General features: G+C 71.6%; 53 protein-coding genes (2 of these 53 cut by a window edge). 20 read left to right on the top strand and 33 right to left on the bottom strand.

What is annotated here, in order from left to right; all coding sequences use genetic code 11:
* The 11 genes from ACIA8R_RS08290 to ACIA8R_RS08240 all read left to right on the top strand — a co-directional run.
* Positions 1-422, top strand: partial view of an ABC transporter permease gene (locus ACIA8R_RS08290; RefSeq protein ID WP_364097336.1) — the end only. 547 nt of this gene lie to the left of the window's left edge; the window shows 422 of its 969 coding nt (coding positions 548-969); its start codon lies beyond the left edge, outside the window; it ends in the stop codon at positions 420-422.
* The gene (locus ACIA8R_RS08285; RefSeq protein ID WP_357703364.1) at positions 419-1,246 is read left to right on the top strand and encodes an ABC transporter permease; all 828 of its coding nucleotides are present in this window, start codon (positions 419-421) and stop codon (positions 1,244-1,246) included. The genes ACIA8R_RS08290 and ACIA8R_RS08285 overlap by 4 nt, the downstream gene beginning before the upstream one ends.
* Positions 1,243-2,142 (top strand): N-acetylmuramic acid 6-phosphate etherase, encoded by a 900-nt coding sequence (murQ, locus tag ACIA8R_RS08280; RefSeq protein ID WP_397037286.1) that lies wholly within the window; start codon positions 1,243-1,245, stop codon positions 2,140-2,142. Before ACIA8R_RS08285 ends, murQ begins: the two co-directional genes overlap by 4 nt.
* Positions 2,139-3,317 (top strand): anhydro-N-acetylmuramic acid kinase, encoded by a 1,179-nt coding sequence (locus tag ACIA8R_RS08275; protein WP_397037284.1) that lies wholly within the window; start codon positions 2,139-2,141, stop codon positions 3,315-3,317. Before murQ ends, ACIA8R_RS08275 begins: the two co-directional genes overlap by 4 nt.
* On the top strand, positions 3,314-4,396 hold the full coding sequence (locus ACIA8R_RS08270; RefSeq protein WP_397037282.1) for a serine hydrolase domain-containing protein: 1,083 nt from the start codon (positions 3,314-3,316) through the stop codon (positions 4,394-4,396). The genes ACIA8R_RS08275 and ACIA8R_RS08270 overlap by 4 nt, the downstream gene beginning before the upstream one ends.
* Complete coding sequence (locus tag ACIA8R_RS08265) at positions 4,393-5,991, top strand: ABC transporter ATP-binding protein (RefSeq protein WP_397037280.1); 1,599 nt, start codon at positions 4,393-4,395, stop codon at positions 5,989-5,991. The genes ACIA8R_RS08270 and ACIA8R_RS08265 overlap by 4 nt, the downstream gene beginning before the upstream one ends.
* A gap of 40 nt (positions 5,992-6,031) precedes the next feature.
* The gene (locus ACIA8R_RS08260; protein WP_364097351.1) at positions 6,032-6,466 is read left to right on the top strand and encodes a helix-turn-helix domain-containing protein; all 435 of its coding nucleotides are present in this window, start codon (positions 6,032-6,034) and stop codon (positions 6,464-6,466) included.
* Between the two features lie 92 nt (positions 6,467-6,558).
* Positions 6,559-7,233, top strand: a complete 675-nt coding sequence (locus ACIA8R_RS08255) for a sensor domain-containing protein (RefSeq protein ID WP_397037278.1) — start codon at positions 6,559-6,561, stop codon at positions 7,231-7,233.
* Between the two features lie 55 nt (positions 7,234-7,288).
* Positions 7,289-8,305 carry an endonuclease domain-containing protein gene (locus ACIA8R_RS08250; protein ID WP_397037276.1) on the top strand — a complete coding sequence of 339 codons (1,017 nt, stop codon included), beginning with the start codon at positions 7,289-7,291 and terminating at the stop codon, positions 8,303-8,305.
* Positions 8,306-8,308: 3 nt separating this feature from the next.
* Positions 8,309-8,944, top strand: coding sequence for a hypothetical protein (locus ACIA8R_RS08245; RefSeq protein ID WP_397037274.1), 636 nt, complete (start codon positions 8,309-8,311; stop codon positions 8,942-8,944).
* Entirely contained in the window at positions 8,941-12,039 is a 3,099-nt protein-coding gene (locus ACIA8R_RS08240; RefSeq protein WP_397037272.1) for a helicase HerA domain-containing protein, read from the top strand. The genes ACIA8R_RS08245 and ACIA8R_RS08240 overlap by 4 nt, the downstream gene beginning before the upstream one ends.
* A 54-nt stretch (positions 12,040-12,093) precedes the next feature.
* Here ACIA8R_RS08240 and ACIA8R_RS08235 read toward each other — a convergent pair whose 3' ends face one another.
* The 4 genes from ACIA8R_RS08235 to ACIA8R_RS08220 all read right to left on the bottom strand — a co-directional run bounded on the left by ACIA8R_RS08235 (position 12,094) and on the right by ACIA8R_RS08220 (position 16,933).
* Positions 12,094-13,173, bottom strand: coding sequence for a hypothetical protein (locus ACIA8R_RS08235; RefSeq protein ID WP_397037270.1), 1,080 nt, complete (start codon positions 13,171-13,173; stop codon positions 12,094-12,096).
* Positions 13,170-14,219, bottom strand: a complete 1,050-nt coding sequence (locus ACIA8R_RS08230) for a TOMM precursor leader peptide-binding protein (protein ID WP_364097366.1) — start codon at positions 14,217-14,219, stop codon at positions 13,170-13,172. Before ACIA8R_RS08230 ends, ACIA8R_RS08235 begins: the two co-directional genes overlap by 4 nt.
* A gap of 228 nt (positions 14,220-14,447) precedes the next feature.
* Positions 14,448-15,017 (bottom strand): dienelactone hydrolase family protein, encoded by a 570-nt coding sequence (locus ACIA8R_RS08225; protein ID WP_357703341.1) that lies wholly within the window; start codon positions 15,015-15,017, stop codon positions 14,448-14,450.
* Between the two features lie 254 nt (positions 15,018-15,271).
* Positions 15,272-16,933, bottom strand: a complete 1,662-nt coding sequence (locus tag ACIA8R_RS08220) for an endo-1,4-beta-xylanase (RefSeq protein ID WP_397037267.1) — start codon at positions 16,931-16,933, stop codon at positions 15,272-15,274.
* A 275-nt stretch (positions 16,934-17,208) separates the two neighbouring features.
* Here ACIA8R_RS08220 and ACIA8R_RS08215 point away from each other — a divergent pair, with 275 nt between their 5' ends.
* From ACIA8R_RS08215 to ACIA8R_RS08200, 4 genes are all read left to right on the top strand, one after another.
* A complete protein-coding gene (locus ACIA8R_RS08215) occupies positions 17,209-18,870 on the top strand; it encodes a class I adenylate-forming enzyme family protein (protein WP_397037265.1) in 1,662 nt (553 codons plus the stop codon).
* 177 nt (positions 18,871-19,047) lie between these two features.
* Complete coding sequence (locus tag ACIA8R_RS08210; protein WP_357703335.1) at positions 19,048-19,452, top strand: hypothetical protein; 405 nt, start codon at positions 19,048-19,050, stop codon at positions 19,450-19,452.
* 50 nt (positions 19,453-19,502) lie between these two features.
* Entirely contained in the window at positions 19,503-19,862 is a 360-nt protein-coding gene (locus ACIA8R_RS08205; RefSeq protein WP_357703333.1) for a nuclear transport factor 2 family protein, read from the top strand.
* 98 nt (positions 19,863-19,960) lie between these two features.
* Positions 19,961-21,265: an MFS transporter gene (locus ACIA8R_RS08200; RefSeq protein WP_397037263.1), complete on the top strand. Its 1,305-nt coding sequence runs from the start codon at positions 19,961-19,963 to the stop codon at positions 21,263-21,265.
* A 117-nt stretch (positions 21,266-21,382) separates the two neighbouring features.
* On the opposite strand, the gene ACIA8R_RS08195 is transcribed toward ACIA8R_RS08200, so the two are convergent.
* Positions 21,383-21,616, bottom strand: a complete 234-nt coding sequence (locus tag ACIA8R_RS08195) for a hypothetical protein (RefSeq protein WP_364097379.1) — start codon at positions 21,614-21,616, stop codon at positions 21,383-21,385.
* A gap of 80 nt (positions 21,617-21,696) precedes the next feature.
* Between ACIA8R_RS08195 and ACIA8R_RS08190 the strand changes: the two genes are divergently transcribed.
* Positions 21,697-22,305 (top strand): Uma2 family endonuclease, encoded by a 609-nt coding sequence (locus ACIA8R_RS08190; RefSeq protein ID WP_397037262.1) that lies wholly within the window; start codon positions 21,697-21,699, stop codon positions 22,303-22,305.
* 47 nt (positions 22,306-22,352) lie between these two features.
* Here the strand turns inward: ACIA8R_RS08190 and ACIA8R_RS08185 are convergent, their stop codons facing one another.
* The 17 genes from ACIA8R_RS08185 to ACIA8R_RS08105 form a co-directional block, all read right to left on the bottom strand.
* On the bottom strand, positions 22,353-24,908 hold the full coding sequence (locus ACIA8R_RS08185) for a phenylalanine--tRNA ligase subunit beta (RefSeq protein ID WP_364097384.1): 2,556 nt from the start codon (positions 24,906-24,908) through the stop codon (positions 22,353-22,355).
* Positions 24,908-25,948 carry a phenylalanine--tRNA ligase subunit alpha gene (pheS, locus tag ACIA8R_RS08180; protein ID WP_357703426.1) on the bottom strand — a complete coding sequence of 347 codons (1,041 nt, stop codon included), beginning with the start codon at positions 25,946-25,948 and terminating at the stop codon, positions 24,908-24,910. The genes ACIA8R_RS08185 and pheS overlap by 1 nt, the downstream gene beginning before the upstream one ends.
* A 156-nt stretch (positions 25,949-26,104) precedes the next feature.
* Positions 26,105-27,196 (bottom strand): ATP-binding protein, encoded by a 1,092-nt coding sequence (locus ACIA8R_RS08175; protein WP_364097387.1) that lies wholly within the window; start codon positions 27,194-27,196, stop codon positions 26,105-26,107.
* Between the two features lie 50 nt (positions 27,197-27,246).
* Positions 27,247-28,050 carry an RNA methyltransferase gene (locus tag ACIA8R_RS08170; protein WP_357703323.1) on the bottom strand — a complete coding sequence of 268 codons (804 nt, stop codon included), beginning with the start codon at positions 28,048-28,050 and terminating at the stop codon, positions 27,247-27,249.
* Between the two features lie 77 nt (positions 28,051-28,127).
* On the bottom strand, positions 28,128-28,514 hold the full coding sequence (gene rplT / locus ACIA8R_RS08165) for a 50S ribosomal protein L20 (protein ID WP_357703321.1): 387 nt from the start codon (positions 28,512-28,514) through the stop codon (positions 28,128-28,130).
* A gap of 23 nt (positions 28,515-28,537) precedes the next feature.
* On the bottom strand, positions 28,538-28,732 hold the full coding sequence (gene rpmI, locus ACIA8R_RS08160) for a 50S ribosomal protein L35 (RefSeq protein ID WP_125635662.1): 195 nt from the start codon (positions 28,730-28,732) through the stop codon (positions 28,538-28,540).
* Positions 28,733-28,859: 127 nt separating this feature from the next.
* Positions 28,860-29,486 carry a translation initiation factor IF-3 gene (gene infC / locus ACIA8R_RS08155; protein WP_357703424.1) on the bottom strand — a complete coding sequence of 209 codons (627 nt, stop codon included), beginning with the start codon at positions 29,484-29,486 and terminating at the stop codon, positions 28,860-28,862.
* 300 nt (positions 29,487-29,786) lie between these two features.
* On the bottom strand, positions 29,787-30,641 hold the full coding sequence (locus ACIA8R_RS08150) for a shikimate dehydrogenase (RefSeq protein WP_364097394.1): 855 nt from the start codon (positions 30,639-30,641) through the stop codon (positions 29,787-29,789).
* Positions 30,642-30,726: 85 nt separating this feature from the next.
* Positions 30,727-31,884, bottom strand: coding sequence for an endolytic transglycosylase MltG (gene mltG / locus ACIA8R_RS08145; RefSeq protein ID WP_364097397.1), 1,158 nt, complete (start codon positions 31,882-31,884; stop codon positions 30,727-30,729).
* A 211-nt stretch (positions 31,885-32,095) separates the two neighbouring features.
* Positions 32,096-33,259 (bottom strand): endolytic transglycosylase MltG, encoded by a 1,164-nt coding sequence (gene mltG / locus ACIA8R_RS08140; protein WP_397037259.1) that lies wholly within the window; start codon positions 33,257-33,259, stop codon positions 32,096-32,098.
* A gap of 91 nt (positions 33,260-33,350) precedes the next feature.
* Positions 33,351-33,833 (bottom strand): Holliday junction resolvase RuvX, encoded by a 483-nt coding sequence (gene ruvX / locus ACIA8R_RS08135; protein WP_357703313.1) that lies wholly within the window; start codon positions 33,831-33,833, stop codon positions 33,351-33,353.
* 1 nt (position 33,834) lies between these two features.
* The gene (gene alaS, locus ACIA8R_RS08130; RefSeq protein ID WP_357703311.1) at positions 33,835-36,507 is read right to left on the bottom strand and encodes an alanine--tRNA ligase; all 2,673 of its coding nucleotides are present in this window, start codon (positions 36,505-36,507) and stop codon (positions 33,835-33,837) included.
* 22 nt (positions 36,508-36,529) lie between these two features.
* Complete coding sequence (locus ACIA8R_RS08125; RefSeq protein ID WP_357703309.1) at positions 36,530-36,760, bottom strand: hypothetical protein; 231 nt, start codon at positions 36,758-36,760, stop codon at positions 36,530-36,532.
* On the bottom strand, positions 36,757-37,125 hold the full coding sequence (locus ACIA8R_RS08120; RefSeq protein ID WP_357703307.1) for a DUF948 domain-containing protein: 369 nt from the start codon (positions 37,123-37,125) through the stop codon (positions 36,757-36,759). Before ACIA8R_RS08120 ends, ACIA8R_RS08125 begins: the two co-directional genes overlap by 4 nt.
* Before the next feature lie 183 nt (positions 37,126-37,308).
* Positions 37,309-38,085 carry a hypothetical protein gene (locus tag ACIA8R_RS08115; RefSeq protein ID WP_397037256.1) on the bottom strand — a complete coding sequence of 259 codons (777 nt, stop codon included), beginning with the start codon at positions 38,083-38,085 and terminating at the stop codon, positions 37,309-37,311.
* 33 nt (positions 38,086-38,118) lie between these two features.
* A complete protein-coding gene (locus ACIA8R_RS08110) occupies positions 38,119-39,420 on the bottom strand; it encodes a replication-associated recombination protein A (RefSeq protein ID WP_357703303.1) in 1,302 nt (433 codons plus the stop codon).
* A 9-nt stretch (positions 39,421-39,429) separates the two neighbouring features.
* On the bottom strand, positions 39,430-39,930 hold the full coding sequence (locus ACIA8R_RS08105) for a hypothetical protein (RefSeq protein WP_364097409.1): 501 nt from the start codon (positions 39,928-39,930) through the stop codon (positions 39,430-39,432).
* A gap of 174 nt (positions 39,931-40,104) precedes the next feature.
* On the opposite strand from ACIA8R_RS08105, the gene ACIA8R_RS08100 reads away from it, so the two are divergent.
* A complete protein-coding gene (locus ACIA8R_RS08100; RefSeq protein ID WP_397037253.1) occupies positions 40,105-40,995 on the top strand; it encodes a peptidylprolyl isomerase in 891 nt (296 codons plus the stop codon).
* Positions 40,996-41,055: 60 nt separating this feature from the next.
* Here the strand turns inward: ACIA8R_RS08100 and aspS are convergent, their stop codons facing one another.
* From aspS to ACIA8R_RS08085, 3 genes are read right to left on the bottom strand one after another with little or no spacing between them, the layout of a single operon-like run.
* Positions 41,056-42,792: an aspartate--tRNA ligase gene (aspS, locus tag ACIA8R_RS08095; RefSeq protein ID WP_397037251.1), complete on the bottom strand. Its 1,737-nt coding sequence runs from the start codon at positions 42,790-42,792 to the stop codon at positions 41,056-41,058.
* Positions 42,789-44,048, bottom strand: coding sequence for a histidine--tRNA ligase (gene hisS, locus ACIA8R_RS08090; protein ID WP_357703295.1), 1,260 nt, complete (start codon positions 44,046-44,048; stop codon positions 42,789-42,791). Before hisS ends, aspS begins: the two co-directional genes overlap by 4 nt.
* Entirely contained in the window at positions 44,048-44,725 is a 678-nt protein-coding gene (locus tag ACIA8R_RS08085; protein ID WP_357703293.1) for an MBL fold metallo-hydrolase, read from the bottom strand. Before ACIA8R_RS08085 ends, hisS begins: the two co-directional genes overlap by 1 nt.
* A 123-nt stretch (positions 44,726-44,848) precedes the next feature.
* Here ACIA8R_RS08085 and ACIA8R_RS08080 point away from each other — a divergent pair, with 123 nt between their 5' ends.
* The 3 genes from ACIA8R_RS08080 to ACIA8R_RS08070 all read left to right on the top strand — a co-directional run bounded on the left by ACIA8R_RS08080 (position 44,849) and on the right by ACIA8R_RS08070 (position 48,157).
* Entirely contained in the window at positions 44,849-45,736 is an 888-nt protein-coding gene (locus ACIA8R_RS08080) for a peptidylprolyl isomerase (RefSeq protein ID WP_397037249.1), read from the top strand.
* Positions 45,737-45,798: 62 nt separating this feature from the next.
* Positions 45,799-47,028, top strand: coding sequence for a DUF349 domain-containing protein (locus ACIA8R_RS08075; RefSeq protein ID WP_364097415.1), 1,230 nt, complete (start codon positions 45,799-45,801; stop codon positions 47,026-47,028).
* Between the two features lie 40 nt (positions 47,029-47,068).
* Positions 47,069-48,157 (top strand): cupin domain-containing protein, encoded by a 1,089-nt coding sequence (locus ACIA8R_RS08070; RefSeq protein ID WP_397037246.1) that lies wholly within the window; start codon positions 47,069-47,071, stop codon positions 48,155-48,157.
* A gap of 15 nt (positions 48,158-48,172) precedes the next feature.
* Here ACIA8R_RS08070 and ACIA8R_RS08065 read toward each other — a convergent pair whose 3' ends face one another.
* The 8 genes from ACIA8R_RS08065 to ruvC all read right to left on the bottom strand — a co-directional run.
* Positions 48,173-50,362 carry a bifunctional (p)ppGpp synthetase/guanosine-3',5'-bis(diphosphate) 3'-pyrophosphohydrolase gene (locus tag ACIA8R_RS08065; RefSeq protein ID WP_357703285.1) on the bottom strand — a complete coding sequence of 730 codons (2,190 nt, stop codon included), beginning with the start codon at positions 50,360-50,362 and terminating at the stop codon, positions 48,173-48,175.
* 172 nt (positions 50,363-50,534) lie between these two features.
* Positions 50,535-51,053, bottom strand: a complete 519-nt coding sequence (locus ACIA8R_RS08060; RefSeq protein WP_357703283.1) for an adenine phosphoribosyltransferase — start codon at positions 51,051-51,053, stop codon at positions 50,535-50,537.
* A gap of 233 nt (positions 51,054-51,286) precedes the next feature.
* Positions 51,287-52,276 (bottom strand): protein translocase subunit SecF, encoded by a 990-nt coding sequence (gene secF / locus ACIA8R_RS08055; protein WP_357703281.1) that lies wholly within the window; start codon positions 52,274-52,276, stop codon positions 51,287-51,289.
* A 1-nt stretch (position 52,277) separates the two neighbouring features.
* Complete coding sequence (secD, locus tag ACIA8R_RS08050; RefSeq protein ID WP_397037348.1) at positions 52,278-54,002, bottom strand: protein translocase subunit SecD; 1,725 nt, start codon at positions 54,000-54,002, stop codon at positions 52,278-52,280.
* 127 nt (positions 54,003-54,129) lie between these two features.
* On the bottom strand, positions 54,130-54,519 hold the full coding sequence (gene yajC / locus ACIA8R_RS08045; RefSeq protein ID WP_397037243.1) for a preprotein translocase subunit YajC: 390 nt from the start codon (positions 54,517-54,519) through the stop codon (positions 54,130-54,132).
* 212 nt (positions 54,520-54,731) lie between these two features.
* Complete coding sequence (gene ruvB / locus ACIA8R_RS08040) at positions 54,732-55,763, bottom strand: Holliday junction branch migration DNA helicase RuvB (RefSeq protein WP_357703277.1); 1,032 nt, start codon at positions 55,761-55,763, stop codon at positions 54,732-54,734.
* Between the two features lie 48 nt (positions 55,764-55,811).
* Positions 55,812-56,432: a Holliday junction branch migration protein RuvA gene (gene ruvA, locus ACIA8R_RS08035; RefSeq protein ID WP_357703275.1), complete on the bottom strand. Its 621-nt coding sequence runs from the start codon at positions 56,430-56,432 to the stop codon at positions 55,812-55,814.
* A 41-nt stretch (positions 56,433-56,473) separates the two neighbouring features.
* Positions 56,474-56,506: the 3' end of a crossover junction endodeoxyribonuclease RuvC gene (gene ruvC, locus ACIA8R_RS08030; RefSeq protein ID WP_357703420.1), read on the bottom strand. Its footprint extends 489 nt past the window's final position; the window shows 33 of its 522 coding nt (coding positions 490-522); its start codon lies beyond the right edge, outside the window; it ends in the stop codon at positions 56,474-56,476.

Below are 56,506 nucleotides of genomic sequence, written 5' to 3'. Positions count from 1 at the left end.
TGCTCAACCTCCAGCAGATGTTCCTGCCCGCGCTCGTTCTCGGCTTCGGCATCGCCGCGCCGATCCTGCGCACCACCCGTACCGCGGTGCTGGAGGTGCGCTCGGAGGACTTCGTGCGCACCGCCCGCGCCAAGGGCGTGCCGCCGCGCCGGCTCCAGGTCAGGCACGTGCTCGGCAACGCGCTGGTGCCGATCGTGACGATGACCGGGCTGCAGTTCGGCTACCTGCTCGGCGGCGCGGTCGTGGTCGAGCAGATCTTCTCCGTGCCCGGTGTGGGCCGGCAGGTGCTGCTCGGCATCCAGCAGAAGGAGTACGCGGTCGTGCAGAGCACGGTCCTGGTCATCGCGCTGGCGTTCGTGCTGGTCAACCTGCTGACCGACATGCTGTACCGGATCATCGACCCGCGGGTGAGGGCGTCGTGACCGCGCTGCGCAGGAGCCCCGCCATGCTGGCGGGCACGATCGTGCTGCTGGTGCTGGCCGTGGTGGCGGCGCTGTCGTTCGCCGGGCTGCTCCCCTACGACCCGATCGCCCAGAATCCGCCCGACCGGTTCCTGGCGCCGTCCGGGGCGCACCTGTTCGGCACCGACCAGTTCGGCCGGGACGTCTTCTCCCGGGTGGCGTCCGGCGTCGGCAACTCGGCGCTCATCGCGGTGGTCGCGGTGGCCTTCGCCACCGTGGTCGGCACGCTGGGCGGGCTGGTGTCCGGCTTCTACCGCGGCTTCGCCGACGGCGCCATCGGCGGCGTGACGAACGTGCTGTTCGCGTTCCCGCCGCTGCTGCTCGCGCTCTCGCTGGCCTCGGTGCTGGACCGCAACTGGTTCACGGTCGCCGTCGCCATCGCGATCGTGTACGTCCCCATCTTCATCCGTGTCACGCGCGGCCCCGTGCTCTCCCTCAGGGAGATCGAGTACGTCAAGGCCGCGGTCTCCACCGGCCAGAGCCGCTGGCAGATCATGCTCAGGCACGTGCTGCCCAACATCACCTCGATCATCGTCATCCAGGTGGCGCTGTCGCTGTCGTGGGCGGTGCTGACCGAGGCGTCGCTGAGCTTCCTCGGCCTGGGCACGCCGCCGCCCGCCCCCTCGCTGGGCTCGATGATCTTCGAGGCGCGCAGCCTGGTGTTCATCGCCCCCTGGACGCTGATCGCGCCGGGCGCGGTCGTCGTCCTGCTGGTGGTGGGCCTGAACCTGCTCGGCGACGGCCTGCGTGACACTCTCGACCCCAGAACCCGAGGCAAGCGGTGAACCTCTCAGAACTGACCACGGAATCGGCAGACCCGCGTTTCGCGGGCATCGACACCATGAGCGTGGCCGAGCTCGCGGAGACCATGAACGCGGCCGACGCCACCGTCCCCGGCGCGGTCGCCGCGGCGCTGCCGCAGATCACCGGGGCCATCGAGGCCGCCGCCGAGCTGGTACGCGCGGGCGGCCGGCTGGTCTACGTGGGCGCGGGCACGCCGGGCAGGCTCGGCGTGCTGGACGCCTCCGAGTGCCCGCCCACCTTCAGCACCCCGCCCGAGCAGGTGTTCGCCGTCATCGCCGGCGGCGAGCGGGCGATCGTGCACCCGTGCGAGGGCGCCGAGGACGACGCGCAGGCAGGCGCGGCGGCGATCGACGCGGCCGGCATCGGGCCGCTGGACACGGTGGTCGGCATCGCCTCCAGCGGGCGCACGCCGTACGTGCTGGGCGCGGTGCGGCGGGCCCGCGAGCGCGGCGCGCTGACCGTGGGCCTGTCCTGCAACCCCGGCACCCCGCTCAGCGCGGCCGCCGAGCACGCGATCGAGGTGCTGGTCGGCCCCGAGGTGGTCAGCGGCTCGACCCGGCTCAAGGCGGGCACGGCGCAGAAGCTCGTGCTCAACATGTTCTCGACCATCGTCATGGTCCGGCTCGGCAAGACGTACGGGAACCTGATGGTCGACGTCAAGGCCAGCAACGGCAAGCTCAGGGAACGGGCGATCAGGATCGTGCGGACGATCGCCGGTGTGGACCGCGAGGAGGCGGAACGAGTGCTCGACCAGCACGGTTTCAACGTCAAGCAGGCGGTGCTCGGAGCCCGGCTCGGGCTCGGCCCGCAGGAGGCCGCGGCGCTGCTGGCACGCAGCGAAGGGCAGCTGCGGGTGGCGCTGGGGGAGCCGGCATGAAGATCCTTGGCATGATCTCCGGCACCTCGCACGACGGCATCGACGTGGCCCTGGTCGACTTCGCCCTGGACGGCGACGTGCTGACCGGCCGCGTGCTGCACACCGCGAGCACCCCGTACCCCGCCGAGCTGCGCGCCCGGCTGGTGGCCGCGCTGCCGCCCGCCCCGGTCACGCTGGCCGAGGTGTGCGTGCTCGACACGCTCATCGGCCAGTGCTTCGCCGAGGCCGCCGAGGCCGCGGCCGAGCAGGCCGGTCCGGCCGACCTGATCGTCTCCCACGGCCAGACGGTCTTCCACTGGGTGGAGGGCGCGCACGCGCGCGGCACCCTGCAGATCGGCCAGCCCGCGTGGATCGCCGAGCGCACCGGCTCACCCGTGCTCTCGGACGTCCGCATCCGCGACATCACCGCGGGCGGGCACGGCGCCCCCCTGGTCTCCGTGCTCGACGACCTGCTGCTGGGCGGCCTGCTGCGGGACGGCCACGAGCGCGGCGCGGCGGCGCTCAACCTGGGCGGCATCTCCAACATGACCGTCGTGCGCGACGGCGGCCTGAGCGCCTACGACATCGGCCCGGCCAACGCCCTCATCGACGCCGTCGTCGCCGGCCGGGGCCTGAACCCGCGCGGCTTCGACGAGGACGGCCGGATCGCGGCCTCGGGGCAGGTGGACGAGCACCTGCTCGCCGTGCTGCTCGACGAGCCGTACTACCGGCTGGCCGCGCCGAAGAGCACCGGCAAGGAGCTGTTCCACCTCGCTTACGTCGAGGCGGCGACGGCGAAGGCGGGCCGCGAGCCGTCCGGACCCGACCTGGTGGCGACGCTGACCGAGCTGACGGTCCGCACGGTGGCCGCCGACGTCGCCGCGGCGGGCGTGGACGTGCTCGTCGTCTCCGGCGGCGGCTGCCGCAACCCGGTCATCATGGACGGCCTGCGTGCCGCGCTGCCCGGCGTGCGGGTGTCCCTGTCGGACGAGCTCGGCGCCCCGGCCGACGACAAGGAGGCCATCGCCTTCGCGCTCATCGGCTGGCTGACCGCCCACGGCCTGCCGGGCACGGTCCCCGGCGGCACGGGCGCGAAGGCCGCCCGCGTGCTGGGCACGCTGACGCCGGGCGCGGACCCGCTCGTCCTGCCCGCCCCGCTGCCCACGCCCCCGCGCTCCCTGGTGCTGCGCCGATGAGCCCCGCCCCAGCCCCTGCCCCCGCCCCTGCCGCGCCCGCGGGCGTGGTGCGGGCGGCGCGCACGCCGTGGTTCGACCTGACCGAGTGCGCCGGCCACCGCACCGTGCGCCGCACGGACGACGGCACGGACGGCGGCACGCTCGCCGGCGACGCGCCCATGACCCTCGGCACGTACCACGACCTGGCCTCGGTCACGAAGGTCGTCGCCACCACGACGGCCCTCATCCGCCTGGTCTCCGACCGGCTGGTGGACCTGGACGAGCGGGCGGGGGCGTACCTGCCGGCGGGCTGCCCGGAACAGGTCAGCGTGCGGGACCTGCTGCTGCACCGGGCGGGACTGTGGGAGTGGTGGCCGATGTACCTCGACCCGCGGGTGCCCGCCCCGCGCTACCCGCCCGGCCGCGAACGGCACTACTCCGACCTGGGCTTCATCCTGCTCGGCCGGGTGGTCGAGACCGTCACCGGCACGTCCCTGGACCGGGCGGTGGCCGAGCTGGTCACCGGCCCGCTCGGGCTGGACGACACCACGTACGCGCGGCCGGCGGGCCCCGAGGTGGCCATGAGCGCCCTGGACGACCGGGTCGAGATGCGCATGCTCGACACCTCCGAGCCGTACCCGGTGCCCTTCCGCGCCGCGGACTTCGCCGGCTGGCGGCGCGGGCCCGTGCTCGGCCAGGTCGCCGACGGCAACGCCTACCACGCCTTCGGCGGGGTGTCGGGCCACGCCGGGCTGTTCTCCACCGTCCCCGACCTGCTGCGCTACGCCACCGCGCTGTCCCGCTACGAGGAGCACGACCGGTTGTGGCGGCCCGAGGTGGCCCGCGAGTTCTTCCGCCCCGGCCCCGACCCCGGCCAGGCGCTCGGCTTCCGCACCTACGAGCTCGTCCTGCGCGACGAGACCGTCACCGTGCTCGGCCACCCCGGCTACGTCGGCTGCGTCGTCGGGTTCGTCCCCGGCCGGGACGTCGCGATCGCGCTGGCGAGCAACCGCCTGCTGACGCCCGGCGTGCCGACGCCCACCGACGCCCTCTGGACCGGCCTGCTGCAGGCCATCACCCACCGATCGAGGACCGCATGACCCCGCTCCTGGAGATCCGCGACCTCTCCGTCGCCTTCCGCACCCGCAAGCAGGACGTCACCGTCGTCAGGAACGTCTCGATGGAGATCCTGCCGGGGCAGACCGTGGCCGTGGTCGGCGAGTCGGGCTCGGGCAAGTCCACCACGGCCGCCGCGGTCAACCGGCTGCTGCCCGCGGGCGGGCGCATCACGACCGGCCAGGTGCTGTTCGACGGCCGTGACCTGGCCGGGGTGAGCGAGCGCGAGATGACCGCGGTCCGGGGCGCGGGCATCGGCCTGGTGCCCCAGGACCCGATGTCCAACCTCAACCCGCTCATGCGCATCGGCGACCAGATCGGCGAGGCGCTGGAGGTGCACGGCCTGGCCGCGGGCAGGGCCGCGCGCGCCCGCGTGACCGAGCTGCTGGACATGGTCGGCATCCCCGATCCGGAGCGGCGGGCCGGGCAGTACCCGCACGAGTTCTCCGGCGGCATGCGGCAGCGGGCGCTCATCGCCATGGGCCTGGCCTGCCGGCCGAAGCTGCTCATCGCCGACGAGCCGACCTCCGCCCTGGACGTGACCGTCCAGCGCCGCATCCTCGACCAGCTCGGGCAGCTCACCGCCGAGATGGGCACGGCCGTCTTCCTCATCACGCACGACCTGGCGCTGGCCGCCGAGCGGGCCGACGTGGTGGCCGTCATGTACAAGGGCGAGATCGTGGAGACCGGCCCGGCGGCCGAGCTGCTGGCCGACCCGCGGCACGAGTACACCCGGCGGCTGCTGAAGGCCGTGCCGAGCCTGTCGTCGGTGCGGGTGGCCGAGCCCGGCCCGCAGGAGGCGGCCGGGGACCTGGTCGTGGTGGAGGACCTGCGCAAGGTGTTCCCGCTCAGAGGCGGTTCCGGCGAGTTCACGGCGGTGGACGGGGTCTCCTTCACGATCCCGCGCGGCCGTACCGTCTCGGTGGTGGGCGAGTCGGGCTCGGGCAAGTCGACCACCGCGAACCTGCTGCTCGGCCTGGACGGCATCACCTCCGGCCGGATCCTGTTCGACGGCACCGACCTGACCTCGCTCGGCCGCCGGGAGCTGTTCGCCTTCCGCCGCCGGGTGCAGCCGGTCTTCCAGAACCCGTACGCCTCGCTCGACCCCCGCTACACCGTGGAGAAGTCGATCGCCGAGCCGCTGCGCGTGCACCGCGTGGGCACCCCGGCCGAGCGCGCGAAGACCGTCGCCGAGCTGCTGGAGAAGGTGTCGCTGCCGGCGTCGGTGGCCGAGCGGCTGCCGCACGAGCTGTCCGGCGGCCAGCGGCAGCGGGTGGCCATCGCGCGGGCGCTGGCGCTCTCCCCCGAGCTGGTCGTGCTCGACGAGGCCGTCTCCGCGCTGGACGTGCTGGTCCAGGCCCAGACCCTGGAGCTGCTCGCCGACCTCCAGCGCGACCTCGGGCTCAGCTACCTGTTCATCAGCCACGACCTGGCCGTCGTACGGATGATCTCGCACCGGGTGCACGTGATGCAGGCGGGCCGGATCGTGGAGAGCGGCACGGCGGCCGAGATCTTCGACTCGCCGCGGGCCGACTACACCCGCGAGCTGCTCGCCGCCATCCCGGGTCAGGCCGCCTGATGGTAAGTTGGAAATCCGGACCTAGCTGAGCGGAGGGGCCTTGTCCCGCCCGAGACAGTGCTCGATCGCCAACGCGCTGGCCGTCGTGGGCGAGCGGTGGAGCCTGCTGGCGATGCGCGAGATCATGCTCGGGGTGCGCCGCTTCGACCAGATCGCCCGCAACACCGGCGCCAGCCGCGACATCCTCACCGCCCGGCTGCGCAAACTGGTCGAAGTGGGCCTGCTGGAGCGGGTGCCGTACGAGCGGCACCCCCCGCGCCACGAGTACGTCCTCACCGATGCGGGCCAGGCCCTGCACACGGTCCTGCTCGCCCTGATGGACTGGGGCGACCGGTACGTCACCGAGGGCGAGCCGCCCACCGTGTGGCGGCACTCGTGCGGCGAGCCCCTGGAGCCGCTCACGGTGTGCGCGAGCTGCCGGGAGCCGGTGCGCCCGCAGGAGCTGACCGTGATCCGGGTGGACCAGCCGCGGTAGCCGTTGTCCGGCGCGTGGTAGGGCTGACCCTACCGCGTACCGGCCCGCAGCCAGGATCGATCGGCGGGCGCCGGATCCGTAGCGTCATGGCCATGACATCCCTCCGGCACCGCGTCGCCGCCGACACCCGCTACGTCCTGCTCGGCCTGCCCATGGCCACCGCGTCCTTCACCCTCGCCGTGGCCGGCGTCTCGGCCGGTCTCGGCGCGGCGGTCGCGTTCGTGGGGCTGCCCGTCCTGGCCGCCACCGCCGCCTCGGCCCGCCACTTCGCCGACCTGGAGCGCGCCGCGCTGCCCGGCGTGCTCGGCCACCCGATCTCCCGCCCCCGCTACGCGCAGACCCCCGCGGGGGCGGGTCTGTTCCGCCGCATGATGAACCCGCTGGCCTCCGGCCAGGCGGCGCTGGACCTGCTGCACGCGATCATCACCTTCCCGGTCTCGCTGGCCGCCGCCGTCGTGAGCGCGGTGTGGTGGGCGGGCGCCGTGCTCGGGCTGACCTTCCCGGTCTACGGCTGGGCGATCGCCGCGATCCCCGGCGTGGACGGCGGCCTGCCCGCGCTGCTCGGCCTCGGCACCGGGACCGTGCCGTTCGTGGTGTTCAACACGGCGGTCGGCCTGCTGTTCGCGCTCACGCTGGTCCCGGTGCTGCGCTCGGCCGCCCTGGTGAAGGCGAGCGTCTCCCAGGCCTTCCTGACCCGCGCCCACGTCCCGTCCCTGGAGAGCCCGTCCCTGGAGACCGCGTCCGCGGGCTGGGTGACAGCCCGATAGGGACGGGCTACCCTCCCAAGTGCCGAAGTTTCCGATCTTGTGAGGGCAGGGAGCCGTGCCGTCGTGGGCAGAGCTGCCGATCGGCCGGGTGGTACGGCTGGACGCCGACCCCGACGCCGTGGCACTGGCCCTCGATCCCCTGCCGGACGACGCTCCGGCGGTCGTCACCTACTTCGCCGCCGAGGAACGTTCCGTGGCCGACCTGGCCGCCTCTGTCCTGCGTGAGCTGGACAAGGCGGCCATCGCGCTGTTCCCGGCCTGGTTGCCGGGCGCCGAGGGCATCGAGGGCCCGTCCGGGATGAACGTGGCCGCGGTCCAGGCGCTGGCCCGGGGCAGGGCCTCGGTCACCGGCCACTTCGGGCCGTTCCTCGCCGAGCTGGCCCGGCGGGCGCTGACGGGCGGTCCCAGCGGGCTGGCGCCGGAGGTCCGGGCGGCCGGGCTGGTCAGGGTGCTGGCCGACAGCTTCGGCCGGGCCCGGCTGGCGATCCTGGTACGGGTTCCGGACGAGCTCGGCACGGCGGCACGGGAAGTGCTGGTCGCCGGGTGCGAATGGCTGGCGCACCGGGGCAGGGCCGGCGTCTGGCTCGCGGGCGCGCCCCTGGACGACGACCGCGTGCGGACGGTCCCCGTCCCGCTCCCGGCAGCCTTCGACGGCGCCGGGGAAGCCGTCCCGGTTCCCGCGACGGCCGATCAGGCGCCCGCCGTCGCGTACCCGCCGGTGGCGGGCAGGCCGCATCCGGGCAGCGCGAGCGAGCGGGCGCTGGAGGCCGCCTTGTCCTCGCGGGCGTGGGCCGGGGGGCGGGCCTGGAACCAGACGTACCGGCCGGGCCCGCTGGCCGTCCCGATCCGGGTGGACCTGCTCTGGGAGCGGGAACGCTGCGTCGTGGAGATCGACGGTCCCGACCATCGGGCTCCGGCCAAGTTCGCCGCGGACCGGCAGCGGGACGTGCTGCTGCAACTCGATGGTTACGCCGTGCTGCGCTTCTCCGATGGTCAAGTATTGACTGACATGGACACCGTGGTCCGTCAGATCGGCCAGTTTCTGCGGAACCGCCGCAGAGCGGAAGGATGAGATATGCCAGACAAAGGGCTGTCGCTGCCCGAGTTCACTGCCCTGCTGGTGCTGGCCGTCGAAGCCCGCGAGGTCTCCAACAGCGAGCTCAAGGAGCACTACAAGCTGACCATCGACCGTAAGAGCCGGCTGAAGCTCAACGACCTGAAGTTAGTCGAGAGCCGGCAGCCCAGGCGCGGGCGCGCCTTCGTGCACGTGCTGACCGACTCCGGATGGGCGAGGCTCGCCGAGGATCTGCAGACCGGGACGATCCCGCCCCAGACCGGCTCGTCGGGGGCCGTCGCGCGGGCCCTGCTCGAATGGCTGCCCCGGTTCATGCGGCGGACCGACCAGCGGCTGTCGGAGATCTTCCAGCCCGAGCCGGACGCGCCCGCCGCCGGTCCGGAGTCCCGCATCCGCGCCGCGTACGCCGAACTGGCCGCCCAGCCGGGTGCGTGGGTGAGCCTGACGCGGCTCCGGCGACTGCTGACCGGCATGCCGAAGGCGGCGGTGGACGAGGCACTCGTCCTGATGGAACGACTCCCTGACGTGAACCTCGTCCCGGAGTCGAACCAGAAGACGCTCACGCCCGAGGACCGCGAAGCGGCGGTGATCATAGGCGGGCAGGACAAGCATCTGCTGTGGATCGGCGAGCTGTGAGCGGCGTCGCGGATCTGGCCGCGCTGACGTTCAACTACACCGAGGGCGCCGACGACGTCTGGCGCCGCTCCCCCTTCCACGTCGAGGGCCTGCACGGCGCGTCGACGAAGGTCCTCCTCGACGGCCTGGCCGAGGCCGCCCACCGGCCTGAGGCCAGTCCCATCGGCGTCGTCGTGCAGGGCCAGCGCGGCACCGGCAAGACCCACCTGCTCGGCTGGCTGCGCGAGCGCGCCCAGCGCGAGGGCGGCTACTTCGTCCTGGTCGGCCTGCTGGACGCCAAGGGCTTCTGGGAGAGCGTCGTGGTCTCCCTCCTGGACAGCCTCTCCCGGCCCCGCCAGGACGGGCAGACGCAGCTCACCGTGCTCCTGGACCGCCTGGCCATCATGGCGGGGCTGTCCCGCATGGCACGCCGCTCGATCACCGGCAAGCGCGGCCTCACCAGGGACGAGCTGGACGCCTTCGTCACCGCGTTCCGTCGCGTCGGGGGCCAGGTCGGCCGCGACAGCCAGGACGCCGCGCGCGCTCTGGTCCTGCTGGCGGGCGAGGATCCGGGCCTGCAGGACCTGGGCGAGGCGTACCTGTCGTCGGCGCCGGAGGGCGAGCCGGGCGAGCGGGCCCGGTGGGGCATCCGCGGGCTCGACCGGACGCCGCAGGAGATCGTCAGGGACCTCTCGCGCCTGATGGCCCTCACCGGCCCGACGATCATCGCCGTGGACCAGATCGACCCGCTCGTCGCCCAGTCGCGGGCCACGACCGAGGGCGGCGCCGAACACGACCCGGCCGAGCAGCTCATGATCGAGCGCATCGCGGGCGGGCTGATGGCGTTGCGCGAGGTCACCCGCCGGACCCTGACGGTCGTGACGTGCATCCCCGCCACGTGGGCGCTCGTCGTACGGGTGGCGGTCGACACCGTGCGCGACCGCTTCCGCGAGGCGGTCCAGCTCATGACCATCCCCGACGCGGCCACCGCCCGCACCCTGGTCGCCACGCGCTTCGAGGTGCAGTACGGCGAGGCGGGCGTCAAGCCGCCGTACCCGACCTGGCCGGTCCGGCCGGAGGCGTTCGAGCAGGCGCCCGGGTTCACCCCGCGGGAGCTGCTCATCCGGATCGACCGGCATGTCCACGCCTGCCTGCTGGACGGCGAGGTCAGGGAGTTGACCGGGTTCGCGACGGTGCCGGCGCCGCGTCCCCGGCCGCCCGCCCCCACGGCCGACCTCGGCGCGCTCGACGGCCGCTTCGCCGAACTGCTGGAGACCGCGCAGGCTCCGGTGATCGACCAGGGCGGCGAGGACACCGTGATGCCGGCGCTGCTGGCCGCCGGCCTGCACGCGTGGATCGCCGAGCAGGGTGAGGCCGGCCGGGCCTTCAGCGTGGACCCGCCGCCGAGCGCCAAGCCTCCGCTGCACGCCCGCCTGCGCCGCACGCTCGACGAGAGCAGGGAGGACGAGGTCCACTGGGCCTTCCGCGCGGTCAGCGCGACGCACGGGAACGCGGCGCTGAACCGCGTCCGCAAGGCATGCGTGGCGGCCGGGCTGGACGCGGAGGTGCCCAAGCGGCGGCTGTTCCTGCTGCGCGACACCCCCTGGTCGCAAGGACCGGCCACGCGGGAGGCGATCGCGGCGTTCGAGCGGGCGGGCGGGCGGACGCTGCGGATGAGCCGGCAGGACCTGCTGGTCCTGGCCGCCCTCCGGGACCTGGTCTCGGCGAACCCGCCGGGCCTGGCCGCCTGGCTCGCCGCGCGGCGGCCGACGTCCGGGATCGGCTTCCTCACCGAGGCTCTGTCGGACGTGTGGAGCGTTCCCGCCGTACCGACCCCTGAGATGCCTGTGAAGGCGAGGCGCCAGGGCGACGACCAGGACCAGTCCCTGACGATCGGCCGGCGGATCTCGGACGGCGCGCCGGTGCGGATCGCGCTGGAGGCGCTGCGCAAGCACACGGCGATCTTCGCCGGTTCCGGATCGGGCAAGACCGTGCTGATCAGGCGGCTGGTCGAGGAGTGCGCGCTGCGAGGTGTCTCCTCCATCGTGCTGGACCCGAACAACGACCTGGCCAGGCTGGACGAGCCGTGGCCCGAGCCGCCGCGCACGTGGGAGGAGGGAGACGCGCGCCGCGCCGAGGAGTACCTGGCGGCCACCGACGTGACCGTCTGGACGCCGGGACGGACGGGCGGACGGCCGCTGAGCTTCCAGCCGCTGCCCGATCTGGCGAGCCTGGCCGGCGATCCGGACGAGTTCGCCGAGGCGGTCGAGGCGGCGGTCGCGTTCATCGTGCCGCGGGTCAGGCTGGACGCCAACACCGACAAGGCGCTGCGCGGGCAGGCCGTGCTCAGGCGGGCCCTGGCCGCCTACGGAGGCGGCGGCGCGACCAGCCTGAGGGGCCTGGCGGCGTACCTGGCCGACCTGCCGGACGGCGTCAGCGAGCTGTCCAGCGCCCGGCGCGTCGCGGCCGACCTGTCCCAGTCGCTGACCGCGGCCATGGACAACGACCCGCTGTTCGGCGGGGCCGGCGAGCCGGTCGACCCCGGCTTGCTGGTGACACCGCCACCGGGCAGGCGGGCCCGCGTCTCGGTGATCAGCCTGGCCGGGCTGCCGAGCCTGGAGCAGCGGCAGAGCTTCGTCAGCCGGCTGGAGATGGAGCTGTTCGTCTGGTTCAAGCGGCATCCCGCCCAGGACCGTCCGCTGGGCGCGCTGTTCGTCATGGACGAGGCCCAGACGTTCGCTCCCGCGGTGGGCGGCGCGTCGGTCTCCACCCGCAGCACGGTGATGCTCGCCTCCCAGGCCCGCAAGTACGGTCTGGGCCTCGTCTTCGCCACACAGGCGCCCAAGGGGCTGCACAACCAGATCCCCGGCAACTGCGCCACCCAGTTCTTCGGCCTGCTGAACGCCCCGATCCAGATCAGCGCGGCCAGGGAGATGGCCCAGTTCAAGGGCGGCGGCGACGTGCCGGACATCTCCCGGCTGGGCTCGGGCGAGTTCTACGTGGCCGGCGAGGGCGGCGGGTTCGCCAAGGCGCGCGTGCCGATGTGCCTGACGCACCACCCGAAGGCGCCGCTCACCACGGAGGAGGTCGTCGCCAGAAGCCGCGGCCGCACCTGATCGTCACGGTCCCGGCCGCGCCGGCCGGGACCGCCGCGGTCCCCACCGGTCGGCTCAGACGGCCGGGCGGCGGGTCGAGGTGAGGAGGCGGTGGGCCAGTACGGCCAGGTAGAGCACCCAGCCGGCGCCGATCACGGCCAGGGCGGCGACCGGCTGCCAGCCCGGCAGCTCCTCGACGGCCCGGCGGCACACGGCGACCGTCACCGGGATCGTGTAGAGCGCGAAGAAGGCCAGCCCGAGCACCCGCCCCACGACGAGGAACCAGGCGTAGACCCGTACGCCGCGCGGCGCCGTACGGGTGCGGCGCGCCCGCAGGTACGCCTGGGCGTCGGCCATGAGGTTCTTGTTGCCGCCGGCGTTCGCGATGGCGTAGTAGACGTCGGTGCGCATGAAGAACAGGAACTGCCAGGCGATCTGCGACAGGCAGATGACCACGACGAGCCGCACCACCGGCACGTCGACGACGTACAGGAGGCAGGTCCCGGCGCAGACGAGGAACCAGTCCACCCGCATGCCCGCCAGGTGGGCGCGGTAGCGGGCGCGCCTGGGCACGCCCCAGATGCCGGTGATCCTGGTCTGCACGACGAGGAACTGCAGGCGGGTGCCGAGCGACAACTCGGCCCGCACGCCCAGCGACCGGGCGGCGGCGATGTGGCCCAGCTCGTGGACCAGGACGAGCAGCCACGAGCCCGCCGCGAAGGCGACGGTGAAGGTGAGGCTGTCCGACCAGACCAGCGAGGAGAAGGACGGCAGCACGCCGGGCCTGGCGACCGCCGCGGCCAGGGCGCACAGCGTCAGCGCGGCCAGCACGGCGTGCGCGGGGCGGGAGAACAGCCAGGCCACGTGGCCGGGGCGGATGCGGTCCCACAGGTTGGGCGGGCGCCGGGGCCGGCCGAGCAGCCCGGCCGCGCCGAGCCCGGTCACGAACTCGGCCACGTCCACGTCCAGGCCGTGTTCGGTCAGGACCAGGGCGCGGGCCTCGGCGGCCGTCCTGGTGCCGTCGAGCGCCTCGACGACGGCCGCCGCCACGCCCGGCACGTTGACGAACGTCTCGCCGTTGCCGATCACGTAGTCGTCCGGGCCGTCGGCCACCACGCTGAGGAACGACAGGTCGGTCAGCGGCTCGGTCTTCACCCGCACACCTCGCAGCCGTCCAGGCGGGCGAACTCGTAGGCCGTGGTGGTCAGCGTCAGCAGGTCCAGCCAGAGGCTGCGGCCCTCGACGGCCGGGGCGCCGGTGCCGGTCAGGAAGCGGATCACCTCGGCGGCGAGCATGCCCGACACGATCCCGCACAACGGCCCGAACGACGGGATGGCCCGTCCGGGGTTGTCGTTGACGGGCAGGACGGTCGAGCCGTACCGCTCGGCCAGGGCGGCCTCCTGGCAGGCCAGGCAGCCGGTCTTGCCGGGCACGACCAGCGGGCCGAGCAGGCCGACGTGCTGGTTGAACCCGCCGGTGAGGAACGGCGTGCCGGCCCGCACGCACGCCTCGTTGACCCAGCGGCGGATGTGCGGCTGCGGGGTGTCGACGGTGTTGACCACGAGGTCGGCGTCGGTGACCACGTCGGCGGGGCCGGTGATGCGCCGCTCGACGCGGGTGACGCGGAGGTCCGGGCAGTGCTCGCGCAGCCTGCGGGCGGCCGCGGCCGTCTTGGGCTCGCCGACGTCGCGGACGGTGTAGAGGTGCTGGCGGTGCAGGTTGCCGATCTCGACGCGGTCGTCGTCCAGGAGGGTCAGGCGGCCGACGCCCGAGGTGGCGAGATGGAGGGCGACCTGGCCGCCGATCGCACCGGCGCCGAGCACCGCCACGTGCCGGCCGGCGAGGTCGCCGAGTGCGCCCACGGCCCGGTCGGCCGGGTGGAACATCGCCATGAACAGGGCGAACCTGGATAATCTCGCGTCTGCGGCCAGCGTGCCGAGTTCGTCGTCGGTGACCAGGAAGCGGGCCGCGCGCAGCTGCTCGACGGCCGAGTCGATCTCGGCGGGGGTGAGCTCGTCGAGGAGGGCGTACAGGTCGGACTGCTCGACGGGGGCCTCGGCGCACAGGCGCAGCAGGCGGCGCAGGGGCGGCGGCGCGGGGTCGAGGATCTGGCCGGTCGGGGGGAAGTCGCCGAGCCGTACGCGTCCGCGGACGTCGTCGATGAACAGGGGGAAGACCGGATTCACCTGAATCCTGGGCATGAAGGCGGCTCCCGGACGAGTGAGGGCCTCCCGCGGGGTTGGGCCGCGTCGCGGGAGGCCCGAAACGGTCAGCAGCTGTTGCTGTTTCCGGTGGTCTCGACTTCTTCGACCTTCTTGATCTCGATCGTCATGAGCGGTCCTTCCGTCGATCTTGATGGGCCGCTGCGATCATAAAGTAAAGATCGCCCCTTTTGATAGACCCAAGTACGAAATATCCGGGAAACCGTCTTATATCCGTGCAATAAAGTCGCGTGATCGTTTCCACATAAGCGCGGCCGACTCCGCCGAGTATCCGGGAAGATCGGGATCGGCGAACAAGTGCACATTTCCCGGATAAATGAAGCACTCGAATATCGGCCCCAGCTCCGTACGAAGATTGCCGACGTCGTCGGCGTCCACCCACGGGTCGCCCTCCGCGTAGTGGAGCTGCACCGGCACCGAGACCGGCCATCCCTCCCCGCACACCTCGGGCACGGCCGCGCAGCCGTGGTAGAGCAGCAGCCCCCGGGCCAGGGGGTGCGTGGCGGCCAGGAGCTGGGCCGCGTACCCTCCCAGCGAGAACCCGGCGAACACGACCGGCCCGCGCGCCTGCCCGGCGATCTCCCGCCAGCGGCGTTCGAGCTCGCCGAAGCCGACCGCGTCCCGCTTGCGCAGCCCGGATTCGAGGTCGTCGAAGATCTCGCCGTCGTAGTAGTCGGGCGTGCGCACGACGTGCCCGCCCTCGCGAAGCGCCTCCGCGGCTCCCAGTACCCCCGGTCGCAGGCCCTGTGCGGAGTGCAACAGGATGATCTCTGCCATGTGCACTGTGTACCACCGCGCGAAGGCCCCACCAAGGGGCCCGTTCGGCCACGCTCCCGTCGCTCCCGTCGCTCCCGTCGCCCGCGCCGCACGGCCTCCGGCCGAGGCTCCCCGGCCGGGGGCGCTCGCGGCCGGATGGGCGGCGACCACCGCGTCACCTGGTGCCACGCGCAGGGCGGCCGGCCGCTGAACGGCCCCCGGGCGGAGGGCGGGACCCCGGGCGGTGGCCATGTCCGCCCGGGGGGCTCGCGGGGTCAGGCGCAGGTGTAGCCGGACGGCGTCGCGTTGTCGCCGCCCGGCCTGGCGACCTGGAACCCGAAACTGGTGTTCGCGCCGGGCGCGAGCGTGCCGTTGTACCCGGCGTTCCTGGCGGTGACGTTCTGCCCGCTGACGGTGAGCGCGGCGTTCCAGGAGCCCGTCACGGTGTGCCCGGCGGGCAGGGTGAAGGTGACCGTCCAGCCGTTGATCGCCGAGGTGCCGGTGTTGGTGACGGTCACGGGCTGGATGACGTACCCGCCGTTCCACTGGGTCTGCACGGTGCCGGCGGCGGTGCAGCCGCCCGTGCCGCCCCCGGTGAGGGTGGTGAAGGTGACCGTCGGGGAGTCGCCGGACAGGTTGCCCGCGCCGTCGCGCGCCCGCACGTAGACCTGGTACTGGGTGCCGGCGGTCAGGCCGGTCAGGTTGATGCTGTTGCCGGTGGACTGGCCGAGCTGGGTGTCGGTGCTGCCCTGCTCGCGGTAGACGTTGTAGCCGGCCAGGCCGCTGCCGCCGCTGTCGGTGGAGGCGGTCCAGGTGAGGGTGGCCGCGTTCGCGGTGACGTTGCCCGCCGCCGGGGCGCCCGGCGTGGTGGGCGGGGTGGTGTCGGTCGTGGTGCCGCCCGCCAGCGCGTCGTGCACGGCGGTGTACGACGGCTTCTGCTGGTAGCTCTCGTTGTAGATCAGCGCCGCGCCCTGGCCGGGGAAGGTGTCGGGCACCCAGGAGTACTTGTCGGTGAAGCCCCAGATCGTCACGCCCTGGCAGGCGGTCACGGCCAGGCAGGCGTTGACGACGTTGCGGTAGTAGGTGGCCTGGGTGGCGTCCTTGGTGGCGTCCCTGGGGGTCTGCATGCGCACGTCCAGCTCGGTGATCCGCACCTGGACGCCGAGGGCGGCGAAGCGCTGCAGGTTCTGCTGGAAGTCGCCGGGGAAGCCGTACTGGATGGCCAGGTGGGACTGGAAGCCGACGCAGTCGACGGGAACGCCCTGCTGGCGCAGTGAGGAGACCAGGTTGTAGATCGCCGTGCTCTTGGCGTTGATCCCCTCGGTGTTGTAGTCGTTGATGCACAGCTTGGCGTCGGGGTCGGCGGCGCGGGCGGCGCGGAAGGCGTCGGCGATGTAGCCCGAGCCGAGCGTGTTGTACCAGAACGACGTGCGCAGGTTGCCGTTGTCGTCGAAGACCTCGTTGACGACGTCCCAGGAGACCACGGCCGGGTTGTCGGCGAAGTGGCCGACCACGTTGGAGATGTGGTTCTGCATGGCCGCGCGCATCGCGGACGCGCTCAGGCCCTGCACCCAGCCCGGCGTCTGGTTGTGCCACACGAGGGTGTGGCCGTGCACCTGCTGGTCGTTCTGGGCGGCGAAGGCGACGATCGCGTCCGCGCCGGAGTAGTTGAACTGGCCCTGGCTGGGCTCGGTGGCGTCCCACTTCATCGCGTTCTCGGGGGTGACCTGGCTGAACTCGGTCGCCGCGATGTTCTTGTAGGAGGTCTCACCGGCCAGCGGACCGGTGGCGAGCGCCGTGCCGATGAACTTGCCCTTGGCGGCCGCGTGCGTCCGCAGGGGCGCCGAGGCGTCGGCCGACGTGGCAGGGAGGAGGAACGCTGCGAGAATCCCCAGCAGGGCGAGGACTCTGACGAACAGGGACGAGAGCACGGGCATCTACCTCCGGAGGCAGGCACTCGATTGCGAAAACTTTCGATCCTCGGCGGATCGCATCGCAGACGGTATTGACATGCGCGAGGATGGTCAATGGCAGTCGCCAACCGCTGCCAAACCGGCAGTTCGGAGGCCGAAAATATCGCCACATTCATGAGACTTTCACAGGAGACCTGGCGAGGCCTCCGGGCGTCGGTTTCCGCTGCTCTAGCGCGACGTACCTACCGGTCGGTACTGTGAATGGACCGGAATAATCCTCTGATGCGGGAGTTCTGCGCATGTCCCTTTCGCACGCCCAGGTCCAAGCCCAGCTCACCGGCCCCGGCCAGCTTTTCGAGACCGAGGAGATCGGCGACGCCGGGGTACGCACATGGAAGCACGCGCCGGGACACTTCCGAGCCCTGCTGGAGATCAGCAGGTTCCACGGCGAGCAGGTCTTCCTGGCCTACGAGGACGAGCACATCACGTTCGAGGAGCACTTCCGCCGCGCCGCCACCCTGGCCAACCGCCTGGTCGACGAGTACGGCGTGACCAAGGGCGACCGCGTCGCCATCGCCATGCGCAACTACCCGGAATGGGTCGTCTCGTTCTCGGCCGCGCTGGCCGCCGGAGCCATCGCCGTACCGCTGAACGCCTGGTGGAGGGAGGCCGAGCTGGCCTACGGCGTGAGCGACTCGGGGGCCAAGGTCCTGATCGCCGACGGCGAGCGGGCGGTCCGGCTGGCCTCCACGGGCGTGCCGATGATCGTGACCAGGGGCGAGGTCCCCGAGGGCGCGCGCCCGTTCGGGGACGTGCTGGGCGAGGTCACCGCCGACGTGCGGCTGCCCGACGTGGAGCTCTCCCCCGAGGACCCGGCGACGATCTTCTACACCTCCGGCACCACCGGCCGCCCCAAGGGCGCGCTCGGCAGCCACCGCAACCTCGGCCAGTCCCCCATGACCGTGGCCTACGGCCTCATGCGCTCGCTCACCATGGCCGGCAAGGACGCGGGCGCGGCGGCGGGCGTGCGCCGGGTGACGCTGCTGACCGTGCCGCTGTTCCACGTCACCGGCTGCTTCTCCGGCATGACCACCTCGATGTTCACCGGCGGCGGCGTGGTGCTCATGTACAAGTGGGACCCCGAGCAGGCGCTGCGGCTGATCGAGCGGGAGCGCGTCACCACGATGATCGGCGTGCCGACCAACGCCTGGCAGCTCATGTCGCACCCGGACTTCGGCAAGTACGACCTGTCGTCCCTGACCACCCTCGGCTACGGCGGCGCCCCCGCCCCGCCCAAGCTGCTGGAGCGCATCACCACGAACCTGCCCGACCGCGCCCCCTCCAACGGCTACGGCATGACCGAGACGACCGCCCTGGCCATCGGCAACGGCGGCGCCGAGTACCACGCCAGGCCCGACAGCATCGGCATGCCGTCGGCCGTGGTGGACGTGCGCGTGGTGGACCCCATGGGCGCCGAACTGCCCGCCGGCGAGGTGGGCGAGCTGTGCGTACGCGGCCCGAACGTGATCATGGGCTACTGGAACCAGCCCGAGGCCACGGCCCAGACGTTCGTGGACGGCTGGCTGCACACCGGCGACCTGGCCAGGATCGACGAGGAGGGCTTCGTCTACATCGTGGACCGCGCCAAGGACATGGTGATCAGGGGCGGCGAGAACGTCTACTGCGCCGAGGTCGAGGCGGCCCTGTTCGAGCACCCGGCCGTAGACGACGCGGCGGTGATCGGCGTCCCGCACGACGAGCTGGGCGAGGAGGTCGGCGCGGTGATCCGGCAGGCCCCGGGCCGGTCGGTCACGGCGGAGGAGCTGCGCTCGTTCCTGGCCGACCGGATCGCCAAGTTCAAGATCCCGGTGCACGTGTGGTTCCGCGAGGGCGAACTGCCCCGCAACCCGGGCGGCAAGATCCTCAAGACCCACCTGCGCCGGGAGATCCTCGGCTCCTGACCCTCCCCTGAACCCCTCTTGGGGCGCCTCCGCAAGGGGGCGCCCCCTTCTTTTTCTCCCGAAGAACCCGCAGGTCGGCGGCCGGTTCGCAACCCTCATTACCTGGCGCGTAATCGCGGCCCCTACGCCCCGGCTGACATCTTTCAAGTGTCGCAACGAGCACTTGAAGGAGCCGAGATGACCGCCCTCACCGTCACCGCCGACCGGACCAAGTTCCTGCGCCTCGCGCTGGTCGCCGACGCCGTCGTCACCGGCGTCAACGGGCTGGCCTACCTGGCGCTGGCCGCCCCCGCGAGCGACCTGCTCGGCCCGGGCGCGGGCCTGCTGCGCGAGATCGGGATCTTCCTGCTCGTGTACGGCGCCGCCGTCGGCCTGGTGGCCGCGCGCCCCACGATCAACCAGACCGCCGTCAAGGCCTTCATCGCCCTGAACATCGTCTGGACCCTCGGCAGCGTCGCCGCCGTCGTGACCGGCGCGCTCGGGTTCAGCACGATCGGCGCCGTCTGGGCCATCGCCCAGGCCCTGGTCGTGGGGGTGTTCGCCGAGCTCCAGATCACCGGCCTGCGCCGGGCCCGCAACTGACTCCCTGTGAAGACCCCAGACCGCAACACCTTGAGGAAAGAGAGATCATCATGACCGCCGAACTCGTCGAGCGCTACCTGGCCGTCTGGAACGAGACCGACGCCGACGCCCGCGCCAAGGCCGTGGCCGAGCTGTGGACCGAGGACGCGACCTACACCGACCCGATGGCCGACGTGGCCGGGCACGCCGGGATCGCCGCCGTGATCGAGGGCGCGCAGGGCATGTTCCCCGGCCTGGTGTTCACCCCCGGCGAGGTGTTCGACGCCCACCACGACATCGCCCGCTTCACCTGGCACCTCGGCCCGGCCGGCGAGGAGCCCCTGGCCGTCGGCTTCGACGTGGTCGAGCTGGCCGAGGACGGCAGGATCCGCAAGGTCCTCGGCTTCCTCGACAAGGTCCCCGGCGCCTGACGCCCCCTCCTGCGAAGGCCCCCGGTTCCCCCCGGGGGCCTTCGCCCGTTCCAAAATGATTTGCCCTGGCCACGCACGTCATCGCAGAATCAGACTTCGTGCCCGCACGACTCACCCGCCTGCTCCGTCACCTCTCCCCTGACCTGAGCCCGCTGCGCGACTCCCGTGACTACCGCCTGCTGTTCGGCGCCGGGGTCATCACCATGTTCGGCACGATGATCACCATGGTGGCGCTGCCGTTCCAGATGAAGGAGCTGACCGGCTCCTACGTCGCGGTCGGGATGATGAGCCTGGCGGAGTTCGTGCCGATGGTGGTGTGCGGCCTGTGGGGCGGCGCGATCGCCGACGCGCTCGACCGCCGCCGGATCATCGTGCTGAGCGAGCTGGGCCTGCTGGTGACCACCGCCGCCCTCATGGTCAACGCGATGCTCCCCCACCCGCAGGTCTGGGTCCTGTACGTGATGGGCGCCCTGTCCACCGGCATCGCCTGCCTGCAGCGTCCGAGCCTGGAGGCCGTGATGCAGCAGGTCGTCAGGCACGACCAGCAGGCCGCGGCGGCGGTGCTGAACAGCCTGCGCTGGAACTTCGGCGCGATCCTGGCCCCGGCGCTGGGCGGCCTGCTGCTGGTCCAGATGGGCACGCACGTCGCCTACGCCATCGACGCGATCACCTTCGCCCTCTCCTTGGCGCTGCTGTGGCGCATCAGGTCGCTGCCGCCCGTCGAGGACGCCGCCCCGGCCTCCCTGAGGTCCCTGGTCGAGGGCGTGCGGTACGCCACCGGCCGCCGCGACCTCATGGGCACGTACCTGGTGGACATCGCGGCCATGGTGTTCGCCATGGCCAACGCGCTGTTCCCGTTCCTGGCCGACGAGCTGGGCTCGCCCGAGTCGCTGGGCCTGCTGTACTCGGCGGCCGCCGTGGGCGCCCTGGCCGCCTCGGTGACCGGCCGCTGGACGGCCCGCGTGCAGCGGCAGGGCCTCGGCGTGATCGTCGCGGCGGCGCTGTGGGGCGTGGCGATGACGCTGACCGCGCTGGCCCCGAGCGTGTGGCTGGTCTTCCTCTGCATCGCGCTCGCCGGCGCGGCCGACATGATCAGCGGCATCTTCCGCACGACGATGTGGAACCAGACCATCCCGCAGGAGCTGCGCGGACGGCTGGCGGGCATCGAGCTGCTCTCCTACGCCAGCGGCCCGATGCTGGGCAACGCCCGCGCGAGCCTGATGGCCAACTTCGGCGGCACCCGCTTCTCGCTGGGCGCGGGCGGCCTGCTGTGCGTGGGCGCCGTCCTGGGCCTGGCCGCCGCGCTCCCCGGATTCCGCCGCTACGACTCCAGGACCGACGAGCACGCGATCGCGGAACGCACCCGCCGCGCCGCCCAGTCCACCGAACCCACCCCCGCCTGACCGCCCCACCTCGGGCCCCACCCGACCGGCACCAGCGACAGACAGCGGTCAACGTCCGGCGGGCGGGCGGCAGGCGGGCGGGCGGCAGGCAATGGGCGATGGGTGGCAGGCGAGGGCCTACTCCGCCTCCCGCCACCCTTCGTACCGCTCCACCAGCTCGTCCACCTTCGCCAGCGAGCCTTCGTCGAGCCCTTCCAGGACGACGAGCCACTGGGCGTCCTCGGCGTCGTCCTCGCCGGCGAGCGTCTCCCGTACCACCCTCGGCACCCCGAGCCCTGGGAACCACTCGCCCAGCACCTCGGCGACCTCCTCGGCATCCTCCCGCTCGCCGAACACCAGCAACTGCCTCATGCCCCACATTCTCCCGCGCCTTGAACACGTGTACGTCCGTTCACCCAACGTGAGCGGAAGGCGTCGATTAGCGTCCGACCATGACTGCCGAAGCGGCGACCCGCAACACAGAAGCCCCTTCCTCGCTCCCCCACTGGGCCTTCCCCCCACCACAGGGCTACGTCGCCGAAGACCTCGATCACATCCCGGGTCTCCCCGCGCACACACAGTTGATCGACGGAAGCCTGGTCTTCGCGCGCCCCCAGCAACGCTTCCACCACGACGTGATCTTCGGCCTGCACCGAGCGCTCGCCGACGCCGCGCCCGACCCTCTCCAGGTCTGCCAGGAGATGACCGTCAAGCTGGCGCCCATGCAACGGCCCGAACCCGACCTGATCGTGCTGGGTCCGGAGGCGCCCTCCGACGAGGGTGTCAGCTGCTACCAGGCCGAGGATGTCATCCTCGCCGTCGAAGTGGTCTCCCCCGACTCGGTGGTGCGCGACAGGAAGCGCAAGCCCACCCTCTACGCCGAGGCGGGCATCCCGCACTTCTGGCGCATCGAAGAAGCCGGGGGCCGGCCGGTGGTCTACGTCTACGAGATCGACCCCGCCACCGGCGTCTACGTCGGCACCGGCATCCACCACGACCGGCTCAAGCTGACCCTGCCGTTCGACCTCGACATCGACCTCACCACGCTCTACACCGCCTGACGAAAAAGGGCCGGTACGGCGATCCGTACCGGCCCGTTCTCGTGACGTCAGACGCCGCGCAGTTGCGCTCCCACGCGGTCGGCCGCCATCGCCACCGCCGCGTCCCTGGCCGCCGTCGTCTCCTCGACCGTCAACGTACGGTCGGCCGCCCGGAACCGCATCGTGTAGGCGAGCGACTTGTTCCCCTCGCCCACCTGCTCACCCGCGTAGACGTCGAACAGCCGCACCGACTCCAGCAGCTCCCCGGCCCCGTCGCGCAGCGCCGCCTCCACGTCGGCCACCGGCGTGAAGTCGGGCACGATCAGCGCCACGTCCTGCGTCGCCACCGGGTACGGGGACACCGGCGGCGCCTGCACCGGCCCCGGCATGCCCGACTCCAGCCGCGACAGCTCCAGCTCCATGGCGGCGGTACGCGGCGGCAGCCCGTACGCCTCGATGACCCGCGGATGCAGCTCACCGGCGTGCCCCACCAGCGTGTCGCCCACGTAGAGGGCGGCGCACCGGCCCGGGTGCCAGGGCTCGTGCTGGTCGGCGCTGATGGACAGCTCGATCCGCGACTCGGCGGCGACCAGCCGGGCGGCCTGCACAGCGTCGGCCCACGAGGCCTCGCGGCCGGAGCCCCACCAGCCGGACCGCTCGAACTCCCCGGCCAGCACGACCGCGACCCGCAGCGGCTGGTCGGGCAGCGCCGCCTCGATCGAGGCCAGCTCCTCCTCGGTGGGACGGCGCGCGACGCCGAGCACCGGAGCGGCCGCGGGGGCGTTCTCCCTGGGCCGGTAGACCGCGCCCGTCTCGAACAGCGCCACGTCGCCGAAGCCGCGCCCGACGTTGCGGACCAGCGTCTTGAGCAGGCCGGGCAGCAGCGTCGTGCGCATCAGCGGCTCGTCCTCCGACAGCGGGTTGGCCAGGCGCATGGCCCGGCGCCGCGCGTCGTCGGCGGGCAGCTGGAGGCGGTCGAAGTCGTCGGCACCGATGAACGGGTAGCTGAGCACCTCGACGTAGCCGCCCTCGGCCAGCGCCCGGCCGACCCGCCGGCGCAGCCGCTGCCCCTCGGTCAGCCCGGCGCCCGCCGGCGCGCTGGGCAGCACCGACGGCAGCCGGTCGTAGCCTTCGAGCCGGATGACCTCTTCGGCCAGGTCGTTGGGGTCGGTGAGGTCGGGCCGCCAGGACGGCGGGGTCACCGTGATCATGTCCGGCCCGGTGACGGCCAGCCTGGCCGCCAGCTCGCCGCCGGTCACGACGCCGGTCGGGTCGACGCCGCCCTGGCGCACGGCCGGGTCGTCGCCGTCGGTCACGACGCAGCCCACCTGCTCCAGGCGGCCGACGACGACCTCCTTGGCGTACGGGAGGCCCGCCACGGCCGACGGATGACCGGCCGGGATCGCGATGCGCGCCGGCGTGACGTCGACCTCGGCGTGCGTCACCCCGGGCTGCACGGTCGCGCCGCCCAGCTCGGCCAGCAGCTGCACCGCCCGCCAGGAGGCGACCAGCGGCAGCTCGCGGTCGACGCCGCGCTCGAACCGCTTGGACGCCTCCGACACCAGCCCGTGCCGGCGCGACTCGCGCGAGATGCCGGTGGCCGAGAAGTGGGCGGCCTCGATGACGATGTCGGTCGAGCCGTCGGAGATCTCGGTCTCCAGCCCGCCCATCGTGCCCGCCATGGAGATCGGGCCCGACTCGTCGGTGATGAGGATGTCGTCGGGGTCGAGCTCGCGCACGACGTGGTCGAGCGTCTCCAGCCGCTCGCCCTCCCGGGCCCGCCGTACGACGATCTCGCCGGTCAGCTTCGACCGGTCGAAGGCGTGCAGCGGCTGGCCGAGCTCCAGCATCAGGTAGTTGGTGACGTCGACGGCCAGCGACACCGGGCGCATGCCGGACCGGCTCAGCCGCACCCGCATCCACAGCGGGCTCTGGGCGGCCGGGTCGAAGCCGCGCACCTCGCGCAGCACGAACCGGTCGCAGGCCGTCGGGTCGCCGATGGAGGCCGGCCAGGACGGCTCGGCCTCGGCGGGCACCTCGACGTCGGCCGGGTCGCGGAAGGCCACGCCGAACGCGGTGGCCACCTCGCGGGCCACGCCGCGCACGGACAGCGCGTAGCCGATGTCGGGCGTGATCTCCAGCTCGATCACGTCGTCGCGCAGGCCGAGCAGCTCGACCACGTCGGTGCCGATGGGCGTGTCGGCGGGCAGCACCATGATGCCGTTGTGGTCGTCGCCGAGGCCCAGCTCGCGCTCGGAGCAGATCATGCCCTCGGACATGCGCCCGTACGTCTTGCGCGCCCCCACCTCGAACCCGCCCGGCAGCACGCCGCCGGGCAGCACGACCGGCACGCGGTCGCCGGCGACGAAGTTCGTGGCGCCGCAGACGATCTCGCGCGGCGTCGCCTCGCCCACCTCGACCTTGCAGTGCCTGATCGGCTTCTTGAAACCGGACAGCTCCTCGATCTCCAGCACCTCGCCGACGACGACGTTCTTGACGTCGTGGCCGTAGGAGGTGATGGCCTCGAGCTTGAGCCCGGCCATGGTGAGCCTGTCGGCCACCTCGTGCGCGGTGGCCGCCGGGAGATCGACGTACTCCCGCAGCCAGGAAAGCGGGACCTTCATCAGATCTCCATTCCGAACGGGAGCGTGAAGCGCACGTCCCCCTCGATCATGTCTCGCATGTCTTCGGCGTTGTGGCGGAACATCAGCGTGCGCTCGATCCCCATGCCGAACGCGAACCCGGAGTAGCGCGAGGGGTCGACGCCGCAGGCGATGAGCACCCGCGGGTTGACCATGCCGCAGCCGCCCCACTCGATCCAGCCCTCGGACTTGCAGGTGCGGCACGGCGGGTTGCCGGGGATCGCCGAGGCGCCGCGGCAGACGAAGCACTTCAGGTCCATCTCGGCGGACGGCTCGGTGAAGGGGAAGTAGTTCGGCCGGAACCGGGTGGTGATGCCCTTGCCGAACATGACCTCGGCGAACCTGTCGAGCGTGCCCTTGAGGTGGGCCATGGTCAGGCCCTCGTCGACGGCCAGCCCCTCGGTCTGGTGGAAGACCGGGGTGTGGGTGGCGTCGAGCTCGTCGGTGCGGAACGTCTTGCCCGGCGAGATCACGTAGACCGGCAGCTCGCGCTGCAGCAGCGCGCGGATCTGCACCGGCGAGGTCTGGGTGCGCAGCACCATGCCCGACTCGGTGGAGTCCACGAAGAACGTGTCGTGCTCGGAGCGGGCCGGGTGGTCGGTGGCGATGTTGAGCGCGTCGAAGTTGAACCACTCGCCTTCGAGCTCGGGGCCCTCGGCGACCTCGTAGCCCATGGCGACGAACGCGTCGGCGATGCGCTCCTGCAGCGTGGTCAGCGGGTGGCGGGCGCCGCGCGGCCGGCGGTCCCACGGCAGGGTGACGTCGACGGTCTCCTCGACGAGCACCCGGGCGTCGCGCTCGGCCTCCAGCTCGGCCTGGCGGGCGGCCAGCGCCTCGCCGATCGCTCTGCGGGCGCCGCCGACGCGCTTGCCGGCCTCGGCTCGGGCGGCCGGCGGCAGGGCGCCGATCTCGCGGTTGGCCAGGGCGATGGGCGAGCGGTCGCCCGCGTGCGCCAGCCTGGCCTGCTTGAGTGCGTCGAGGCTGTCGGCCGCCTTGATCGCCGTGAGGGCGTCGGCCTCCATGCGGGACAGCTCGTCGGCGTGCAACGGCGTCACCTCGACGGGGTCGTAGTCAGACAAGAGTGAGCTCCGTATCCAGGGCTTGAGCGGAAACGAGTCTAGTGGGGCCCGCCCACCGGACCGACTTCGACGGGCTCAGGCGGCAAGCCGCTCGGGGCTTCAGACCGTGGCGAAGTCGGGTGTGCCGGTGGGCACGGTAAATCGGAACTCCGCGCCGCCCTCGGGCGCGCGCTGCACGGTGATCGTGCCGCCGTGTGCCTCGACCAGGCCCTTCACGATGAACAGGCCGAGCCCGGTGCCGCCGCGGCGGCGGCTGTTGCCGCCCCGCCAGAACTGCCGGAAGACGCGCGGAGCCAGCTCGGGCTCGATGCCCTCGCCCTCGTCGCGCACCGACACGGCCACTCCCCATCCGACGGACTCGATCTCGATCGTCACGGTGCCACGCCCGTGGCGCACCGCGTTCTCCACCAGATTACCCAGAATCTGGTCGATCTTGTCCTGGTCGAGCCACATCTCGGGCAGGCGGTCGCCGACGATCAGGCGGTAGCGGTCTTCGGAGTCGCCCGCCGCGACCCGGCCGGCGACGAGCCGGCGCGCCCTGGCCGGCAGGTCGACGACCTGGCGGCGCACCTCCAGCCGCCCGGACTCGATGCGCGAGACGTCGAGCAGCTCGGTGATGAGACGGGTGACGCGGTCGGCGTCGTTGTTGACGGTCTCCAGCATGACGCGCTTCTGCTCGTCGGTGAAGCGCGTCCACTTGGCCAGCAGGGTGGCGGTGAAGCCCTTGACGCTGGTCAGCGGCGAGCGCAGCTCGTGGGCCACGGTGGAGACCAGGTCGGCGCGGCTGCGCTCCAGCCGGGCGCGGGCGCCGCCGTCGCGCAGCGTGATCGTCACGCGTTCGACCTCGCCGCCGCGCTCGGGCTCGCGCACCAGCCGGGCCGCGACGTAGAGCTCCTGCCCGCCCGGCAGGTGCAGCGGCCGCTCGGGGACCCTGGTGCGGGTACGCAGCCCGCCCTCGGGGTCGAGGCCCTTCCACCACTCGCGTCCGTCGTGGTCGCGGAAGGGGAAGACCTCGTTCATCTCCCGGCCCACCGCGCGCTCCATGGCGACCCGCGTGAGCCGGACGGCGGCCCGGTTGACGGCCAGCACGCACCCATATCGGTCGGTCACGATAAGGCCGTCGGGGAGGTCGTCGATGGAGATCGTGCACGCGGCGGCCACGACTCGCCCGTCGGTTTCTGCGCCGTGCACGACCTCGCCTCCTCCGCCTACAACGCCGACAATAGCGGGTTTCCGGCCGCCTAGGGCACTCGCTGAGCCCTGGCGGAGGAGTAAAGGCACACCGCCGCGGCGGTGGCCAGGTTCAGACTTTCAGCCTGTCCGTAGATAGGCACTCTGACCACATCGTCCGCCTCGGCGCGTATCTCCTCCGGCAGTCCCCAGGCCTCGTTCCCGAAGATCCACACGGTCGGTCCGGAAAGATCCACGTCGTCGAGCGTGTGCTTGCCCGCGCCGTCGGCCGCCAGCACGCGCATGCCCCGCTCCCTGAGTTGACGCACGGCGGGGGCGACCGGTGCACCGATGACGACCGGCAAATGGAACAGGCTGCCCGCGCTGGCGCGTACGCACTTGCCATTGTAGGGATCGACGGAGGCGTCGGTGAAGATCACGGCGTCCGCCCCGGCGGCGTCGGCCGCCCGCATGACGGTGCCGGCGTTGCCCGGGTCGCGTACGTGCGCCAGCATCGCGACCAGCTTCGGCTCCCCGTCGAGCGCCTCCTCCAGCGGCACGTGCACGAACCGGCACACCGCCAGCAGCCCCTGCGGGGTCACGGTCTGGGACAGCTCCGACATGACCTCGCCGCTGGCCCGGTGGACGGGCACCCCCTGCAGCGTGGCCTGGGTGACGAGCTCGGCGTGCCGCAGCTCGGCCTCGGCCGTGGCGAACAGCTCCAGGACCACCCCGTCGAGCTTGAGCGCCTCACGCACCGCCTGCGGTCCCTCGGCCAGAAACCTGCGGTCCTGCTCCCTGAAGGCGCGCTTGGTGAGCCTGCGTGCGGCCTTCACCCTCGGCGACTTCACGTTGGTCAGCTCGGACCCGGCCATGCTCTCCCCCTGGTCATGCGTGGATACAGCAAAAGGGCCCACCGTGACGGTGGGCCCTCATGTGTCTGAAGGCGACCTCAGCTCGCGGTGGCCGGAGCGTTCACGTTCGCCGGGAGCGCCTTCTTGGCGGCCTCGACGAGCGTGGCGAAGGTCGGGGCGTCGTTGACCGCGAGGTCAGCGAGGATCTTGCGGTCGACCTCGATGCCGGCCAGGCGCAGGCCCTGGATCAGGCGGTTGTAGGTCATGCCGTTGGCGCGGGCAGCGGCGTTGATCCGCTGGATCCACAGACGGCGGAACGCACCCTTACGGTCCTTGCGGTCCCGGTAGGCGTACGTCATCGAGTGGAGCATCTGCTCCTTGGCCTTGCGGTACAGCCTCGACCGCTGGCCACGATAACCACTCGCCCTGTCGAGGACGACCTTGCGCTTCTTCTTGGCGTTGAGCGCCCGCTTCACGCGTGCCATGTTCTTCTCCCCGGGGGTTCGCGCTACTTGGCGAGCAGCTTCTTGATCTTCTTGGTGTCTGCCGGCGAAACGACGACTTCACCCTTGAGACGACGCGTCAGCGTGGAGGACTTCCACTCGTTGTAGTGCGCGCGGCTGGCGCGGCGGCGCTTGAGCTTGCCGGTGCCGGTGAGCCGGAACCGCTTCTTCGCACCGCTGTGCGTCTTCATCTTCGGCATGTCGCCGTCTCTCCTCAATTCGGTCGTGCCGGTGGCCGGGCCGGTGCTGGCCGACCCGGTCGCGGCTTGTTCGTCTGCCGGTGGCGGCTGCTGGGGCGCGTGTTGTAAGGCTAACCCCAGCCGCAGGTCACGCTTCCTGTACGGAAGGTTCCGCTTCCGGTACGGAAGCCTCCTCTTCCAGCTCGGAAGGCTCCTCGCCACGCTGCGCCTTGGCGGCGGCCTTTTCGGCCTTGGCCTCGGCCTTCTTCTTGTGCGGACCGATCACCATGATCATGTTACGGCCGTCCTGCTTGGGCTGGGACTCCACGAACCCGAGCTCCTGGACGTCCTCCGCGAGCCGCTGCAGCAGCCGGAAGCCGAGCTCCGGCCGGGACTGCTCACGCCCACGGAACATGATCGTGACTTTGACCTTGTCCCCCGCCTTGAGGAACCGCACCACGTGACCCTTCTTGGTCTCGTAGTCGTGCGGGTCGATCTTCGGCCGGAGCTTGATCTCCTTGATGATCGTGTGCGCCTGATTCTTGCGCGCCTCGCGCGCCTTCATCGCGGACTCGTACTTGAACTTGCCGTAGTCCATGAGCTTGCACACGGGCGGTCGAGCCGTGGCCGCGACCTCGACGAGGTCAAGGTCGGCCTCCTGGGCGAGCTTCAGCGCGTCGTGAATGCTGACGATGCCGACCTGCTCGCCGTTCGGGCCCACGAGGCGAACCTCGGGAACTCGGATACGCTCGTTGATGCGGGGCTCAGTGCTGATGGGGCCTCCTAGGTTTGCGATCCCTACGTGCTCGTCGTGGCGGGGGCCTTCCGCGCCGAAGACGCGAAAAGCCCCGCACGTCGCGCATGCGGGGCCACTGAGCTCTGTGGCTTCGTGGCCTCGAGCTCCCCGGAGAGTCCGGCGTGATCCTGGACCCGGCCGCCTTGCGGTGACTCGGGTGGGAGGGAGACCTCCGCTTGCGCGTCCAGCAAGGCATGCCGGACCGATCAGAGAGCTACATTACCACAACCACGCAGGCGCCTCGAATCATCCCGCAGGCACGGGTAATCGTCCGGGAGATCAGCCCTGCGGGGCCGTGGACCGCCGGGCGATCTCGGCCTCGCCCGCCGCGCGCATGGCCTCGACCGGCACGTCCGTGCGGCCGGTCATCAGCTCCACCTGGCGCACGGCCTGGTGCAGGAGCATCGGGAAGCCGCCGACCACCGTGCCGCCCGCCTCGCGGACCGCCGTGGCCGCCCTGGTCGGCCAGGGGGCGTAGACCACGTCGAACAGCGCCGGCACCCGGGCCAGCCGCCCCGCCCACGCGTCGGCCGCCCCCGCGGGCAGCGTGGAGACCACCAGGTCCACCCCTATGGACGCGTCGAGCTTGTCGAACGTCTCCACCGCCAGCGTCACGCCCAGCCGGTCGGCCACCTCGGCCGTCTCCCCCGCCCTGGCCGGGTCGCGTACCAGCAGCGTGGCCGCGAACAGCCCCAGGTTGCGCAGGGCCGCCAGCGCGGAGGCGGCCGTGGCGCCGCCGCCCAGGACGGTCGCCGAGCGCGGCGCGGGCACGCCCGCCTCGGCCAGCGCCCGCTCGATGCCGTGGACGTCGGTGTTGTGCCCGTGGCGCAGGCCGTCGGCGAAGACCACGGTGTTGGCCCCGCCCACCTCGACGGCCAGGTCGGAGACGGTGTCGAGGAGCGGCAGCACGGCCCGCTTGAGCGGCATCGTCAGCGACAGGCCCGCCCAGGCCCGCTCACCGCCGCCCTGTCCGCGTACGGGGGTCAGCCCGGCGAGCAGGCCGGGCAGCCGCGCCTCGTCGCACTCGAACGCCTCGTAGCTCCACTCGTCGAGCCCCATCGCCGCGTAGGCGGCCCTGTGCAGGTGGGGCGAGAGCGAATGCCCGATCGGCGAGCCCATGACCGCAGCCCGCATCGACACTCCTTCCGGAAACACGGTCCCTACTCCTACCACGCCGCGTGGGCGGGCCGCCGGTCGTCCTGCGGCCCGCCTGCGGGGGTCAGCCGCCGTTCCGCTTGTACTCGGCCAGCAGTGCCTGGCGTTCGGCCTCGGTGGTGGCGAACTTGGTGACGCTGCTCTTGGGGTCGGTGGCGACGAAGTAGAGCCAGTCGCCCTTGGCCGGGTTGAGCGCCGCCTCGATGGCGTGCTGGCCCGGGTTCGAGATCGGGCCCGGCGGCAGGCCGAGGTACATGTAGGTGTTGTACCGGCTCTTCGTCTTCGTCTCGGCGAAGGTGGCTGCGGTGCGGTACTTGTTGAGGGCGTACATGACCGTGCTGTCCATCTCCAGCTTCATCTCCGGGTCGCGGTCGAGCCGGTTGTAGATGACGCGGGCGATCTTGGGCATGTCCTCGAACCGGCCGGCCTCGGCCTGGATGATGCTGGCGATGATCACGATGTCCTGGGGCTTGTGCCCGAGCGCCTTGGCGCCGCCTTCGAGGTCGACCTCCTCGGCGGTCTGGTTGAACCGCTTGACCATCGCGCCCAGGATCTGGGCCGGGGTGGCGTTGGGCGGGAACTGGTAGGTGGCCGGGAAGGCGTACCCTTCGAGCTTGCCCTTGGCGTACGACGGCAGGTCGAGGTCGCCGGTGTCCTTGGCCGCGGCCGCGAACGCCTTGACCGGCTTGTCCGTCGCCTTGGCCAGCGTGGTCAGCGTGTCGGACAGGCGCAGGCCCTCCTTGACCGGCACCTTGGCCAGCAGCTTGTTCTCGGGGCTCAGCATCGCCACCGCGTCGGCCGCCGACATCTTCTTGCGCATCTTGTACTGGCCGGGCTGGAGCGACCCGCTCTTGCCGGCGTTGCCGATGGCGGTGCTGAACGCCCTGGCGCTGGCCACGACGCCCAGGCGCACGAGTTCCTCGGCCACCTCCGACGCGCTCTGGCCGTCCTTGATCTCGACGATCACCTCGCCGGTGCCCTGGCCGGTGTAGTCGTCGGGCACGAGGGCGTCGCTGACCCACAGGTAGCCGTAGTAGCCGCCGCCGCCGATGATGCCCGCCAGCACCACGAAGGCGAGCAGCGGCGCGACGAAGCCGCCACGGTTGCGCCGTCTGCGCCGCCGGCGGTTGCCGCCGCGCTTTCCGGAGCCACGGGAACGGCGCCGGGACCGACCCTCGTCGTCCTCGGTGCCGAGCAGGGAGTTCAGATCGAGATCGCTCATAGGTGCGCTGGCCAATCTCCCGGTACGGCCCGTTCGGCGTCAAGCGGTTGTGCCGAACCGGCTGGGGTCACCGGGCGGAACGGGGGGATCCGCCGGGCATGCTCCCACGACCAGCGGAGATCACTCTGGGTAGCCATGCTAGGGGATGAGAAGAGAGCGCATGACCCGGGATGGGGCTTTTGCGCGGGGACGAGGGGGGTCCCGCCGAACATCAGCCTGTCCCGAGGTTCTTGTTCAACTCTTCCCGGTATCTCACGAACTCGCTCTCTTTGTTGGTGAATTTGGTGATTCTATGCGCCGGATCCGTCGTCACAAACCAGTGCCAATCACCTGCGGCTGGGTTCAGCGCCGCCAGCAGCGCCTTCTCCCCCGGATTGGCTATGGGCGCCGGCGGCAGCCCGCGGCGGCGGTAGGTGTTGTAGGGCGAGTTCACCTTGGTGTCGCTCTCCGTGACCTTCAGTGACCGGCGGTTCTGCGCGTACAGGACCGTGGTGTCCAGCTCCAGAGGCGTGTTGCTCTTGAGCCTGTTGTAGATCACTCTGGCGATCTTGGGGTAATCGGCGTCGGTGCCGCCCTCCGCCTGGACGAGGCTGGCGACCGTGAGGGCCTCCAGCGGGGTCAGGCCGAGCCGCCGGGCCCCGTCCGCCAGATGGATCTGCCGGGCGGCCACGCCCCACCGCTCCACCATGGCGGCCAGCACGTCCACGGGCTTGTCGCCGGGCTCGACGTCGTAGGTGGCGGGGAACAGGAAGCCCTCGATCCCGGGCGCGTACGTGGGCAGCCCGATGAGGCTCTTGTCGACGGCCTGCAGCTCCTTCAGCGGCAGCGCGGCCAGCTGGGCGACGCGCCGCAGCACCTCGTTCGCGCGCAGCCCCTCGGGCACCGCCACCCGCCTGACGAGCCGGGACGCCGGCGCGAGCAGCAGATCGAGCGCCGCGCCCGCGGCCATGCCCTTGCGCAGCCGGTAGTGGCCGGGACGCAGCCGGTTGGCCACGGCCCGCTCCTGGGCCGCGTTCACGAACGAACGCGAGCTGGCCACCACCCCCGCGTCGGCCAGCGCGGTGCCGATCTCCTCGGCGTTCGCGCCCGGCGGGATCCGGACGGTGACCGTCCCGCTGCCCACGCCCTCGAAGTCGTCGGGGCTCAGGTACGGCCTGACCACCGTGAGCGCGGCCGCCCCCGCCGCCACCAGGGCGGCCACCAGCGCGGCGGAGATCAGCCCAGCCTTGCCCAGGGCCCGGCCCCGACGCCGCGGCGGGCCGTCGCCGTTGCCCGGAGGCTCCCCGGCCGCCGGCTCCGGCGGCGACTCCTGCTCGGAGTCGGCCCGCTGGAACGGGACCACTTCGCCGCCGTCGTCCTCAGGGGTGGCGTTCACGTGACCACCTCGCCGGGCAGGCGCCGGACTGGCGGCGTCGGAGCGGGCGCACAGGTCATGGCCTCGTCGCGGGCCTCGCGGTGCCGCCCGGTCATGAGGCAGGTCCGTCGGCCGCCGCGGGGGGCGGTTCGACGGGCCTGCCTGGTGGTCTGTCGGTGGCGCGTTCGGAGTCGAGGGCGTCCTGCAGCAGCACGACGGCGGCCGCCTGGTCGACGACCCCGCGCTGCTTCTTGGCGCGTACGCCGCTGGCCCGTAGCCCGTGCTGGGCGGCGACCGTGGTGAGCCGCTCGTCGAACAGCCGCACCGGCGTGGGCGCCAGCCGCCCGGCCAGCTCGGTGGCGAACGCGCGGGCCAGCCCGGCCGCCTGCCCCTCACGCCCGGACAGCGAGGTGGGCAACCCCACGATCACCTCGATCGCCTCGTGCTCGGCGACGATCTCGGCGATGCGGTCGAGGTCGCCCTTGCCGCGCCGCACGGTCTCGACCGGCGTGGCCAGCGTCCCACTGGGGTCGCTGCGGGCCACGCCGATGCGTACGGATCCGACGTCGACGCCGATCCGCGAACCGAACCTCATGTCATCCGATCTGCTCGCCGATGGCCTGTTCGACCAGGCCGAGCGCGTCGCCGATCGCCTCGGGCCGCGTACCGCCGCCCTGCGCGACATCGTCCTTGCCGCCACCGCCACCCCCAAGAGCCTTGGCGGCGACGCCGACCAGCCTTCCGGCCTTGAGCCCCCGCTCGCGCCCCGCCTCGTTGACCGCGGCGACCACCACGGGCCGGTCGGAGGGGGCGCCGGCGATCACCACGACCGCCGGCCGGTCGGCCGGGAATCTGCCACGCACATCAAGCGCGAGCTTACGCAGGTCGTCGGCGCCGGTGCCATCAGGCGCGCGGTGAGTCACCACGGAGACTCCGTGCAGGTCACGGGCCTGGGACGCCAGCTCGCCGGCCACCTGGAGCACCTGCGCCGAGCGCACCTTCTCCAGCTCCTTCTCGGCGGTGCGCAGGCGGGTGACGATGCCCTCGATGCGCTCGGGCAGCTCCTCGCGGCGCGCCTTGAGCTGCTCGGACAGCTGGGCCACCAGCACGCTCTCGCGGGCCAGGAAGCGGAAGGCGTCGATGCCCACCAGCGCCTCGACCCGGCGCACGCCCGCGCCGACCGACTGCTCGCCCAGCACCTTGACCAGGCCGAGCTGCCCGGAGCTGTGGACGTGGGTGCCGCCGCACAGCTCGCGCGAGTAGTCGCCGATCTCGACCACGCGGACCTCGTCGCCGTACTTCTCGCCGAACATCGCCAGCGCGCCCATCGCCCTGGCCTCGGCCTGGGAGGTGTAGAACGCGTTGACCTTGAGGTCGTTGATCAGCACCGCGTTGACCTCGTCCTCGACGTCGCGCAGCACACTGGCCGGGACCGCGCCGGCCGCGGTGAAGTCGAAGCGGAAGCGGCCTGGGGAGTTCTCCGAGCCCGCCTGCGCGGCCGTCTCGCCCAGCGCGTTCTTGAAGCCGCGGTGGACCAGGTGGGTGGCGCTGTGGCTGCGCGAGATCGCCCGGCGGCGCTCGACGTCGATCTCGGCCTGGGCCTCGTCGCCGGCCTTCAGCTCACCGCTGCGGATCTTGCCGCGATGGACGATCAGGCCCTTGAGCGGCGACTGCACGTCGAGGATCTCGACCTCGGCGCCCGCCGTGCGGATGACGCCCTGGTCGGCGAGCTGGCCGCCGCCCTCGGCGTAGAACGGGGTGCGGCCGAGCACGATCTCGACGGTCGTGCCCGCGCCGGCCGCCGGCACGCTGACGCCGTCGACCAGGATGCCGACGACGGACGTCTCGGCCTCGGTCTCGTCGTAGCCGAGGAAGTCGATCTTGCCGGCCTTCTCCAGCAGGTGGCCGAAGACGGAGATGTCGGCGTTGCCGGTCTTCTTGGCCGCCGCGTCGGCCTTGGCGTTCTGCCGCTGCTCCTTCATGAGGCGGCGGAAGCCCTCTTCGTCGACCTTGAGCCCCTGCTCGGCCGCCATCTCCAGGGTGAGGTCGATCGGGAAGCCGTAGGTGTCGTGCAGCTTGAACGCCTGGTCGCCCGAGAGCGTCGTGCCCGACTTGCGCTTGGTCTCCTCGACGGCCACGTCGAAGATCGCGGTGCCGGTGCGGAGCGTGCCCAGGAAGGACGCCTCCTCCGCGTCGATGATCCCGTGGATCTGCGGCGCGTCGGCCTTCAGCTCGGGGTACTGCTCGCCCATCACGTTGATCGCGACGTCGGTCAGCTCGTGCATGTAGCGCTCGTCGCCGGAGCCGAGCAGGCGCAGGTTGCGCACCGAGCGGCGCAGGATGCGGCGCAGCACGTAGCCGCGGCCCTCGTTGCCGGGCATGACGCCGTCGGCGACCAGCATGGTGCCGGTGCGCACGTGGTCGGCGATCACGCGCAGGCTCACGTCGGCGCGGTGGTCGCGGCCGTAGCGGGTCTTGGTGAGCTCGGCCGCCTTGTCGAGGATCTTGTAGGTGGTGTCGATCTCGTAGAGGTTGTCGACGCCCTGCAGGATCGTCGCCATGCGCTCAAGGCCCATGCCGGTGTCGATGTTCTTGGCCGGCAGCTCGCCGGAGATGTCGAAGTCGACCTTGGTGCGGACCTGGCTGAGCTGGTACTGCATGAAGACGAGGTTCCAGACCTCGAGGTAGCGGTCCTCGTCGGCGACGGGGCCGCCCTCCTTGCCGTACTCGGGGCCGCGGTCGTAGTAGATCTCCGAGCACGGGCCGCCGGGGCCGGGCACGCCCATGTGCCAGTAGTTGTCCTCCAGGCCGCGGCGCTGGATGCGGCTCTCGGGCACGCCGACCTTGTTGCGCCAGATGTCGTAGGCCTCGTCGTCCTCGAGGTAGACGGTCGCCCAGAGCCGGTCTTCGGGGAAGCCGAAGCCGCCGTCGGACTCGGAGCGGGTGAGCAGCTCCCACGCGAACGGGATCACTTCGGACTTGAAGTAGTCGCCGAAGGAGAAGTTGCCGAGCATCTGGAAGAAGGTGGCGTGCCGGGTGGTCTTGCCGACCTCTTCGATGTCGGGCGTGCGCACGCACTTCTGCGCGGTTGCCAGCCGTGACGCCGGAGGCTTGCGCTGCCCCAGGAAGTACGGCTTGAACGGCACCATACCGGCAGGAACCAGGAGTAGCGTGGGGTCCTCAGCGATCAGGCTGGCCGAGGGCACGACCTTGTGCCCACGCTCCTCGAAGAAGCGCAGGAAGCGGCGGGCTATCTCTGCCGACTCCATTGTGGCCATCCTTTGCTGGTAGTCAGTTGTTGTCTTCAGCGTTGTCGAGCCCGAAGCGGGCCCGCAACTGGGTTTCGCGCTCGGCGGCCTCGCCGAGCGCGTCAGAGGTAAAGTCTCTCACCCGCGCGAGCATGCCCGCCGCGCCGTCGGCCGTGCGCCGGACGACGTGGGTCGGGTGCAGCGCCTGCAGCCTGCGCATCACCCAGAAGGCGAGGAACGCGCCGAGCGAGAGGTAGAACAGCCGTCTGATCACCGGGACCGCCTCGGCGGCCTGCGGGCCTCGATGGCGCGCCGCACGCCGTAGCCGAGCGACGACACCTTGATCAACGGGCCCGTGAAGATGGTCTGCGTCACCGCGCTGAGCTTGGCGGCGTGGGCGCTGACCTGCTTGACGTCCTGGGCGATGGCCTCGACCGCGACCAGTTGCCTGTTGGTCTCGTTGACCGTGACGCTCACGTCGTCGAGCAGCGGAACCAGGCGGTTGTTCAGGTCGGAGACCGCCTTGGTGGTCTCGGTGAGCAGCCTGGCGAGCTTGACGAGCACCATGGCGAGAACGCAGACCAGGACAATCCAGCCCGTGGCCGCGATCAGCCCGGCGACCTCTCCAGCGGTAAGCATCCGCTCATCTCCCTCGTACGCTGGGCCGGAACGGCAAGAACCTTATCGCGTCCCGGCGACAACGTTCGTGAGGAAACCGGGTCCGATCCGGCGGCCAGGTCGCCTGCGGACGCTTCCGTGACCGACCGCATGCCGCCCTGACCAGGCCTTCCGCCGCCCGGACGCCTCCTGTCACGCCGCCCGTCACGCCTCGGGGACGCGGGCGAAGGCGCGTACGGGAACCCGCCCGACGCCCTCCAGCAGCGGCGGCGCGGCCGTGAACAGGGCGCCGGTCGGCGGCAGCCGGTCGAGCCCGGTCAGCCGCTCCACGACCGGCACACCGGCGGCGAGCAGCACGTCGAGCGCCGGGCTGTCCACACGCCCGTCGTCCCCCTCAGGCGTGGTGCCGTCGAGGGTGTCGGCGTCGGTGCCGACCAGGGACACGCCGCCCGCGGCCAGCCACGCGGCGGCCTCCGGGGTGAGCCGCCCGCCGTCGCCCGCGCCGGTGTGCAGCAGCACGGCCCTGCCGCGCACGTCGAAGGCGGCCAGCGTGCCCACGCCCACCTCCCGCCCCCCGGCCCCTTCCAGCCGCACCACCACGGTGGGCAGCTCGGCCGCGCGCGACAGGGGCAGGCCCGGCAGGTCGCCGCCGGGCGCCACCAGGCAGGTGCCGCCCTCGGCGGGTGGACGGGCGAGCTCGACCAGCGCTCCCCCGGCCGCCGGGGCGGCCGTGGCCGCGCGGTCGGACGGCCCTCCCCTGGTGCCCTTGTGCGGCTCGGCGAAGATCTCGACGTTGGTCAGCTCGACGCCGTCGGTCATCAGCAGGCCGAGCGAGGCCACGAACAGGGCGGCGATCTCGCCTTCGGAGACGTCGGGGCCGGGCAGGTCGACGCGGAAGCCGTGGACGGCGAGGTCGCCGCCGTTGCCGAAGGTGATGCGGGCGTCGAAGCTCGCGCGGTGGTCGTTCGAGGTGACGGTCATGGTGGCGATCAATCTGGCGTGCGGGCGGGACGGTCAGGAGCCGCGCAGGAAGTCGCGGATCCTGGCCCAGCGGTCGGCCACGGGAGCCTCTGCGCCGTGGCGGGTGGGCTCGTAGTAGCGGCGGTCGCGCACCTGCTCGGGCGCGTAGTCCTGGCGCACCAGGCCGTGGTCGAAGTCGTGCGGGTACTTGTAGCCGTCGCCGTGGCCGAGCTTGGCGGCGCCGGGGTAGTGGGCGTCGCGCAGGTGGCCGGGGACCTGGCCGATCAGCCCCTTGCGGACGTCGCCGACCGCCGCGCCGATGGCCTTGACGACCGCGTTGGACTTGGGCGCCATCGCGCAGTGGATGACGGCCTGGGCCAGGTTGATCTGCCCCTCGGGCAGCCCGATGAGCTGCACGGCCTGGGCCACGGCCACCGCCGTCTGCAGGCAGGTGGGGTCGGCCATGCCGACGTCCTCGGAGGCGAAGATGACGATGCGGCGGGCGATGAAGCGCGGGTCCTCGCCGGCCTCGATCATGCGGGCCAGGTAGTGGAGCGCCGCGTCGGCGTCGGAGCCACGCATCGACTTGATGAACGCGCTGATCACGTCGTAGTGCTGGTCGCCCTGGCGGTCGTAGCGCACGGCCGCCTTGTCGGCGGCCTTCTCCACCACCTCGACGGTGATGTCGTCGGCCAGCAGGGCGGCGGCCTCCAGGTAGGTCAGCGACCTGCGGGCGTCGCCGCCGGCCAGGCGCACCAGGTGGTCGAGGGCCTCGGGCGCGAGCCGGGGCCGCCCGTCCAGGCCGCGCGGCTCGGCCACCGCGCGCTCCAGGACCGCGCGCACGTCGTCGTCGGACAGCGACTCCAGCGTGAGCAGCAGCGAGCGCGACAGCAGCGGCGAGATGACCGAGAAGGACGGGTTCTCGGTGGTGGCGCCGATGAAGGTGACCCAGCGGTTCTCCACCGCCGGCAGCAGGGCGTCCTGCTGGGCCTTGTTGAAGCGGTGGACCTCGTCGACGAACAGCACGGTCTGCCGGCCGCTCATGCCCAGCTCGCGGCGGGCGTTGTCGATGGCGGCGCGGACGTCCTTGACGCCCGCCGAGACGGCGGAGATCTCGACGAAGCGGCGCTTGGTGACGTTGGAGACGACGTAGGCCAGGGTCGTCTTGCCGGTGCCGGGCGGGCCCCACAGGAACAGCGACATGGGGGCCTCGCTCTCGACCAGCCGCCGCAGCGGGGTGCCGGGGCCCAGCAGGTGTCGCTGGCCGATCACCTCGTCGAGGGTGCGCGGGCGCATCCGCACCGCGAGGGGTTGCGGGGTGGCCTCCTCAGCCGCCGAATCGAACAGGCTATCCACAACGCGAGATTACACGCCGGTCAGACCCGCCGCGGCCCACACGGCCCTGGCCCCGGAGTCGCCCGCGCGGAAGCAGAACCACCCCGCCACGGCCGCCAGGACGACCGTCAGCGCCGACAGGACGAACGTGACGGGCCTGCCGAACCGGTCGGAGGTGACCGAGCGGCGCGCGGGGGTGGTGGCGTACACGAGGGCCAGGGAGGCGGCGGCCAGACCGGCCACCGACAGCAGCAGCGGGTTCGCGAAGCTCTCGTGGTCGGCGACGCGCGCCCCGAGCGGGCCGTCCACGTCGGCGAAGCGGGCCCGTTTCAGGCTCTCCCCGCTCTCCTTGGCCACCAGGACCGCCACGGGGGCGGCCACGGCGAGCAGCACCACCGCCCACGCCGTCAGGGTCCTTACGCGTGGCAGCAGCGCGTACGCCCCCGCCAGGAGGACGAGCAGCGGCGTCAGCACCACGGCGAAATGGACGATGAGCGGATGGGCCGGCAGGCCGAGGATCTGCTCGAACACGATCACTCCTTGGTAGGGGCCTCACCTGGACTACCGAATTCTCATGCCGAAAGGTTCTATCTCCCACTTGCCCCAGTCAGTGGCTTCCGCCACTTACGCCCGGCACATATCGGAGGCCGGTAGCATTCGCGGAGTTGTTTGGTCATGTGTCGGCAAAGATGAAGGAGACAACCGGTGAGCGGCGACGACCGCCAGAGCGAGCTGGCCCGGGAGCACAAGGAGCGGCAGGCGCGGCGCGCGGCCGAACAGACCGCCAAAGGCAGGCGGAACACCTTCATCGGCGCGGGCGTGGCCGTCGTCGTGGTGGCGGGCGGCATCTTCGCCGCGACCACCCTGATGGGCGACGACAAGAAGACGGCCGCGGCGGCGAGCACGCCCACGCCCTCCGCCAGCACCAGTTCTCCCGCGCCGACGGAGCTGCCGAGCACCTCGCCGCCGAAGAAGGCGGGCGAGGTGTCGTGCACGTACAAGCGTGACGACTCCGCGCCCAACAAGTTCGTCGGCCTGCCGGGCAAGCGGCCCAACCTGAAGCTCAAGACGATGACCGTGACCACCAACCACGGCAACATCGTCATCGACGTCGACGCGAACGCGACCCCGTGCTCGGTCAACTCGATGGCGTTCCTGGCCAGGAAGGGCTTCTACAACAACACCAAGTGCCACCGGCTGGCGACGCCGGAGACGGCCGGCCTGTTCCTGCTGCAGTGCGGCGACCCGCAGGCCAAGGCCGACGGCAGGAACCCGACCGACGGACAGGGCACGGCCGGCTACGTGTTCGGCGACGAGGCCGCCGGCACCATGTCCTACACCAAGGGCGTGGTGTTCCTGACCCAGCCCGACGGCGCCGCCGGGCAGAACAGCAGCCAGTTCGCCATCTCGCTGTCGGACGAGAACGGCCAGCTGGAGCCGCAGTACTCGGTGCTCGGCATGGTGCGCTCCGGCCTGGAGATCATCGAGAAGGTCGCCAAGGACGGCGTCATCGTCAACGGCGACGACATCGTGGGCGACGGCGGCTCGACCGCGCCGAAGAACCCCATCATCATCAAGCGCGTCACGCTGAGGTAGCTCGGCACACGAGAACGGCGGGCGTCCCCTGCGGAAAGGGGGACGCCCGCCGTCGTCGTGTCAGGCCTCGGACTTGGGCTGGGCGTCGACGCCCGCCTCCTTGCGCTGCTCGGCCGTGATCGGCGTCGGCGCGGCGGTCAGCGGGTCGAAGCCGGAGGCGGTCTTCGGGAACGCGATCACATCGCGGATCGAGTCGCCGCCGGACAGCAGCATGCAGATCCGGTCCCAGCCGTAGGCGATGCCGCCGTGCGGGGGCGGGCCGTACTTGAACGCCTCCAGCAGGAAGCCGAACTTGCTCTCGGCCTCTTCCTTGGAGATGCCGAGCACGTCGAAGACGCGCTGCTGCATCTCGGCCCGGTGGATACGGATCGAGCCGCCGCCGATCTCCATGCCGTTGCAGACCATGTCGTAGGCGTAGGCCAGGGCCTCGCCCGGGTGGTCCTGGAAGTTGTCGGCCCACTCCGGCTTGGGGCCGGTGAACGGGTGGTGCACGGCCGTCCAGCCGCCCTCGCCGTCCTCCTCGAACATGGGGGCGTCGACCACCCACAGGAACGACCACTGCGACTCGTCGATCAGGCCGCAGCGCCGGCCGATCTCCAGCCGGGCCGCGCCCAGCAGGTCGCGGGAGGCCGAGCGGGCGCCGGCGGCGAAGAAGACCGCGTCGCCGGGGTTGGCGCCGACCTTGGCGGCCAGGCCGGACAGCTCCTGCTCCGACAGGTTCTTGGCGACCGGGCCGCCGAGCGTGCCGTCCTCCTGGACCAGCACGTACGCCAGGCCCTTGGCGCCGCGGCTGCGCGCCCACTCCTGCCAGCCGTCGAGCTCCTTGCGGGTCTGCGAGCCGCCGCCCGGCATGACCACCGCGCCGACGTAGTCGGCCTGGAAGACGCGGAAGGAGGTGTCGGCGAAGTAGTCGGTCATCTCGACGAGCTCCTGGCCGAAGCGCAGGTCGGGCTTGTCGGAGCCGTAGCGGGCCATGGCGTCGGCGTAGGTCATGCGCGGCAGCGGCATGGGGATCTCGTAGCCGAGGATCTCCCGCCACAGCCGGCCGACCAGCTTCTCGCCGACCTCGATGACGTCCTCCTGGTCGACGAAGGACATCTCGACGTCGATCTGGGTGAACTCGGGCTGGCGGTCGGCCCGCAGGTCCTCGTCGCGGTAGCACTTGGCGAGCTGGTAGTAGCGCTCCAGGCCGGCGACCTGGAGGAGCTGCTTGAACAGCTGCGGCGACTGCGGCAGGGCGTACCAGTTGCCGGGCTGCAGGCGCACCGGCACCAGGAAGTCGCGCGCGCCCTCGGGGGTCGAGCGGGTCAGCGTCGGGGTCTCGACGTAGACGAAGCCGAGCTCGTGCATCACCTCGTTGGCCAGGTAGGTGGCCTTGGAGCGGGTGCGCATGGCGCTCGCGACCTGCTGGCGGCGGATGTCGAGGTAGCGGTACTTGAGCCGGGCCTCCTCCGACACGCCCACGTTGCCCTCGATGGGGAACGGCAGCGGCGCGGACTCGCTCAGCACCTCGACCCGCTCGGCCACGACCTCGATCGCGCCGGTGGGCAGCTCGGGGTTGGCGTTGCCCTCCGGGCGCACCCTGACCTGGCCGACCACCTGCACGCAGTACTCGGCGCGCAGGTCGTGGGCGTGGTCCTCCTCGCGGAAGACCACCTGCGCCGAGCCGGAGGCGTCGCGCAGGTCGATGAAGACAACGCCGCCGTGGTCACGGCGGCGGGCCACCCATCCTGCGAGCGTCACCTGCTGCCCGGCATGCTCCTCACGGAGCGACCCGGCCGTATGCGTGCGGATCACTGCACTTTCCCTTTCAAAACGTCGGCGACCTGGGCCAGCGGCACCTCGGTCTGTTCAGCGGTGGTCAGGTCCTTCAGTTGCACGGCCTCGGCCGCGAGGTCACGCTCGCCCAGGATCAGCGCGAACCGGGCGCCGGATCGGTCCGCGCCCTTCATCGCGCCCTTGAGCCCCTTGCCGCCGAAGGCCATGTCGGCGCTGATGCCCGCCTCGCGCAGCTCGGAGAGGAGCAGGAACATGCGGCGGCGGGCGTCGTCACCCAGCGGGACACCGTACACCTGGACGCGGCCCGGCGCGGCCTCGCCGAGCAGCCCCTCGGCCTCCATCGCCAGGTACGTGCGGTCGACGCCGAGCGCCCAGCCGACGCTGGGCAGCGGCGGGCCCCCCAGCACCTCGCTGAGCCCGTCGTAGCGGCCGCCGCCGCCGACGGCCGACTGCGAGCCGAGCCCGCCGTGCACGAACTCGAACGTGGTGCGCGTGTAGTAGTCGAGCCCGCGCACGAGCCGCGGGTCGTCCTCGAAGGCCACGCCCGAGGCGGTCAGCAGCGAGCGGACCTCCTCGTGGTAGCTCTTGCACGCCGCGCACAGGTGGTCGACCACCAGCGGCGCGCCGGTGAGCTGCGCCTGCACCTCGGGCCGCTTGTCGTCGAGCACCCGCAGCGGGTTGATCTCGATGCGGGCCCTGGTGTCGGCGTCGAGGTCGAGCCCGCGCAGGAACTCCTGCAGCGCGGCCCGGTAGGCGGGCCGGCAGTTCTTGTCGCCGAGCGAGTTGACCAGCAGCTTGACCTGCCGGAGCCCGAGCGAGGCGAAGCCCCGCGCGCCGAGCACGATCAGCTCGGCGTCGAGCGCCGGGTCCTCGGAGCCCAGGGCCTCGGCCCCGACCTGCCAGAAGTGGCGGTAGCGGCCCTTCTGGGCACGCTCGTAGCGGAACTGGCTGCCGGAGTACCACAACTTGACCGGGAGCTGGCCGGTGTGCAGGTTGTGCTGGAGCACGGCGCGCACGACCGAGGCGGTGCCCTCGGGGCGCAGGGTCAGCGACCTGCCCGCCTTGTCGGGGAAGGTGTACATCTCCTTCGACACCACGTCGGTTGACTCGCCCACGCCTCGCTTGAACAGCTCGGTGTCCTCGAAGACGGGAGTCTCGACGTAGCCGTAGCCCGCCCGCCTCAGGGGCGCGGCCAGCGCCTCGCGCACGGCCAGGATGGCCTCGGAGCTGGGCGGCAGCCAGTCGAAGGTGCCTTTGGGTGCTTGGAAGCTCATTAGATCCCTCGTGTGGGACCGGCCTGCGGCGCCGCTTCCTTCAGGTAAGGGTTGGTGGCGCGCTCGCGGCCGATCGTGGTCTGTGGTCCGTGGCCCGGCAGGACGACCGTATCGTCAGGCAGCGGCAGGCACTTGGTGGCCAGGCTGCGCAGGATGGTCGCGTAGTCGCCGCCGGGAAGGTCGCTACGGCCGATGGAGCCGGCGAACAGCAGGTCGCCCGAGAACATGATCTCGTCGCCGGGCAGCCGGAAGCTCACCGACCCCCTGGTATGGCCCGGGGTGTGGTCGACCACGAGATCGAGGCCCGCCAGGCTGAGCTCCGCGCCGTCGGACAGCTCGCGCACGTCGTCGGGCTCGCTCAGCCTGATGTCGCCGAACAGCGAGACGCCGCCGCCCCAGCCGGCCGAGGGGTCGCTCAGCAGGTGGCGGTCGTCGGGGTGGATCCACGCGGGGACGTCGCGCGCGCCGCAGACGGGGGCGACCGACCACACGTGGTCGAGGTGGCCGTGCGTGAGCAGCACCGCGACCGGCTTGAGCCGGTGCTCGCGCAGCAGCTCGTCGACGCCTTCGGCGGCGTCCTGGCCCGGATCGACGATCACGCACTCCTCGCCGGCCGCGGGCGCGACGACGTAACAATTGGTCTGGAGGGCCCCTGCGGGGAAGCCTGCGATGAGCATCTGCCTCAGGTGATCTCGTCGAAAAGCCAATGGGAATGTAACCGAAGGGTACCGGTGCGGGTCGCCGGGCTGCGAATCATTACCCATTGGCCGATACGATTCGCCCACCTCAGTTGATTGACTATGGGAGGCAAAGCGGTGGCCACGGGCAAGGACCGGCAGAAGCAGCTGGCACGTGAGCACTACGAGCGGCAGATGCAGCGCCGCATCGAGCGCGAGCAGAAGGCCAAGCGCACCGCGATCATCGGCTCCACGGTCGGCGTCGTGGTCGTGGTGGGCGGCATCGTGGCCGCGGTCGCGCTCCTCGGCGGCGGCGACTCGAAGACCGAGGCGGCCGCCTCGCCTTCGGCCTCGGCCCCGCAGGACACCGCGTCGGCCGCGGCCGACAAGGGGCCCAAGCCGTACGACGCGGCGGCCGGCACCTGCGACTATGTCAAGGAGGCGGCCGGCGGCCAGGTCAAGGACGTCGGCATGCCGCCGGCCAAGGTCAAGACCGAACCGGCCAAGAGGACGATGACGCTCGACACCAACCTGGGCGCCATCGTGGTCGAGCTCGACAACGCCAAGGCGCCCTGCACGACCAACTCGCTGGCCTTCCTGGCATCCAAGAAGTTCTACGACGGCAGCAAGTGCCACCGGCTCGGCAGCGACAAGTTCCCGATGCTGCAGTGCGGCGACCCGACGGCCAAGGCCGACGGCAAGAGCCAGGACGGCGCGGGCGGCCCCGGCTACGTGATGGCCGAGGAGAACCTGCAGGGGGCGGCGTACAAGCGCGGCACGGTGGCGATGGCGAAGACGTCGGCGCCGGGCAGCACGGGGAGCCAGTTCTTCCTCGTTTACGGCGATCTCGGACTCACCCCGGATTACACGCCGGTGGGTACGATCACCAAGGGGCTCGACATCCTGGACAAGGTGAACAAAGCGGGCATCATCGCTGACATGGGAGATGGGACCGGAGCACCGAAGCAAACCCTCGAAATCAAAGACGTGACAATCGCCGGCAAGAGCTGACGTAATACAAACTAGGGACGAAGTAGTCCCGAAGGGTCTGATGGATAGTGCGGGAGGACACGGTGAGCACCGACCCGTGGGGCCGGGTAGACGACGACGGCACCGTCTACGTGCGTACGGCTGAGGGAGAGCGGGCCGTCGGCTCCTGGCAGGCCGGTGAACCCGAAGAGGCACTGGCCTACTTCCATCGCAAGTACGACGAGCTGTCGGGCCAGGTACAGCTCCTCGAACAGCGGGTCAAGGGCACCGACCTGGCGCCCGCGCAGGCCGAGGCGAGCATCGCCAAGCTGCGCGAGGCCGTCGCCGACGCCCACGCCGTGGGCGACCTGGCGGCGCTGACGGCCCGCCTCGACGGCCTGACCGAGCTGGTCGGCCATCGCCGCGAGGAGGTCAAGGCCGCCCGCGACCAGGCGCGCGCCGAGGCCAGGACGGTCAAGGAACGCATCGTCGCCGAGGCCGAGCGCATCGCCGACGAGACCACCCACTGGAAGTCGGGCGGCGAACGGCTGCGCCAGCTCGTGGAGGAGTGGAAGGCCGCCGACCGGATCGACCGGGTCACCGAGGCGGCGCTGTGGAAGCGCCTGTCGGCCGCCCGTACGGCCTTCGCCAAGCGCCGCAAGCAGTACTTCGCGGGTCTCGACGAGCAGCGCGAGGGCGTGCGCTCGGCCAAGGAGCGCATCGTCGCCGAGGCCGAGGCCATCGCGGGCTCCACCGACTGGGGCACGACCGCGGCGATCTACCGCGAGCTGATGCAGCAGTGGAAGACCGCCGGCCGCGCCTCACGCGAGGTCGAGGACGAGCTGTGGGGCCGCTTCAAGGCCGCCCAGGACCAGTTCTTCCAGGCCCGTTCGGCGGTCTTCGCCGAGCGTGACGCCTCGCTGGCGGCCAACGCCGAGATCAAGGAGGAGCTGCTGGCCGAGGCCGAGAAGATCCTCCCGGTCACCGACGTGCGCACGGCCAGGGCGGCGCTGCGGCACATCCTGGAGCGCTGGGAGGCCGCCGGACCGGTGCCGCGCGAGCAGCGCGACCGGCTCGAAGGCGGGCTGCGCAAGGTCGACGAGGCCGTGCGCAAGGCCGAGGACGCCGAGTGGAAGCGGTCCAACCCCGAGGCCAGGGCGCGCGCCCAGAGCACGGTCGACCAGCTCCGCGCCTCCATCGAGCAGCTGGAGAAGCGGCTGTCCAAGGCCCAGGCCGCCGGCCGGGCCAAGGACGTCAAGGAGGCCGAGGAGGCGCTGGTCGCCCGCCGTTCGTGGCTGGAGGAGGCCGAGCGCACGCTGACCGAGTTCAGCTGATCCGATCTTCGGAGGGCGGCCGGGGTCCTACGCTGACGGCATGGACCCCGTCAGCGTCGCGCGCGCCCTCGTCGACGAGCTGTTCCCCGGCGCCCTGTACGCCTTCGTCGGCGGCAGCGTGCTCACCGAGCGCCGCACCCGCACCTCCGACCTCGACGTCGTGGTGGTGCTCGACGGGCTGGCCGTGCCCTATCGCGAGTCCCTGCGCTGGCACGGCTGGCCCGTCGAGCTGTACGTCCACAGCGAGACCAGCCTCGACGCCTACGTCGACCGCGACCTGGCCCGGCGCAAGCCGGGCATGGCCCGCATGTGCGCCGACGGCGCGGTGCTGGTCGACCGCACCGGCGGCCGGGCCAGCGACCTGCAGACGGTGCTCGGCGAACGGCTGGCCGCCGGTCCCGGCGACCTGGCCGCGCCCCGCGCCGAACAGGCCCGTTACGGCCTGTCCGACCTGCTCGACGACCTGGCGGGCGCGACCGACCCCGGCGAGCAGCTGTTCATCCGCTGGCAGGTGGTCCAGGAGACCGCCAGGCTCGCGCTCGACGTGGGCGGCAGGTGGCGGGGCAACGGCAAATGGCTGCTGCGCGAGCTGCGCGAGCACGACCCGGCGCTGGCCGACGAGCTGCTGACGGCCCACTCCGACCCGGCGCTGCTGACCACGGTGGCCTCAGGCGTCCTGGAACGGGCCGGAGGGCGCCTGTGGGAGGGCTACCGGGCCGAGGGCGACCCCTTCCACCTCCCGCTGCGTCACATCGCCGCTGAGGCGCTGTCGGGCGACACGGCCCAGAGCTCCGGCATGCGCCGGCTGGCCGCGATCAGCGGCGCCACGGCCGGTTCGTCGGCCCTGTGGATGGGCCAGACGCACGTCGCGCCCGCCACCCGCTCCTCCGACCACCACCACGGCGCCTCCGAGACCGCCATCTACGTCGTCAGCGGCACCCCGCGCTTCGTCTTCCTCCAGGACGGCCGCGAACGGCGGATCGAGGCGGCCCCCGGCGACTACGTCTACGTGCCGCCCTACACCCCGCACCGCGAGGAGAACCCCGACCCCGAGCGGGAGGCGGTCGTGGTGATCGCGCGCAGCACCCAGGAGGCGATCGTGGTCAACCTGCCGGACCTGAAGGGCTGAGCCGCCGGCGGCCCCTCAGCTGCCGGCGCCGCTCACCCGGTAGACGTCGAAGACGCCCTGGATGCTGCGGACGGCCTTGAGCACGTGGCCCAGGTGCTTCGGGTCGCCCATCTCGAAGGTGAACTTGCTGATCGCCACCCGGTCGCGCGAGGTCGTGACGGAGGCGCTGAGGATGTTGACGTGCTGGTCGGACAGGGTGCGCGTGACGTCGGACAGCAGCCGCGGCCGGTCGAGCGCCTCCACCTGGATGGCCACCAGGAACACGCTGTCGTCGCCCGGCGACCAGCTCACCTCGACCAGCCGGTCGGGCTGCTCCCTGAGCTGCTGGACGTTGGTGCAGTCGGCGCGGTGCACGGACACGCCGTGGCCGCGAGTGACGAAGCCCACGATCTCGTCGCCGGGCACCGGCGTGCAGCACTTGGACAGGCGCACCCACACGTCGGCGTCGCCCGCCACGACCACGCCCGCGCCGCCGCCGCGCGGACGGCCGCGCAGCCGGGTCGGCAGGGACGTCTCGGCGATGTCCTCCTCGGCGCTCTCCACGCCGCCGATCGAGGCCACGAGCTTCTGCACGACCGCCTGCGCGGCGATGTGCCCCTCCCCCACGGCCGCGTAGAGCGCCGACACGTCGGGGTAGCGCAGGTCGCGGGCGAGCGCCAGCAGCGCCTCGCCGGACATCAGGCGCTGCAGCGGCAGGCCCTGCTTGCGCATGGCGCGGCCGATGGCCTCCTTGCCCGCCTCGATCGCGGTCTCGCGGCGCTCCTTGGAGAACCACTGCCGGATCTTGTTGCGGGCCCGGCCGGACTTGACGAACTTCAGCCAGTCGCGCGACGGCCCGGCGTCGGGCGACTTGGAGGTGAAGATCTCGACCGTGTCGCCGTTGCCGAGCCGCGACTCCAGCGGCACCAGCCGCCCGTTGACGCGAGCGCCGATGCAGCGATGGCCGACCTCGGTGTGCACGGCGTAGGCGAAGTCGACCGGCGTGCCGCCCTCGGGCAGCGCGATGACCTGGCCCTTCGGGGTGAACACGTAGACCTCGGAGACCGACAGGTCGAACCGCAGCGACTCCAGGAACTCGCCCGGGTCGGAGGTCTCCTTCTGCCAGTCGAGGAGCTGGCGCAGCCAGGCCATGTCGCTGCCCGGCTTGACCTTGCCGGTCGGCCCCGGCGCGCCGACCTCCTCCTTGTACTTCCAGTGGGCGGCCACGCCGTACTCGGCCCTGTGGTGCATCGCGTGCGTGCGGATCTGCAGCTCGACCGGCTTGCCCTCCGGACCGATCACCGTGGTGTGCAGCGACTGGTACATGTTGAACTTGGGCATCGCGATGTAGTCCTTGAACCGGCCGGGGACCGGGTTCCAGCGCGCGTGGATCGTGCCCAGCGCCGCGTAGCAGTCGCGCACGCTGTCGACCAGGACCCGGATGCCCACCAGGTCGTAGATGTCGTCGAAGGCGACGTCGCGGGCGATCATCTTCTGGTAGACGGAGTAGTAGTGCTTGGGCCGGCCCTTGACCACCGCGCGGATCTTGGCCTCGCGCAGGTCGCCGGAGACCTTCTCGATGACCTCCTGGAGGAACAGGTCGCGCCGCGGCGCGCGCTCGGACACCATGCGCGCGATCTCGTCGTAGCGCTTGGGGTAGAGCATCGCGAACGCGAGGTCCTCCAGCTCCCACTTGATCGTGTTCATGCCCAGCCGGTGGGCCAGCGGCGCGAAGATCTCCAGCGTCTCGCGGGACTTCTGGTGACGCTTGTGCTCGGGCAGGTAGCGCATGGTGCGCATGTTGTGCAGCCGGTCGGCGAGCTTGATGATGAGCACGCGGATGTCGCGCGACATCGCCACGACCATCTTGCGCACGGTCTCGGCCTGCGCCGCGTCGCCGAACTTGACCTTGTCGAGCTTGGTGACGCCGTCGACCAGCGAGCCGATCGTGTCGCCGAAGTCGCCGCGCAGCTCGTCGAGGCTGTAGGCGGTGTCCTCGACGGTGTCGTGCAGCAGCGCGGCGCACAGCGTCTCGTCGTCGGTGCCCAGCTCGGCCAGGATCGTCGCCACGGCGAGCGGGTGGGTGATGTAGGGGTCGCCGGACTTCCGCTTCTGGTCGCGGTGGTGGTAGGCGGCCATGTCGTAGGCGCGCTCGATCAGGCGCAGATCGGCCTTGGGGTGGGTGGCCCGGACCGTGCGGAACAGCGGCTCCAGCACAGGATTCATGGCCCCACCCCCAAACCGCCGTCGACGCACCGCAGGAACGCCGGGCGCGTCGGCATTACCAGCGTCGGTTACGTCGGGCGCGACCACATCACGGGGCACTCAGACTCCTCACGTTCGAGTCCAGATCCCCCCAGTGTATCCAGGCTGGGAACCCGGACTCGCTCGGGCCGTCTCAGACGATCACCAGGGAGTGCAGGTCGACGGCCGGGAGACGCTCGCGCCCCTTGAGAAAAGCCAGCTCCATCAGCACCGCGATGCCGACGACGTGCGCGCCCGCCCGTTCGACGAGCTCGATGGTGGCCTTGGCGGTGCCGCCGGTGGCCAGCACGTCGTCGACGATGAGCACCCGGTCGCCGGGCTCGAATGCGTCGCGGTGCACCTCGATGGTGGCCGAGCCGTACTCCAGGTCGTAGGACTCCTCCAGCGTCGCGGCCGGCAGCTTGCCCTTCTTGCGCACCGGGACGAACCCGGCCGCCGCCCGGTAGGCCACCGGGGCCGCCAGGATGAAGCCCCTGGCCTCGATCCCGACAATCTTGTCCACCTGGGTGAGGCCGGCCAGCTCCTCCACCACGGCCGCCATCGCGACCGGGTCGGCGAGCAGCGGGGTGATGTCCTTGAAGAGCACGCCGGGCTTGGGATAGTCGGGGACGTCCCTGATCCGGTCCAGGATCAACTGGGTGAGCTCACTCATCGTGCTTCCATCGCCTTCCTCACGGGTGCCGCGCTCCATGATGGCCTACTCCGGGCCCTCCTCGGACCGCCCGCCGTCCGGGACGCCCCTGAGATGCCCTCAGCCGTCCGCCGGAGCCGGAGCCCCGCCAGGGGTGCCCCGCACCCTCCTGGAACGCCGCAGAGCGCCCCTGAACGCGACGACGCCCCCACCCTGAACGGATGGGGGCGCCGGACGAAGCCCGGGAACGGGGCTCAGCCCTTCGCTACCGCTGCGCTTTTGGAACCCTTCGCCCCCTTGCCGGTGGTGGAGGCGAGCCGGCGTGCGATGGCCTGGTACTTCGGCTCCCGCTCCTTGAGCGTCACCAGCATCGGCGTGGCCACGCACAGGGACGAGTACGTGCCGACGAGCATGCCGACGAACAGCGCCAGCGACAGGTCCTTCAGCGTGCCCGCGCCGAGCAGCGTGGTGCCGATGAACAGGATGGCCGCCACCGGCAGGATCGCGACCAGCGAGGTGTTCAGCGACCGGATCAGCGTGTGGTTGAGCGCGTTGTTGGCCGCCATCGAGTACGTCATCTTGGAGGTCGTGCCCAGCTTGGCCGTGACCTCCTTGATCATGTCGAACACGACGACCGCGTCGTAGAGCGAGTAACCGAGGATGGTCAGGAAGCCCAGCAGCGTCGCCGGCGTGACCTCGAAGCCCGACCAGGCGTAGACGCCGGCCGTGATGACGAGGTCGTGGATGAGCGCGACGATCGCCGACAGGGCCATCTTCGGCTCGAACGCCATCGACAGGTACAGGATGATCGCGAGCATGAAGACGCCCAGGCCGATCCAGGCCTTCTGGGAGACCTCACCGCCCCAGGAGGCGCCGATCGACTGGACGCTGACGTCCTTGACCGGGACCTTGTAGTCCTTGGCGATCGTGGTCTGCATCTGGTTGAGCGTCGACTCCGACAGGGTCTCGGTGGTGACCCGCCAGTTGTCGCGGGCCCGCTGCACGATCACCTGGTGGGCGCCCTGCGTGCGGAAGTCCTCGCGGACCTCCTCGACGGTGCCGGTGCTCGCCGGGAACGTGAAGACCGTTCCGCCCTTGAACTCCACGCCCAGGTTGAGCCCGTTGAACAGGATGCCGGCGAGGGAGACGAGCAGCAGCAGGCCGGACAGGCTGTACCAGAGCCTCCACTTGCCGACGAAGTCGACATCGATCTCGCCGCGGTAGAGGCGACGCCCCAGTCCCATCTCAGGCCTCCTGCGGAGTGGTCGTGCGGGCCGGCTCGGCGCTCATGCGCTCGGCGTCGAGACCGGACAGCGGGTGCCCCTTGGCGAAGAACTTCAGCCTCGCCAGCAGGGCGATGAACGGCTTGGTGAACAGGAACACCACCACGATGTCGATCAGCGTGGTCAGGCCCATCGCGAAGGCGAACCCGGCCACACCGCCCACCGCCAGGAAGTACAGCACGATGGCGGCGATGAACATGACGGCGTCGGCGATCAGGATCGTGCGCCGGGCACGGACCCAGGCCACCTCGACGGCCGCGCGAAGCGTCCGCCGACCTTCCTTCATCTCATCACGTATGCGTTCGAAGTACACGATGAAGGAGTCGGCGGTGATGCCGATCGAGACCACCAGGCCGATGATGTGCGGCAGGGAGAGCCGGAAACCGGCGTTGTGGCCGAGCACGACCACCGCCGTGTACGTCAGGATCGAGGCCACGACGAGGCTCAGCACCGCGACGAGGCCGAGGCCGCGGTAGTACAGCAGCGAGTAGACGACCACCAGGCCGAGGCCGATGATGCCCGCGATCAGGCCGCCTTCGAGCTGGTCGGCGCCGAGCGTCGAGGACACGGTGTCGATCGAGCTGCGCTGGAACTTCAGCGGGAGGGCGCCGTACTTGAGCTGGTCGGCCAGGTTGGTGGCGCTGACCTGGTCGAAGCCGCCGGTGATCTCGGCGCGGCCGCCGGGGATCGGGCTGATGATGTTGGGGGCCGTGATGACCACGCCGTCGAGGACGACCGCCACCTTGTTGCGCGGCTCCTGGGCGTTGTAGGCGGTGGTGGTGAGCTTGCTCCACTCGCCCGCGCCCTTGCTCTTGAAGTCGAGCTGGACGACCCACTCCACGGTGCCCTGGCGCACGCCCGCCGAGGCGGTGTCGATGTCGGTGCCGACGACCTTGGCGACGTCGAGGACGTACTTGAAGCTGCCGTCGGTCTCGCAGGCCGCGTACTGCTTGTTCGGGTCGTCCTGGACGCCCTGGCCCCGGTTCTTGGGGTCGGTGCAGTCGAGCTTGTGGAACTGCTGCAGCACGGCCGGGTCGATGCCCTCGGTGTTGATGCCGGCGTTCGGGTCCTGCTTCGGCGGCGTGGTGGGCGGCGTGCTCGGCGCCGGCGTCGGCGTGGCGTTCCTGCCCTTGGTGTTCTGCTTCTGGCCCGTCTGGTTCTGGGCCGTCTGGTCACGGCCGGTGCCGGTCGTGGCCGAGGGCGTGGCGCCCGGCGTGGGGGCGGTCAGCGCGGACGACAGCGCCTTGCCCGTCGGGGACGCGCTCGGCGTGCCCACCGACTGCCGGCCCGACGGCCTGGCGGTCGAGGACGGCTTGGCGGTCGAGGACGGCTGCGCCGACGGCGAGGCGCCCGGCGTGGGCGCCTCGGTGGTCAGGTTCTGCGGGACCTGCGTGGCCTCCATGGCGAGCACCTGGCGGAAGCGCAGCTCCGCCGTGGTGGCGACCAGCTTGATGGCCTCGCTCTGTCCGACGCCCGGAATGGAGATGATGATGTTGTCGCCGGACTTGGCGACCTCCGCGTCGGAGATGCCGGTGCCGTTGACCCGGTCGCGGATGATGTTGACCGCGCGGTCGAGGATCTCTTCAGGCGGAGACTGACCGGACTGGGTCACGGGTGACAGCGTCACCGTCGTTCCGCCGGCGAGGTCGAGTCCAAGCTTGGGCGTGAACGCCTTCTGCAGGAACATCGTCCCGCCCAGGGCGAGGATGAGCGCCAGCAGCACCAAGAGCGTGCGCCCTGGTCGGCTGTGGCGGCTGGTCGGTCGGGCCACTGGTCGTCGATTCTCTCAGATAGGGGTTTGTCGCAGAGCTTAGTCAGGACTGCTTGGTGCTGGAGTCCTGATCGCCGTTACGCTCCACGGTCGCGTCGGACTCCTTGGTGTCACCGTCGGCGACATCGGTCTCGGCGACCGGCTCGTCGGTCACCACCGGGGCGTCACCGGGCTGGACCACACGGCCGATGGCGGCCTTGACCCAGCGCGTCTCGATGCCGGGCGCGACCTCGAGCACAACGTCCTCGTTGTCCACCGCGACCACCGTGGCGAACAGGCCCGTCGTGGTCATGACGCGGGCGCCCGGGGCCAAGGAGTTCTGCATCTGCTGCGCTTCCTGCTGGCGCTTGCGCTGCGGACGGATCAGCAGGAAGTAGAACACCACCACCAGAAGGATCAGCGGCAGGATGCTTCCGAGTTGTCCCATGTCCATAGGGGCGACCTTCCATAGTCGTTCAAGAATTTGACACCGGCCTCGCGCCGGAAATTCCGTTGCGTAGCTCTCGGGCCGCGCCGCTCAGCCCGTCAGCCTACACAGCCAGCCAAGCCACGGAGTGTAGGCGCTTGTTATGAAACGCGGCAACGAGGCAGCGATTCGGCGCGCGGGGAAGTTCCCGATTTGAAATGGTTGCAACCGTTTCGTGATCACGGTGAAACGGCGGCTCCGAACGCGTCCGGCGGTGGTGTCATACCCATATGTGTCCAGGCGGAAGCGGTCGCGACCCGGCCGCGCGGGGTCCTGGCCAGCAGCCCTTGGCGGACGAGGAAAGGCTCGGCGACCACTTCGACGGTCTCGGGCTCCTCCCCCACGGCCACGGCGAGCGTGGAGAGGCCGACGGGACCGCCGCCGAACTTGCGCAGCAGCACTCCGAGAACCGCCCGGTCGAGCCGGTCGAGCCCTTCGGCGTCGACTTCGTAAAGGTTGAGTGCGGCCGAGGCGATGTCCCGGTCGATCATCCCGTCCGCGCGCACGTCGGCGAAGTCGCGGACGCGGCGCAGCAGCCGGTTGGCGATGCGGGGCGTGCCGCGCGAGCGCCGGGCGATCTCGTGGGCGCCCTCCTCGGGCAGGACGACGCCGAGCAGCCGCGCCGACCGTTCGAGCACCTGCTCCAGCTCGCCGACGTCGTAGAAGTCCATGTGGGCGGTGAACCCGAACCGGTCGCGCAGCGGCGCCGGCAGCAGCCCGGCCCGCGTGGTGGCGCCGACCAGCGTGAACGGCGCGATGTCGAGCGGGATCGCGGTCGCGCCCGGCCCCTTGCCCACGACGATGTCGACCCGGAAGTCCTCCATGGCCAGGTAGAGCATCTCCTCGGCGGGCCTGGCCATGCGGTGGATCTCGTCGATGAACAGCACCTCGCCCTCCGTCAGCGTGGACAGGATGGCCGCGAGGTCGCCGGCCCGTTCGAGGGCGGGGCCGGAGGTGATGCGGAGCGGCATGTTGAGCTCGGCCGCGATGATCATGGCGAGCGTGGTCTTGCCGAGGCCCGGCGACCCGCTCATCAGCACGTGGTCGGGCGGGCGCTGCCGTCGCATCGCGCTCTCCAGCACCAGGGAGAGCTGCTCGCGCACCCGGCCCTGGCCGATGAACTCGCCCAGCCGCTTGGGCCGCAGCGCCGCCTCGATCTGCAGCTCGTCGCCGCCGGCGTCGGCGGAGACCAGCTCGCGCTCATAGTCCATGGCCACCGCTCCTCTCCGCGCGCCGGGACGTCGTCACGGACCTCATGATCATCTTACGCTGAGAGATCGTAGCGCCGCCTTCAGCAGCGCGGCGACCTGCGGCTGGCGCCCGGCCGCCAGGTCGGCCTCGGCCTCGGGCGCGACCCCGGCCACGGCCTCGTCGGCGTCTTTACCCGAGTAGCCGAGCCCCACCAGGCCGGAGTGCACCTGCTCGCGCCACAGGGCGGCGCGCCGGTCGCCGCCGATGGCCGCGTTGACGGCCTCCTCGGGGGTGCCGAGCCGGTCCTTCAGCTCCAGCACGATGCGCTGGGCGCCCTTCTGCCCGATGCCCGGCACCCGCGTGAGCGCCTTGAGGTCGGCGGCGGCCACGGCCATCCGCAGGGCGTTGGGCGTGTGCACGGCGAGCATCGACAGCGCCAGCTTGGGGCCGACGCCGCTGGCGGTCTGCAGCATCTCGAAGACGGCGCGCTCGTCGTCGCTGGCGAAGCCGTAGAGGGTCAGCGACTCCTCGCGCACCACCAGCGACGTGGCCAGCCTGGCCTGCTCGCCCACGCGCAGCGTGGCCAGAGTGCCGGGGGTGCAGTGGGTGAGCATGCCGACGCCCCCCACCTCGATCACGGCTCCGTCGGGTGCGACCGACGCCACCCTGCCCGCCACCGACGCGATCACGACTCGGTCTTCCTTTCCACGAAACGGCCGGCCCGCACGGGTCAGCGCCCCTTGCCGGCGCGGGCCATGGCCTC

Source organism: Nonomuraea sp. NPDC051191 (assembly GCF_044455665.1).
Lineage (GTDB): Bacteria > Actinomycetota > Actinomycetes > Streptosporangiales > Streptosporangiaceae > Nonomuraea.
Note: the sequence above shows the minus strand (reverse complement) of the source record. Positions and strands in the feature narration are given on the sequence as shown.

Excerpts from the sequence above, each read along its gene's own strand:
- ACIA8R_RS08275 (WP_397037284.1), top strand. The coding sequence starts at position 2,139 with ATGAAGATCCTTGGCATGATCTCCGGCACCTCGCACGACGGCATCGAC.
- ACIA8R_RS08270 (WP_397037282.1), top strand. The coding sequence starts at position 3,314 with ATGAGCCCCGCCCCAGCCCCTGCCCCCGCCCCTGCCGCGCCCGCGGGC.
- ACIA8R_RS08265 (WP_397037280.1), top strand. The coding sequence starts at position 4,393 with ATGACCCCGCTCCTGGAGATCCGCGACCTCTCCGTCGCCTTCCGCACC.
- ACIA8R_RS08255 (WP_397037278.1), top strand. The coding sequence starts at position 6,559 with ATGACATCCCTCCGGCACCGCGTCGCCGCCGACACCCGCTACGTCCTG.
- ACIA8R_RS08245 (WP_397037274.1), top strand. The coding sequence starts at position 8,309 with ATGCCAGACAAAGGGCTGTCGCTGCCCGAGTTCACTGCCCTGCTGGTG.
- ACIA8R_RS08230 (WP_364097366.1), bottom strand. The coding sequence starts at position 14,219 with ATGCCCAGGATTCAGGTGAATCCGGTCTTCCCCCTGTTCATCGACGAC.
- ACIA8R_RS08225 (WP_357703341.1), bottom strand. The coding sequence starts at position 15,017 with ATGGCAGAGATCATCCTGTTGCACTCCGCACAGGGCCTGCGACCGGGG.
- ACIA8R_RS08220 (WP_397037267.1), bottom strand. The coding sequence starts at position 16,933 with ATGCCCGTGCTCTCGTCCCTGTTCGTCAGAGTCCTCGCCCTGCTGGGG.
- ACIA8R_RS08215 (WP_397037265.1), top strand. The coding sequence starts at position 17,209 with ATGTCCCTTTCGCACGCCCAGGTCCAAGCCCAGCTCACCGGCCCCGGC.
- ACIA8R_RS08210 (WP_357703335.1), top strand. The coding sequence starts at position 19,048 with ATGACCGCCCTCACCGTCACCGCCGACCGGACCAAGTTCCTGCGCCTC.
- ACIA8R_RS08205 (WP_357703333.1), top strand. The coding sequence starts at position 19,503 with ATGACCGCCGAACTCGTCGAGCGCTACCTGGCCGTCTGGAACGAGACC.
- ACIA8R_RS08195 (WP_364097379.1), bottom strand. The coding sequence starts at position 21,616 with ATGAGGCAGTTGCTGGTGTTCGGCGAGCGGGAGGATGCCGAGGAGGTC.
- ACIA8R_RS08190 (WP_397037262.1), top strand. The coding sequence starts at position 21,697 with ATGACTGCCGAAGCGGCGACCCGCAACACAGAAGCCCCTTCCTCGCTC.
- ACIA8R_RS08185 (WP_364097384.1), bottom strand. The coding sequence starts at position 24,908 with ATGAAGGTCCCGCTTTCCTGGCTGCGGGAGTACGTCGATCTCCCGGCG.
- pheS (WP_357703426.1), bottom strand. The coding sequence starts at position 25,948 with ATGGAGGCCGACGCCCTCACGGCGATCAAGGCGGCCGACAGCCTCGAC.
- ACIA8R_RS08170 (WP_357703323.1), bottom strand. The coding sequence starts at position 28,050 with ATGGCCGGGTCCGAGCTGACCAACGTGAAGTCGCCGAGGGTGAAGGCC.
- rplT (WP_357703321.1), bottom strand. The coding sequence starts at position 28,514 with ATGGCACGCGTGAAGCGGGCGCTCAACGCCAAGAAGAAGCGCAAGGTC.
- rpmI (WP_125635662.1), bottom strand. The coding sequence starts at position 28,732 with ATGCCGAAGATGAAGACGCACAGCGGTGCGAAGAAGCGGTTCCGGCTC.
- ACIA8R_RS08150 (WP_364097394.1), bottom strand. The coding sequence starts at position 30,641 with ATGCGGGCTGCGGTCATGGGCTCGCCGATCGGGCATTCGCTCTCGCCC.
- mltG (WP_364097397.1), bottom strand. The coding sequence starts at position 31,884 with ATGAGCGATCTCGATCTGAACTCCCTGCTCGGCACCGAGGACGACGAG.
- ruvX (WP_357703313.1), bottom strand. The coding sequence starts at position 33,833 with ATGAGGTTCGGTTCGCGGATCGGCGTCGACGTCGGATCCGTACGCATC.
- alaS (WP_357703311.1), bottom strand. The coding sequence starts at position 36,507 with ATGGAGTCGGCAGAGATAGCCCGCCGCTTCCTGCGCTTCTTCGAGGAG.
- ACIA8R_RS08120 (WP_357703307.1), bottom strand. The coding sequence starts at position 37,125 with ATGCTTACCGCTGGAGAGGTCGCCGGGCTGATCGCGGCCACGGGCTGG.
- ACIA8R_RS08115 (WP_397037256.1), bottom strand. The coding sequence starts at position 38,085 with ATGACCGTCACCTCGAACGACCACCGCGCGAGCTTCGACGCCCGCATC.
- hisS (WP_357703295.1), bottom strand. The coding sequence starts at position 44,048 with ATGAGCTTCCAAGCACCCAAAGGCACCTTCGACTGGCTGCCGCCCAGC.
- ACIA8R_RS08085 (WP_357703293.1), bottom strand. The coding sequence starts at position 44,725 with ATGCTCATCGCAGGCTTCCCCGCAGGGGCCCTCCAGACCAATTGTTAC.
- ACIA8R_RS08080 (WP_397037249.1), top strand. The coding sequence starts at position 44,849 with ATGGGAGGCAAAGCGGTGGCCACGGGCAAGGACCGGCAGAAGCAGCTG.
- ACIA8R_RS08070 (WP_397037246.1), top strand. The coding sequence starts at position 47,069 with ATGGACCCCGTCAGCGTCGCGCGCGCCCTCGTCGACGAGCTGTTCCCC.
- ACIA8R_RS08065 (WP_357703285.1), bottom strand. The coding sequence starts at position 50,362 with ATGAATCCTGTGCTGGAGCCGCTGTTCCGCACGGTCCGGGCCACCCAC.
- ACIA8R_RS08060 (WP_357703283.1), bottom strand. The coding sequence starts at position 51,053 with ATGAGTGAGCTCACCCAGTTGATCCTGGACCGGATCAGGGACGTCCCC.
- secF (WP_357703281.1), bottom strand. The coding sequence starts at position 52,276 with ATGGGACTGGGGCGTCGCCTCTACCGCGGCGAGATCGATGTCGACTTC.
- secD (WP_397037348.1), bottom strand. The coding sequence starts at position 54,002 with ATGTTCCTGCAGAAGGCGTTCACGCCCAAGCTTGGACTCGACCTCGCC.
- yajC (WP_397037243.1), bottom strand. The coding sequence starts at position 54,519 with ATGGACATGGGACAACTCGGAAGCATCCTGCCGCTGATCCTTCTGGTG.
- ruvB (WP_357703277.1), bottom strand. The coding sequence starts at position 55,763 with ATGGACTATGAGCGCGAGCTGGTCTCCGCCGACGCCGGCGGCGACGAG.